Genomic DNA, 57,671 nt, shown 5'->3' with positions numbered 1-57,671 from the left:
ACTGGTGCCGGCCGAAAGTGCTGGTGATGGAGCGCATCTACGGCATTCAGGTGACCGATCTGGCAACCCTGGCCGACCAGCGCACCGACATGAAGATGCTCGCCGAGCGCGGTGTGGAGATCTTCTTCACCCAGGTGTTCCGCGACAGTTTCTTCCACGCCGACATGCACCCGGGCAACATCTTCGTCAGCACCGTGCAGCCCTGGAGCCCGCAGTACATCGCCATCGACTGCGGCATCGTCGGCAGCCTGACCCCGGAAGACCAGGACTACCTGGCGCGCAACCTGTTCGCCTTCTTCAAGCGCGACTACCGCCGCGTGGCCCAGTTGCACATTGATTCCGGCTGGGTTCCGGCGGAAACCAAGCTCAACGAATTCGAGGCGGCGATTCGCACCGTGTGCGAGCCGATCTTCGAAAAGCCGTTGAAGGACATTTCCTTTGGCCAGGTACTGATGCGCCTGTTCCAGACCGCCCGGCGCTTCAACATGGAAGTGCAGCCGCAGCTCGTGCTGCTGCAGAAAACCCTGCTCAACATTGAAGGCCTGGGCCGCCAGCTGTACCCGGACCTGGACCTGTGGAACACCGCGCAACCTTTCCTCGAACGCTGGATGCGCGAACGGGTCAGCCCGAAAGCCGTGTTCGGCAATATCCACAACCAGATCGAACAGCTCCCCCACCTGGCCAACATGACCCGCGACCTGCTGGAGCGCATGTCGCAGCCCCACGCCGCCAACCCTCCGGCGCCCTGGCACAAGCGCAAGGACGACTGGTTCCTGCGCCTGCTGGGCACCGCCCATCTGGGTGGCGGCGCCGTTCTGGCCGCCGGCGGTCCGCTGCAGGAACTGGGCCACTGGCCTGCCGGCATCATGATTGCGGTGGGTTTGTATCTGATCGTTCGCCGATAGCCAGTGGCGCGACCTGCTGGCAAACTGTCGAAATCGCCGAGGCGTCACCAGCGGGTTGAGCCCGGTTGTCGGAGTCGAAAATGAAAGATTGGCTGGACCAGATCAAGTGGGATGCGGACGGCCTGGTGCCGGCCATCGCCCAGGATCACAAGACCGGGCGCGTGCTGATGATGGCCTGGATGAACCGCGAGGCCCTGAGCCTGACCGCTGCCGAGAACCACGCCATCTATTGGTCACGTTCCCGTGGCAAGCTATGGCGCAAGGGCGAAGAGTCCGGGCACGTGCAGAAGCTGCATGAAATGCGCCTGGACTGCGACGCTGACGTGATCATCCTGATGGTCGAGCAGATCGGCGACATTGCCTGTCACACCGGCCGCCACAGCTGTTTCTACCGCGTCTACGAAGACGGCGAGTGGAAAACCGTCGAACCGGTCCTCAAGGACCCGCACGCGATTTATTCTGCAGGACACTGACATGAGCGATACCCTCACCCGTCTGGCCCAAGTGCTGGAAGAGCGTAAAGACGCCGCAGCCGACAGCTCCTATGTGGCCAGCCTGTATCACAAGGGGCTGAACAAGATTCTGGAAAAAGTCGGTGAAGAATCGGTGGAAACCATCATCGCCGCCAAGGACGCCGCCATCAGCGGTGACTGCAGCGATGTGATCTATGAAACCGCAGACCTGTGGTTCCATACCCTGGTCATGCTGGCACAGTTGGGTCAGCACCCCCAGGCCGTGCTCGATGAACTGGATCGCCGCTTCGGTCTGTCTGGACACGCCGAGAAAGCCTCGCGCCCGTCCGCCTGAACAACTTTCTAAGAGGAAACGCAGCATGGGCATTTTTGACTGGAAACACTGGGTCGTCATCCTGGTGGTCGTGGTACTGGTATTTGGCACCAAGAAGCTCAAGAACCTGGGCACCGACGTCGGCGAATCGATCAAGGGCTTTCGCAAGGCCATGAACGACGACGAAAAGCCCGCCGAGCCCGTAGTACCGCCAGCGGCACAGCCCGTGCCACCGGTTCAGCCACAACAAAGCGCTCCGCTGAACCAGCCGCACACCATCGATGTGCAGGCACAAAAAGTCGAAGAGCCGACCCGCAAAGACTCGTGAGCACTGACTAATGTTTGGTATCAGCTTCTCTGAACTGCTGCTGGTGGGCCTGGTGGCCCTGCTGGTGCTCGGCCCCGAGCGCCTGCCTGGCGCGGCGCGTACCGCCGGCCTGTGGGTCGGGCGCCTGAAGCGCAGCTTCAACGCGATAAAACAGGAAGTTGAACGTGAAATCGGGGCCGACGAAATCCGCCGGCAACTGCACAACGAGCACATTCTGTCCCTGGAGCAGGAAGCGCGGAAGATCCTCGCCCCGACCCAGCAGCAACCGACTCCGGTCGAACCGATTGCCGAGCAGACGATTCACTCGCCAAGCTCCACGCCGGTAGCTGAAACGGCCCCTGTGACCGAGGCGCCGCTGCCAACGACTCCGATTGCCGAGCCTGTGGCCCCGGTGGCGACACCCGCCACCACAGCCCCCCACGACCCCACTTTGCCGCCGCGAGCCCCATGAGCGATATCCCAGAGAACGACCAACACATGCCGCTGGTGTCGCACCTCACCGAGCTGCGTACCCGCCTGCTGCGCTGCGTAGCGGCGATCTTCATCATCTTCGCCGGGTTGTTCGCCTTCACCCAGCAGATCTACACCATCGTCTCCACGCCACTGCGCCAGTACCTGCCGGTGGGTGCGACGATGATCGCCACCGACGTCGCCTCGCCGTTTCTCACCCCGCTGAAACTGACCATGATGGTCTCGCTGTTCCTGGCGATCCCGGTGATCCTGCATCAGATCTGGGGCTTTATCGCCCCCGGGCTGTACAAGCATGAGAAGCGCATCGCCGTACCGCTGTTGGTGTCGAGCATCCTGCTGTTCTACATCGGCATGGCCTTCGCCTACTTCCTGGTGTTTCCGCTGATCTTCAAGTTCTTCGCTGCCGCCACTCCGGCCGGCGTGGAGATGATGACCGACATCACCAGCTACCTCGATTTCGTCATGACCCTGTTCTTCGCCTTCGGCGTGGCTTTCGAAATCCCGGTGGCGGTGGTGCTGCTGGTGTGGATCGGCGTGGTCAACGTGGCCTACCTGAGGAAGATCCGGCCTTACGTGATCATTGGCTGCTTTGTGGTGGGCATGATTCTCACCCCGCCGGATATCTTCTCCCAGACCCTGCTGGCCGTGCCCATGTGGCTGCTGTTCGAAATCGGCGTGCTGTTTGGCGGGCTGATCAGCAAACGCGGCGACCACCCGGACGATGCCCCGGCTGACGATCACAACGACCAGCCGCCAGCGACCCAAGCGTGAACCTGCTGCTTCTGGAAGAGGCCGACTTCATCGCGGCCGACCTGGTGGTGCTGCGCGACCGGCGCCTGACCCATATGCAGGAAGTGCATCGGGTAGCGGTAGGCGACAGCCTGCGGGTCGGGCGTATCGGCGGGCTGATGGGTTCAGCCCGGGTGCTGCGCCTGGAAGCCACCGAAGCCGAGCTGCAAATCACCCTGGACCAGCCCCCCCCGGCCAAGCTGCCGCTGACCATGGTGCTGGCCCTGCCACGCCCGAAGATGCTTCGTCGAGTGCTGCAGACCGTCGCCGCCATGGGCGTGCCACGGCTGGTGCTGGTCAACAGCTACCGGGTGGAAAAGAGCTTCTGGCAAACCCCGTTCCTGGAACCCGGTGCCATTCGTGAACAGCTGATTCTCGGCCTGGAGCAGGCTCGCGACAGCGTGCTACCTGAAGTGGTCATCGAAAAACGCTTCAAGCCTTTCGTCGAGGATCGCCTGCCGGCCCTCAGCGCAGGCACCCTGGGCCTGGTGGGTCACCCCGGCCAGTACCCGCCCTGCCCCCGCGGCCTGGATGAACCGGTCACCCTGGCCATCGGCCCCGAAGGTGGCTGGATCCCCTACGAGATCGATCTGTTGGCCAAGGCCGGCCTGCAACCGGTGCAACTGGGTGAACGCATCCTGCGGGTCGAAACCGCCGTCACAGCCCTCCTCTCACGCCTGTTTTGAGCAAAGGCTCCGTGCCAGCCGGAGCTTTCACCCGCAATATCAACTAGCCATCTACCTACAGAATCCACCGCTCCCGCCGATAGCCTATGGTTAAGCCCATCTTGCTAAAAGGGAGTTCGCAGCATGTACCGTTGGCTAGCCAGGAACCTGGGAAATGTAAGCGTCAGCCGCAAACTCGGTATCGGCTTCGGCCTGGTACTGCTTCTGACCCTGTTGATCACCGCCACTGGCTGGACTGGCCTGGGCCGAGTGATCGACCGTGGCGACAAACTGGGCAACATCTCCACACTCTATGGCATGACCAAAGACCTGCGCATCGCCCGTCTCAACTACGAGATGCACCATGGCGACCAAGGCCCGGCCGCCGTCAACGACATACTCAAACAACTCGACGAAGGTCTGCGGGCCGCCCGTGAGCAACTGCAGCAACCCGAAAGCATTGCCATGCTGGATCAGCAACTGAGCGCCGTGGCCGAGTACCAGAAAGCCTTTGCCGACATGACCCGCGCCACTACCAGCCGCGAGGCCGCCCGGGCCCAGCTCGGCGCCAGTGCCGACAATGCCGTGGCCCGTGTGACCGAGGTCGAGAAGTCGCTGCTGCAAGGCGACAGCGTGGCTCAGTTCAACAGCGTCATCGACCTCTCCAAACTGATCCAGCAGGCACGCTTCCAGGTGCGTGGCTACACCTATAGCGCCAAGCCGGCAGCCAAACAGCCGGCTCTGGATGCCATCGATAACGCGCTGAACAACCTCACCAGCCTGCCGACCCGCCTGCCGGAGCAGCACATTGCCAACCTGCAGCAGGCCAGTGACTCGCTTAAAGCCTACCGAGCGGCCGTCAGCAACTTCAGCGACGCCGAAGAGGCCAGTGCCGCGGCCCTCCTGCGCATGGCTGCCCAGGGCGACCGGCTGATGACACTGAGCAACCAACTGACCAGCGTACAGACCGCCAAGCGTGACAGCGATGCCAACCAGGCCAAGAGCACCCTGCTGATTGCCACGGTACTGGCGTTGGTGTTTGGCCTGATTGCCTCGTGGGCCATCACTCGACAGATCATCCAGCCGCTGCAACAGACCCTCAAGGCCGCCGAACGTGTGGCGGCCGGCGATCTCAGCCAGAACCTGGCAGTGGATCGCCACGATGAACTTGGCCAACTGCAGAAAGCCATGCAACGCATGACCCTCGGCTTGCGGGAACTGATCGGAGGCATCAGCGACGGCGTGACCCAGATCGCCAGCGCCGCCGAACAGTTATCGGCCGTCACCGAGCAGACCAGCGCCGGGGTCAACAGCCAGAAGGTGGAAACCGATCAGGTGGCCACGGCCATGAACGAAATGGCCGCCACGGTGCAGGAAGTCGCGCGCAATGCCGAAGAGGCCTCAGAGGCCGCTGTAGCCGCCGATCAGCAGGCCCGCGAGGGTGATCGCGTGGTGAACGAGGCCATCGCCCAGATCGAGCGCCTGGCCAGCGAGGTAGGCCACTCCACCGAAGCCATGGGCCACCTCAAGCAGGAAAGTGACAAGATCGGCAGCGTACTGGATGTCATCAAGTCGGTGGCCCAGCAGACCAACCTGCTGGCCCTCAACGCCGCCATCGAAGCGGCCCGGGCCGGTGAAGCCGGACGTGGTTTCGCCGTGGTTGCCGACGAAGTACGCAGTCTTGCCCAGCGCACCCAGCAATCCACCGAAGAGATTGCCGAGCTGATCGTCGGCCTGCAAAGCGGCACCCAGCAAGTGGCCAGCACCCTGGACACCAGCCGCAGTCTCACCGACAGCAGCGTTGAACTGACCCGCCGGGCCGGGGGGTCGCTGGAGAACATCACCCGCACCGTGTCGGCCATCCAGGCGATGAACCAGCAGATCGCCGCGGCAGCCGAGCAGCAGAGCGCGGTAGCGGAAGAGATCAACCGCAGCGTGTTGAATGTGCGTGATGTGTCTGAACAGACTTCATCGGCCAGCGAAGAAACCGCGGCCTCCAGCGCCGAGCTGGCGCGGTTGGGGATTCACCTGCAAAGCCTGGTGGGGCGTTTCAGGGTCTGAACCGCTTCGCCGGCAAGCCGGCTCCTACAGGGGATGTAGGAACCGGTTTGCCGGCGAAAGCCTCACAACACCTGACGCAGGAAAGCCTGGGCCCGAGGGTCTTTCGGCGCAGCGAAGAACACCTCCGGCGCCGCATCTTCCAGCAGCTTGCCGTGATCGAAAAACAGCACCCGATCCGCCACTTCCCGGGCAAAACCCATCTCGTGAGTGACGCAAACCATGGTCATGCCTTCCAGGGCCAGGGTCTTCATCACATCCAGCACCTCGCCGACCATTTCCGGGTCCAGGGCCGAGGTCGGCTCATCGAACAGCATGACCTTGGGCTCCATCGCCAGGGCCCGGGCAATCGCCACCCGCTGCTGCTGGCCGCCGGAAAGCCGCGAAGGAAACTCGTGGGCCTTCTGTGCGATACCGACTTTCTCCAGCAACGCCAGGGCCTTGGCCTCGCGCTCCTGCTTGCCCCGCTTGCGCACCACCTTCTGCGCCAGGCAGAGGTTTTCCAGCACGGTCATGTGGGGGAACAGGTTGAAATGCTGGAACACCATGCCGACTTCCCGGCGATAGGCGTTCACATCGGTCTTGGGATCGGCCAGTTGCAGGCCGTCGATGCTCACCGAACCCGAGTCGAACTCTTCCAGGCCATTGAGGCAACGCAGGAAGGTCGACTTGCCGGAACCCGACGGACCGATCACCACCAGCACTTCGCCCTTGGCCACCTGGGTGGTGACGTTATCCACCGCACGCACCACCTGGCCGCGGGTGTCGAAGACTTTTACCAGATCGCGGACTTCAATCACTTTGCGCGAGCCTCCGCTCAAGCCGACTGGCCATCTTCGACAGCGGCAGGTTGATCAACAAATACAGGCCCGCCACACAGAACAGGATCTCGAACGGCGAGAACGAGGTGGTAATGACTTCCCGGCCGCTCTTGAGCAGCTCGGTAATGGCAATCACCGACACCAGCGAAGTGTCCTTGACCAGACTGATGAACTGCCCGGCCAGGGGCGGCAGCACTCGCTTGAACGCCTGAGGCAGTACCACGTGACGCATCGACTGGCCGGCGCTGAGCCCCAGGGAGCGGGCCGCTTCGTTCTGCCCGCGGGTGATGGACTGCACCCCGGCACGGACGATTTCCGCCACATAAGCCCCGGTAAACAGCGACAGCGCAGCGATCCCGGCGAACTCTCGGGACAGGTTGAGCACCGTGCCGATGAAGAAATAGAAAATGAAGATCTGCACCAGCAGCGGCGTACCCCGCACCAGCTCGACATAAATCGTCGACAGGTCGCGCAGGGTCGGGTTGCTGGACAGCCGGCACAGGCCGGTGCCAAGGCCGATGAGCAGGCCCAATACGCCAGACACCACCGACAGCCACAAGGTGGTCCACAAGCCCCACAACAGGGGGCCCGCCGCCCAATGCCGGGTCACGCCAATCACGTCGCCTTCGGCCACGTCATCGCCGCTAGCCACCTGCAGGCTGCCTTCATCGACACTCAGATGCTGCTCGGCACCCGAGTCACCGCGCAGGGTGACTTGAGCCTTGCCGCCCTGGCGCACAACCTCAGCGACGGTGGAGATCTCCGCCGCCCGCTGGGATTCTTCGGCCTGGTAAACGAAGTATTGGGGGACACGGTTCCAGCGCCATTCGTAGGACATCAGCGAGGTGGCGTAGTAGAGGGCGCCGGCCAGGCCGATCAGCACCAGCACGGTCAATACGTGCCAGGGCCATTGGGCTTTTTTCTGTTTCATTGCTGTGCAGGTTCCGGAGTGGGTATTGCGAAATCAGACGCTTTCGCCGGCCAGCCGGCGCCTACACATGCCCCCGTAGGAGCCGGCTGGCCGGCGAAGGAGAACGGTGCGCGGTCACTGAAACGACCCGCACCGCCCAAGCAGCGTTACTCCATGTCCTTGAGCCACTCGGTGCTCTTGAACCACTTGTCATGGATGCGATCGTAGGTGCCGTCTTCGCGGATCTGGTGCAGGAAGTTGTTGATGAAGTTGATGCTGTCGTAGTCACCCTTCTTCAGGCCAAAGGCCAGAGGCTCGTAGGTGAACGGCTTGTCGAGGAACGTCAGCTTGCCGTTGCCCACCTTGTTCACCGCCACCACGTTGTACGGGGCGTCGTAGATAAAGGCGTCGGCCTTGCCGTTGACCACATCCAGCACCGCTTCCTGCTCGTTGTCGTAGCCGTGGTACTTGGCCTTGGCGATCAGCTTCTTGGCGACCATCTCCCCAGTGGTGCCCAGCTTGGAGGTGATGCGGTAGTCGGCGCTGTTCAGGTCCTTGTAGGACTTGATGGTGCCTTCCAGGTCCTTGCGGATCAGCAGGGTCTGGCCGACCACGATGAAGGGTTCGCTGAAGTTCAGGCGCAGGTTGCGTTCCTGGGTCAGGGTCATGCCGCTGCCGATCATGTCGAACTTGTCGGTGAGCAGGGCCGGGATAATGCCGTCGTAGCCAGTGGAAACCAACTCCAGCTTGACTCCCATGGACTTGGCCATGGCCTTGAGCAGGTCGACTTCGAAGCCGATGATTTCGCCACGCTTGTTGGTCATCTCGAACGGCATGTAGGTCGGGTCCATGCCGACCTTCAGCGTACCGCGCTTGACCGCGTCATCGATGGCGCCAGCCTGGGCGGTAGTGACCGCCAGCATGGCGGCGGCGCCTGCCAGCAGCAGCGAAAGATACTTCTTCATCTCAAGTCCCCTGAAGCCATTTTATTGTGGTGTCTGCACGCGGCGGGCCTGGAATGAAAATCTTCGGATATCAAGCCATTGTCGATCACGCACAGAAATTTGCGGGAGCGATGCTAACGCACTCGGCCGTTTGCACAAGGATTTTTGTTGTTACAAAGGGGGGATACGGGGCTATTGGCCACGCCAAGCAAAACGCCCTTGAGTGGAGGCTCAAGGGCGTTGGCTTCAGGCCGGTTGCGGCGCCGCCATCAGCGGCTGCAACGGCAGCAGCGGCGCATGGGGATCAGCATCCACCGACTGGCGCCAGGCATCCAGCCAATCGCTGTGGCCCTCGCTCCAGACTTGCTGGTGCAAGCGTCCCAGAGCCACCGGATCGCTCAACAGCGCCAGGCGCTCGCTGTTGTTCAAGGCCGCCGGGCCGACTTTCAGGGCATGGCGCACCCGCTCCTGGCGCAGCCACTCGATCGGCTCGGCCTGGGTGTGGCGGGAGGTGGCCAGGGCACAGGCCAGAGCGTTCTGCTGCGGGTCGACAACGGCGCGGATAAAGCCGTCGTTGAGCGCATGCCAGCGGTTCTCGTGGGTGTACTGGTCAGTGGCCAGCAGCGCCTGGGGCGGAGCGTATTCCTCGGGAATCAGGAACAGGCTCTCGTCACGGGACTTCAGGCCCAGACCGACACGACTGGAGATCACCGACACCGGGATCGACAGCATCAGCGAACCGACAATCGGCACCAGCCACCAGAGGAAGCTGGGGTTCAGCCAGATCACCAGCAAGGCCCAGCAGAAGCCCAGCAGGGTCTGCGGACCGTGGCGGCGCACGGCTTCGCTCCATGGCGTGGAGTCGTCGTCACGTTGTGGCGAGTTCCAGGTCGCGGCCCAACCGAGGAACGCGGCCAGGACGAAACGGGTGTGGAAAATCATCCGCACCGGCGCCAGCAGCATGGAGAACAGCATCTCCAGAAGCATCGACAGGGTCACCTTGAACTTGCCGCCGAACTCTTTCGCACCCTTGGCCCAGATCAGGATGATGCTCAACAGCTTGGGCAAGAACAGCAGCACGATAGTCGTGGAGAACAGCGCGATGGCTTTGTCCGGATGCCACTGCGGCCACAGCGGATACAGCTGCCGCGGTTCAAGGAAGTACTGCGGCTCCATCAGGGTATTGACCGCCAGCAGAGCCGTGGACAGCACCAGGAAGAAGAACCACAACGGCGCCGACAGGTAGGACATCACCCCGGTGAGGAACACCGCGCGGTGCACCGGGTGCATGCCCTTGACCAGGAACAGGCGGAAGTTCATCAGGTTGCCGTGGCACCAGCGACGGTCACGCTTGAGTTCGTCCAGCAGGTTCGGCGGCAGCTCTTCGTAACTGCCAGGCAGATCGTAGGCAATCCACACGCCCCAGCCGGCGCGGCGCATCAGCGCGGCTTCGACGAAGTCGTGGGACAGGATCGCACCGGCGAAGGCACCTTTACCGGGCAATGGCGCCAGGGCGCAGTGCTCGATGAACGGCTTCATGCGGATGATCGCGTTGTGGCCCCAGTAGTGCGACTCGCCCAACTGCCAGAAGTGCAGGCCGGCGGTGAACAGCGGACCATAGACCCGGGTGGCGAACTGCTGCATGCGCGCATACAGCGTGTCCATGCCCGAGGCCCGTGGCGCGGTCTGGATGATCCCCGCATCCGGCGTGGCTTCCATCAGGCGCACCAGGCTGGTCAGGCATTCGCCGCTCATCACGCTGTCGGCGTCGAGCACCACCATGTACTTGTAGTCGCCGCCCCAGCGACGGCAGAAGTCGTCGAGGTTGCCGCTCTTGCGCTTCACGCGACGACGGCGGCGGCGATAGAAGATCTTGCCGAAGCCCTTGGCTTCCCGGCAGACATCCAGCCAGGCCTGCTGCTCGGCGACGCAGATATCACTGTCGTTGCTGTCGCTCAAGACGAAGAAGTCGAAGCGATCCAGATCGCCAGTAGCCGCCACCGACTCGAAGGTGGCGCGCAGGCCGGCAAACACCCGCGGCACGTCTTCGTTGCAGATCGGCATCACCAGTGCGGTACGCGCGTCCTTGGGAATCGGCTCGTTGCCGGCGCTGGCCCCGGAAATGCGGTACTTGTCGTGACCGGTCAACAGCTCCAGGAAGCCCATCAACGCAGTCCAGAAACCCGCCGACACCCAGCAGAACAGGATGCCGAAGAGGATCAGGATGCTGGTCTGCAGAGCATAGGGCAGCACTTGCTGCGCGGTCTGCATCAGCGGCTGGTGCATCACCTCTTCCAGGTCGACGAAGGACCAGCCCTGATACGGCATGATGCCTTTCATGTACCAGCCGGCGACGATGGTCTGGCCGAGCATCAGCACCAGCAGGATGTAGCGGCGGATCGAACCCACGGTGCGCCAGCGGGCAGCCGGCAGCACACGCTCATCCTTCTTCGGCGCCGGCGGGTTGGTGCGCCCGGTCAGGCGCCGCCAGGCTCGCACCAGGATATTGGTGCGCCACGGCTCCGGTACCACCTTGGTGCGGCGGATCGGCGGCGTGGCCTTGAGGCAGACCCGACCTTCGGCGTCGACCGCAAGCATCTCCGCTTCTTCGAGTTCCGCGGCGGTGCTCAGGGACAGACGCTGGCCCACCGATACCTGGGCGGCATCGGTTGGAGCGTCGAAGGTCGTTGACGACAGACGTTGGTGCAGTTCGCTGAAGGACTGGCAGCCCGCGAGCTCCGCGCGCTGCGCATCCGACATCGGCAAGTGCGCCAGGTACTCGGCAAGAGTCTCTGGCTGTAGTTGAGAGTTACTCATCGGCAGGCAACTGATAGCTCCAGGTCTCGGTCAGGACTTGTTCAGTTTTAACCGGTTCCGGTGTGGCTGGGGCCGCCTCGGCAGCAGGCTGCTTGGCGTCTTTGTGGTCCTTGGCGTTCTTGGCGTCTTTGGCCGGCTTGGCGTCAGCCTGCTTGGCCGCTGCCGCAGCGGCTTCCTTCTCCTTCTTCTCCTGTTGCTTGGCGGCGATCTTGTCGGCCTTGGCAACGGAGGAGTTGGAGTTTGGCGTCGAGGCCTTGGCCGGCTCGGCTACCGGGATGTTGCGCACCAGCGCGGCCCGCATCTCGGTGGCCTTGCTCGCATCCTTGATCTTCATCCGCAGAGTCAGGCGCCAGCCTTTGGTTTCCGGGTTGTAGCGAACGCTGTTTTCCACAAGTTCGGCGTTGTCGCCAACACTGACCTGGCTGCGCACTTCGGCGTTTTCCGGCAATGCCGCCAGGGATGGGCCCTGGAAGTCCACCAGGTAGGCAACGCTGCCATCGGGTTGACGAATCAGGTTGGATTGCTTGACGTCACCGGTGGAGCGCAGGGTCTGCTGCACCCAGGCGCTGTCAGGCGAATGCAGGGCGGCTTCGTCGATGGTCCAGTGCATACGGTAGGCGAAGTCCAGCGGCTGGCCCGGTTCAGGCTGCTTTTCCGGGCTCCAGAAGGCCACGATGTTGTCGTTGGTTTCGTCCGCAGTCGGGATCTCTACCAGGTCGACGGTGCCTTTGCCCCAGTCGCCCTTGGGCTCGATCCAGGCGCTTGGGCGCTTGTCGTAGCGGTCGTCGAGGTCTTCATAGTGGCTGAAGTCGCGACCACGCTGCAGCAGGCCGAAACCACGCGGGTTCTCTACCGAGAAGTTGCTCACGGCCAAGTGTTTCGGGTTGTTCAGAGGACGCCAGATCCACTCGCCGTTGCCGGCATGGATCGACAGGCCACTGGAATCGTGCAGCTCGCGGCGGTAGTTGAGGACTTTCGACGGCTGGTTGGCGCCGAACAGGTACATGCTGGTCAGCGGGGCCAGGCCCAGCTTGCCCACCTTGTCACGCAGGAACACCCGAGCCTTGACGTCGACGACGGTGTCGGCGCCCGGACGCAGGGTCAGGCGGTAGGCACCAGTGGCCCGTGGCGAGTCCAGCAGGGCGTAGATCACCAGGTGCTTGTCGGTTGGCTTGGGCTGTTGGATCCAGAACTCGCTGAAACGCGGAAACTCTTCGCCGGACGGCAGGGCGGTGTCGATCGCCAGACCACGAGCGGACAGGCCATAAGTGTGGCCTTTGCCAATGACGCGGAAGTAGCTCGCGCCCAGCATGGTCATGATTTCGTCTTGCTTGTCAGCCTTGTTGATCGGGTACAGCACACGGAAACCGGCATAGCCGAGCTTTTCGGTGGCCTTGGGATCAAACTTGACGTCGCCGAAATCGAAGCGACTCGGGTCGTACTTGATCTCGGAAACAGTGTTGGCGCTGATCTCGTTGATCTTCACCGGCGTGTCGAAGTGCATGCCCTGGTGATAGAACGACAGCTTGAACGGGGTCTTCTGATTGGCCCATTCGGCTTTTTCGCTGAGGAAGCGGATTTTCTGGTAGTCCGCGAACTTCATCTCACGGAACTCGTTCGGCAGGTTACTGCGCGGGGCCTCATACTTCTGCCCGGCCAAGTCTTTGGCCTTGGCCGACACATCATCCAGGTTGAATGCCATGAGTTGACCGGCGCCGAACAGGCAGACCAGCGCAGAGCCCGTCACCAGTGCGTTTCGTAACCGTTTGGCAAACAAGTTTGGTGCATTACAGGGACTAACAATCACGAGCAACCCTCGCCGAAAACAGATCAAAGAACCAACGGCCAGCTATCTATATGCCAGGTTGGCGAGCATTGTTCCGACTCCGATGGGGCTAAATGATTCCCCAAACGGCCGTGGACAAGTCTCTACTAAAGTCAAAATGGACCAACGAACGCTGATCCCCGTAGCGCGCGATTATCTAGTAGCCCGCGTTACAACGCATCAGGGGTAACAAAGTATTTATCGTGAAAAACAGCAGTTTCCGGCTCAAATCGGCGGAAAAAGCTGTTTCAGGCGTTTTCAGGTCTGTAACAGGAAGGTTACCGGGCCATCGTTGACCAGATGCACCTGCATGTCCGCGCCAAAACGCCCTGATGCCACTTTGCCATGCAACTGTTGCGCCTTCGCTATCAGGTAATCAAAAAGCTCTTCGCCAAGGGCCGGTGGTGCAGCCGTGGAAAAGCTTGGGCGCAACCCGCTCTTGGTGTCTGCCGCCAAGGTGAACTGCGACACCAGCAGCAGCCCGCCCTGCACATCCGCCAGGGACAGGTTCATCTTGCCCTCAGCATCGCTGAACACCCGATAGTTAAGCAGCTTGTGCAGGAGTTTGTCGGCGCTGGCCCGAGTGTCCTCGGGCTCTACCGCCACCAGCACCAGCAAACCCTGGTCCACCGCACCGACTATTTCCCCGGCCACTTCCACCCGCGCGCCGCGCACGCGCTGCAACAGGCCCTTCATGCTTCTTCGGGCGGCAGGTCAAGCAGGCGGCGCGCCATCTGATCAGTGGCGCGTACCAGAGCGTCGGTAATGCCCGGTTCCGAGGCGGCGTGACCGGCGTCGCGTATCACCTGCAGCTCGCTGTTGGGCCAGGCCTGATGCAGCTCCCAGGCGTTGTCCAGGGGGCAGATCACGTCGTAGCGACCGTGGATGATGACTCCGGGCAGATGGGCAATCTTGCCCATGTCGCGGATCAACTGGTCCGGTTCGAGGAACGCGTTGTTGATGAAGTAATGGCATTCGATCCGGGCAATCGACAGCGCCCGCTGTGGCTCGGAGAAGCGATCCACCACCAGCGGGTTCGGACGCAGGGTCGCGGTGCGCCCTTCCCAACCCGACCAGGCCTTGGCGGCATGCATCTGGGCGATCTGGTCATTGCCGGTCAGGCGCTTGTGGAAGGCGCTGACCAGGTCATGACGCTCCTCCAGGGGAATCGGTGCCACGTAGTCCTGCCAGTAATCCGGAAACAGGCGGCTGGCGCCACACTGGTAGTACCACTGGATTTCCTGGGGACGGGCCAGGAAGACGCCCCGCACGATCAGGCCCAGCACCCGATCCGGGTGGGCCTGGGCATAGGCCAGGGCCAGGGTCGAACCCCAGGAGCCACCGAACAGCACCCATTTGTCGATGCCCAGGTGCTGGCGAATCCGCTCCAGGTCCGCCACCAGGTCCCAGGTGGTGTTGTTCTCCAGGCTCGCGTGGGGGGTGGAACGCCCGCAACCGCGCTGGTCGAAGGTGACGATGCGGTACAGGTTCGGGTCGAAATAGCAGCGACTCGCCCCATCACAGCCCGCCCCCGGGCCACCGTGAATGAACACCACCGGCAAACCTTCCGGTGAACCACTTTCGTCGACATACAGCACATGGGGCTTGTCGACGGCCAGATCGTGCCGGGCATAGGGTTTGATCTGCGGGTACAAAGTCTGCATTACGCGCTCCGTGGAGGTCGGGTTCATCCCTGCTGGGGACTTCATTTATGCTGCCGTTCGGCATCATAAACCCGAATTACGCAATCAGCATGTCCTTGAAGAAAACAGGGTTGTTCAAGGGATTGCAACGAGTTGCTCAGGGCGCTTGGCGAGCAAGCTCGCCCCTACATAAAGGCGTGCATCCGCGATAGGAGCCAGCTTGCAGGGGCAAGCAATGTCAGCGGTAACGCTCCTGCCCCCAGGCCAGCAGCCCCTGCAGCAATGCCTTGAGCACCACCTGGGTCGGGGCCGCCAGGTCCTCGCGATAGCGGAATGGCTCGAACTCCTCCATATAGGCGCTCTGCGCCAGTTCCAGTTGCACCGCATGAATGTGCTCGGCCGGGTTGCCGTAATGCCGGGTGATATGACCGCCCTTGAAACGACCATTGAGCACATGGGTGTAATCGCCGTGGGCGGCGCAGATGCTCTCCAGGCGGCCGGCCAGTTGCGGATCGCAACTGGCGCCGTTGAAGGTGCCGAGGTTGAAGTCCGGCAGTTTGCCCTCGAACAGATGAGGGATCAGCGAACGAATGGAGTGGGCATCGAACAGCAAGGCATAGCCGAACTCGGCCTTGAGCCGCGCCAGCTCCTCCTGCAGGGTGCGGTGATAGGGCCCCCAGACCTGCTCCAGGTACTGTTGCCGCTCTTCTTTGGACGGCGCCTGCCCTTCAACGAACAACGGCTCGCCATCGAACAGCGTCGCCGGATACAGCCCGGTGGTAGCACCGACGTACAGCGGCTTGTCATCGGACGGCCGGTTCAGGTCGATGACGAAACGCGAGTATTCGGCCGCCAGGGTGCTGGCTCCCAGCTCCTCGGCGAACTGATACAGCCGCGGAATATGCCAGTCGGTGTCCGGCAGGCTTTGCGCCTGTGGAACCAGCCCGGCCATCACTGCCGGGGTCAAGCGCGTACCGGCGTGGGGCATGCTGATCAGCAGGGGCACCCGGCCTTGTTTGAATGTCAGAACCTTATCCACAACCTGTCTCCTAAACAGTCACTTCAACGCCGTGTCGCACGACGCGTTTTTCCAGGTCGCCGCCCAGCCAGTAGGCCAGGTCGGCGGGACGATCGATCTGCCAGGCGACAAAGTCCGCCACCTTACCCACCTCCAGTGAACCATGGGTCTGCTCCATGCCCAGGGCCTGGGCCGCGTGCAGGGTGACCCCGGCCAACGCCTCTTCCGGCGTCAACCGCAAACAGGTGCAGGCCATGTTCAGCATCAGGCGCAGCGACAACGCCGGCGAAGTCCCGGGATTGAGGTCGCTGGCCACGGCAATCTTCACCCCGTGCTTGCGCAGGGCTTCCATCGGCGGCAACTGGGTTTCCCGGAGGAAATAGAAAGCCCCCGGCAACAGCACCGCCACGGTTCCCGAAGCCGCCATGGCCATGGCATCGTCCTCGGTCATGAACTCCAGGTGATCGGCAGACAGCGCCCGGTAGCGCGCTGCCAGGCTCGAGCCATGCAGGGACGACAATTGTTCGGCATGCAGTTTCACCGGTAGGCCGAGCTTCTGCGCAGCAATGAATACCCGCTCCACCTGCTCCGGGGAGAACGCCAGGTACTCACAGAAGGCATCCACCGCATCCACCAGCCCTTCGGCCGCCAGGGCCGGGAGCATCTCGCTGCAGATATGCTCGATGTAGTCGTCGCTGCGCTCGGCATATTCCGGCGGCAGAGCGTGAGCCGCCAGGCAGGTGCTGCGCACACTGACCGGCAACTCCTCGCCAAGACGGCGGATCACCCGCAGCATCTTGCGCTCGCTGGCCAGGTCCAGGCCGTAGCCGGACTTGATTTCGACGCTGGTGACACCGTCCCGCAGCAGGCTCAGCAGACGCTTGCGGGCGCTGACGAACAATTCCTCTTCAGTGGCCGCGCGGGTCGCCCGCACGGTGCTGGCGATACCGCCACCGGCCGCGGCGATCTCGGCATAGCTCACGCCCTGCAGGCGCTGCTCGAACTCGCCACTGCGGTTGCCGCCGAACACCGTATGGGTGTGGCAATCGATCAGGCCCGGAGTCACCCAGGCGCCTGCCAGGTCCTGGACCTGGTGGTCATCGGCGACCGGCGCCTGCTGGCGCCGGCCGATCCACTCGATGTGCGCCCCTGACGTCACGATGGCCGCATCCTCGATGATCGAGTAAGTGCCCTGGGCCATGCTGGCGACGTTGCAGTGTTGCCAAAGAGTTCTCATCCAAGGCCTCCGTTAATGATCAGTAGGTAAAGAAGAATCGACGCGGATCTGCTGAGCCTGCCCCGCCGCCGGCTTGACCCACAGCATATAGGCCACCACCAGCAGAATGATCCACACCACGCCCACCATCAGCGCCGCTTGAGTTTTCGGGAAATAGCCCAGCACGCCGAAGATGAACAGCATGAAGGCAATCGCCGCTGCCGGCGCCCAAGGCCAGAACGGCACCTTGAACTGCAACCGGGCCACTTGCTCGGCGGTCATGGAGCGGCGCATCGCCACATGGGTCAACAGAATCATCAGCCACACCCAAACCGTGGCGAAGGTGGCCAATGAAGCGATCAGCAGGAAGATGTTTTCCGGGATCAGGTAGTTCAGCACCACCCCCCCCAACAGCGTCACGGCCATCACCACCACGGTCATCCACGGCACGCCGGCCTTGGAAATCTGGGCAAAGCCCTTGGGCGCCTGCCCTTGCTGGGCCAGGCCGTACATCATGCGCCCGGCACCAAAGATATCGCTGTTGATCGCCGACACCGCCGCCGAAATCACCACGATATTAAGGATGGTGGCCGCCGAGCTGATGCCCAGGCTGTCGAAGATCTGCACGAAGGGGCTGCCCTGGGTGCCAATCTGCGGCCAGGGGAAAATCGACATCAGCACGAACAGGGTCAGCACATAGAACAGCAGGATGCGCAGCGGCACCGCGTTGATCGCCTTGGGGATGACCCGCTGCGGGTCCTTGGCCTCGCCGGCGGTGACACCGATGATCTCGATGCCGCCAAAGGCGAACATCACCACCGCAAAGGAAGCGATCACCCCGCTGATGCCATTGGGCATGAAACCGCCATGGGCCCAGAGGTTGCTGGCGCCGGTGGCCTGCTCGGTGGCCGCGCTGCCGATACCGAACAACATGATGCCGAAACCACCGAGGATCATAGCGATGATCGCCCCGACCTTGAGCAGCGACAGCCAGAACTCCATCTCGCCGAAAACCTTGACGCTGCACAGGTTCAACCCGCCGATGAGCAGGACGATGCCCAGCACCCAGATCCAGCGCGCCACCTCGGGAAACCAGAAGCCCATATAGATGCCAAAGGCAGTCACGTCCGCCAGACAGACGATCAGCATCTCGAACGCGTAAGTCCAGCCCAGGATAAAGCCCGGCAAGGGCCCCAGGTACTGGCTGGCGTACTGCCCGAAGGAGCCGGACACCGGGTTGTGCACGGCCATCTCCCCCAGGGCGCGCATCACCATGAACACCGCTGCACCACCAATCAGGTAGGCCAGCAGCACCGCCGGGCCGGCCATCTGGATGGCGGAGGCCGAGCCGTAGAACAATCCGGTGCCAATGGCCGACCCCAGGGCCATGAAGCGAATGTGGCGGGCCGTCAGCCCCCGACGTAATCCTGTTTCTTGCGATTGCATGTCATCGTCCCTTTTATTGTTATCGGACAAGTGCGCCCCGCGCCGGAGCGCGGGGCGGCAGAAGCGGACGCTCCGCGCCCGTCTTGCAGGTGAAGCGAACCCAATCGGGCCACCGCTCTCGGCCGAGCGCGGAGTGATCTGGCGGCCCGGCGTGCATTACAGGCTCGGCAACAACTGGGCTGGCAGCAGCCCATTCAGGCACCGCGAAGCCAACAACTCGCTGGCCGCGTTGATATCCGGTGCAAAGAAACGGTCCTTCTCGTAGTACGCCACCTTCTCGCGCAGGGTGGCGCGGGCTTTTTCCAGGGTCGGCGAGGTTTTCAGGCCTTCGCGCAGGTCCAGGCCCTGACAGGCCGCCAGCCATTCCACGGCCAGCACACCGCGGGTGTTCTCGGCCATTTCCCACAGGCGCTTGCCGGCGGCCGGCGCCATGGAAACGTGGTCTTCCTGGTTGGCGGAAGTGGGAATGCTGTCCACCGAGTGCGGGTGGGCCAGGGCCTTGTTCTCGCTGGCCAGGGCCGCAGCGGTCACCTGGGCGATCATGAAGCCGGAGTTGACCCCGCCATTGGCCACCAGGAACGGCGGCAGCTGGGACATGTGCTTGTCCATCATCAGCGAGATACGGCGCTCGCTCAGGGACGCGATCTCGGCGATGGCCAGGGCCATGTTGTCGGCCGCCATGGCCACGGGTTCGGCGTGGAAGTTGCCACCGGAAATCACATCGCCTTCGGCAGCGAACACCAGCGGGTTATCGGACACCGCGTTGGCTTCGACCACCAGCACTTCGGCGGCCTGGCGGAACTGAGTCAAGCAGGCGCCCATCACTTGCGGCTGGCAACGCAGGGAGTACGGGTCCTGGACCTTGTCGCAGTTCTGGTGCGAGGCGGACACCTCGGTGCTGTCCCCCAGCAAGGCGCGATAAGCCGCAGCGGTATCGATCTGCCCGCGCTGACCGCGAGCGGCGTGAATCCGTGGGTCGAACGGCGAGCGCGAACCCAGCACCGCTTCCACCGTCAGGCCGCCGCACACCAGAGCACCGGCAAACAGGTCTTCACCTTCGAACAGCCCGCGCAAGGCGAACGCGGTGGACACCTGGGTGCCGTTAAGCAGCGCCAGGCCTTCCTTGGCGGCCAGGGTCAGCGGCTTGAGGCCGGCGACTTCCAGGGCCGCGGTCGCTTCCAGCCACTGGCCCTTGTAGCGCGCCTTGCCCTCACCCAGCAGCACCAGGGACATGTGGGCCAAAGGCGCCAGGTCGCCGGAAGCGCCCACCGAGCCCTTGAGCGGGATATGCGGATAGACCTCGGCGTTGATCAGGGCGATCAGGGCATCGATCACCTGACGGCGGATGCCGGAGAAACCGCGGCTCAGGCTGTTGACCTTGAGCACCATGATCAGGCGCACCAGATCGTCGCTGATAGGCTCGCCCACGCCAGCGGCATGGGACAGCACCAGGGAGCGCTGGAGGTTTTCCAGATCGGCGCTGGCGATGCGGGTCGAAGCCAGCAGGCCAAAACCGGTGTTGATCCCGTAGGCGGTGCGGTTCTCGGCGAGAATCTGCTCGACACAAGCGACGCTGGCGTCGATCTGCGCCGAGGCGCTGTCATCCAGGGTCAGGGTCAGCGGCTGCTGATAGATGGCCCGCAGTTGGGCCAGGGTCAGTTGGCCGGGAATCAGGTTTAGCGCAGTCACATTCATGCTCCTTTTGAGAGTTTTGTAATAACTACCAGTCGCTCCGGAAGCTTCCGTTATCCGTCGTCATTCGCGGTTTTGCGCGAGTGACGCCTTGGCACGCTGGTGATGGAAAAAACGGTTCATTGCACCTTGGAAAAGCGTTTGTGCAGCAGCTCCGGGTCCTTGAGCAGGGCCGCAGCGCTGGCAATGTCCGGCGCCAGCCAGCGGTCCTGGTCATAGGCCGGGACCCGCTCGCGCAGCAGGCACCAGGCGATACCGGTGCCGGTGCCGAAACGCTGCTCCTTGAGAAACTCGAAAGCCTGGGCCGCCAGCAGGTACTCGATGGCCAGGATCTGGGTGCAGTTCTCCAGCACCTGATGCAGCTTCAGGGCGGCATTGGTGCCCAGGCTCAGGTGGTCCTCCTGCAGGCCCGAAGTCACGTAGTTGTCCAGCACCGCCGGCTGGGCCAATTGACGGTTCTGGGCACACAGCGAAGCCGCTACGTATTGCACGATCATCATTCCGGAGTTGACCCCGGGCTCGCTCACCAGGAACGCCGGCAAGCCGCTGACATGGGGGTTGATCAAGCGGTCCAGGCGACGTTCGGCAATGGAGCCGATCTCGGCCATGGTGATGGCCAGCAGATCCGCCGCCAGCGCCACCGACTGGCCATGGGGATTGGCCTGGGACACCACCCGGTAGTGGTCCGGGGTGCCCAGCAGCAACGGATTGTCGGTCGCGCCATTGAGCTCGGTTTCCACCTGTTTGACCGCATGGGCCAACTGATCCCGGGCTGCACCATGTACCTGGGGAATGGAGCGGATACTCAAGGCGTCCTGGGTGCGGATGCCGCGGCTAGCGGCGATGACTTCACTGCCATCGAGCAAGGCCCGCAGGTTGCTGCCCACCACCTGCATGCCGGGGTGCGCCTTGAGGGCAATGATCTGGGCATCGAAGGCGTCGATCTGGCCCCGCTGGGCTTCGAAGCTCATGGCGCCGATCACGTCGGCCCACTGCAACAGGCGACTGGCATCGGCCAGGGCCAGGCAACTCAGGCCCGTCATGCACGGCGTGCCGTTGACCAGGCACAGGCCATCCTTGGCCCCCAGTTGCACCGGCTGCAGCCCCTCTTCGGCCAGGGCCTGTTCGGCGCTGACAACACGACCGCGATAGCTGACCTGACCGACGCCAAGCAAGGCGATGCCAATGTGGGCCATATGGGTCAGATAACCCACCGACCCCTGGGACGGCACCTGTGGAGTGATGCCGCGATTGAGCAGGGTCAGCAGCGCCTCGACCACTTGCCGGTGGATGCCGGATTTGCCGTGGCTGTAGTTGATGATGGCGGCACAAAGGATCGCCCGGGTCTGCTCATCGGCCAGCGCCGGCCCGACACCGCAGGCATGGCTGAGCAAGGTGTTGCGCGACAGCTGGCTGAGTTGCTCACCGGCCAGCACCACGTTGCACAAGGCGCCAAGGCCCGTGCTGATGCCATAGGCCCGTTCGCCACTGTCCACCACCTGGCGGACGATGGCCTGGGCATTGTCGATACGCGCCCAGGCCTGGGCCGAAAGCGCCAGCTGCGCGCCATGACGGGCGACAGCGACAACATCCTGCCAAGCCATAGGGGCGTCGGCGATAACGATTTTTTCAGCCTGGGACATCGGGGACCTCTTCTTGCAAACCTTGGGTTGTCTGCCGCTTTGCCGGACCTTTGGCCGGCAAGCCGGCTCCTACACGGTGGCGGCACGGCGCTGGACGAAACGATCGACGTACTCATCCGCCGGCGAATGCAGGATCTCCTTCGGCGTACCCACCTGGATCAGGCGGCCGTCCTTGAGGATCGCGATGCGGTTGCCGATGCGTACCGCCTCGTCCAGGTCGTGGGTGATAAAGACGATGGTCTTGTGCAGGGTCTTCTGCAGCTCCAGCAGCTGGTCCTGCATCTCGGCGCGGATCAACGGGTCCAGGGCGCTGAAGGCTTCATCCATGAGGATGATGTCGGTGTCCGCGGCCAGGGCCCGGGCCAGGCCGACCCGTTGGCGCATGCCGCCGGACAGCTGGTGCGGGTACTTCTTCTCGTAGCCCTTGAGGCCCACGGTGTTGATCCAGTGCAGGGCCCGCTCGGCGCACAGCGACTTGCTCTCGCCACGCACCTTGAGGCCGTAGGCGACGTTGTCCTGAACATTGCGGTGGGGCAGCAGGCCGAAGCTCTGGAACACCATGCTGATCTTGTGCCGGCGAAATTGGCGCAGGGCTTCCATGTCGTATTGCAGGATGTCTTCGCCATCCACCAGGATCGCCCCGCTGGTGGGATCGATCAGACGGTTGAAGTGGCGCACCAGGGTCGACTTGCCGGAACCGGACAGGCCCATGATGACGAAGATCTCACCGGTGCCGATGCTCAGGGACAGATCATTGACCCCCACCACGCAGCCGGTCTGGGCCAGTACCTGATCCTTGCTCTGGCCCTGGCGGATCATCGCCAGGGCATCAGAGGGGCGGTTGCCGAATATCTTGAAGACGTTCCTGACTTCGATCTTGCTCACGGCAGCACTGCTCATTTGCTCACCTCATGACGTGGACGACCGTAGGCCTGGGTAATGCGGTCGATCACCACCGCCAGAATCACGATCGCCAACCCCGCTTCCAGGCCGCGCCCGACGTTGAGGGTCTGGATTCCCACCAGCACATCCTCGCCCAGGCCGCGGGCCCCGATCATCGAGGCGATCACCACCATCGACAGGGCCATCATGGTGGTCTGGTTGATCCCCGCCATGATGCTTGGCAGGGCCAGAGGCAGTTGCACGCCGAACAGCTGTTGCCAGCGGTTGGCGCCGAAGGCGTTGATCGCCTCCATCACTTCACCGTCCACCTGGCGGATGCCCAGGTCGGTAAGACGAATCAGCGGCGGTGCGGCATAGATCACCGTGGCGAAAATCGCCGGCACCTTGCCCAGGCCGAACAGCATCAGCACCGGGATCAGGTACACGAAGCTGGGCATGGTCTGCATGATGTCCAGCAGCGGCATCAATACCGAACGCAAGCGGTTGCTGCGAGCCGAGAGAATCCCCAGGGGAATGCCGATCAGCACCGAGATCACGGTCGCCACCAGCATCAGCGCCAGGGTCTGCATCAGCTTGTCCCACAGGCCGACGGCGCCCACCAGGAACAGCAGGCCGACAATCACCGCCGTGGTCAGCAGCTTGCGGGTGGAGTGCCAGGCGATGCCGCCGACAATCGCCAGCATCAGCCACCAGGGCGCCATGCGCAGCAGGCCTTCAAGGTTGACGATGGCCCACAACAAGGTGTCGGAAATGTGCCGGAACACATCACCGTAATTGGTCACCAGGGAGTCGACCCAGCCGTTGACCCAGTCGGCGATGGAAAAGGTGAAGCTTTCTGGAAACATAAGAAACTCTCGATCAAAGGAGGTTGTGGTCCAGCCTCCGACGGCTCTTGTGAACCGTCGGAAAAGCCCGACCTACAAGGCCGCGTCGATTTTCCTGGCAGCGTCGTCGCTGACCCATGGGTGCCAGACTTCAGGATGTTCCTTGAGGAAGAGTTTCGCCAGTTTCGGCGACTCGATGCGTTCGCGGGTCATGCGCGCCAGATTCTGGTTAAGCAGATCGATGGGCAGGTTGGCCTTGGCCAGTACCGCCACCAGTTCAGGAGCTTCGTCATGGAAGGTCTTGGACAGGCCGACCTTGATGCTCACGCTCTTGTCGACGCCGGGTTTCTCCTCCAGCTTGACCAGATCCACCTGGCCCATGAGCGGGGTCGGCGACCAGTAGTAGAAGAGAATCGGTTCGCCACGCTTGTAGCTCGACAACACCGCCGCATCCAGGGCCGGGCCGGTGCCCGGGCGGAAGTTGGTGTAGCTGCTTTCCAGGCCGTAGCTCTTGAGCATCTCGCTGTTGTCCAGCTCACAGGTCCAACCGGCCGGGCAGTTGTAGAAGCGGCCCTTGCTCGGTTCTTCCGGGTCTTTGAACACGCTGGCGTACTGGCCCAGGTCGGCGATGTTTTTCAGGTTTGGCGCCTTGGCTTCGAGCTTGCGCTTGGCGTCGCCCTCAATCACATAGCGCGGCACATACCAGCCTTCGACGGCTCCCACCACCGGCGCGCCGACGCCCACCACCTTGCCGGCCTTCTCGGCCTTGTTCCACACCTCGCTGCGGCCCACCCACTCTTCGGCGAAGACCTGGATGTCATTGCTGCCCAGGGCGTTCTCCATGGTGATGGAGTTGCCCGGCAGGCTATCGGTCTTGCAGTCATAGCCCTTCTCCAGGACGAACTGCAGGACGTCAGTCAGCAACATGCCGCTTTCCCAATTCAGGCCGGCAAACTTCACCGGTTTGCCCGACTCGCACCAGCCGGCCGCCTGGGCGCCGGAAGCGGCCAGCAAGCCCATGGACAGCAACGTGGTCAGCAGGGTCTTATGCATTTTCATTGTGTGACGCTCCTAATCGTGAGTTGACTTACGACAGTTAAGAGGCATCCAGCCCTGTCCACGTCCCATCAAGACTCACACCGCAGCAGCGCGACGGGCCTGACTCAGCTTTTGTTCGTTGGGCGCGTCCTGCTCTACCGGCAGGATCAGGTGCTCGGGCACCGCGCCATGCCACTTCTTCGCGCAGACGTAGTACAACGCCGCGGGCACCACCAGGCCGATGATCCAGGAGATATCGGTATCGCCCAGACTCGCCACCAGGGGGCCGGTATAGAAGTGGGTGGAGATGAACGGCATCTGGACCAGCACGCCGAACACATAAATAGTGATGCCCATGGCATTCCAGCGCCCATAGCGGCCGTCCGGGTTGGACAGTGCCGGGATGTCATAGCGCTCTTTGGTGATGCAATAGAAATCCACCAGGTTGATCGCGCTCCAGGGCGTGAAGAACGCCAGCAGGAACAGGATGAATGACTTGAACGCACCGAGGAACGAGTGCTGGCCCAGCAGCGCGATCAGGGTCGCGGTGCCGACAATCAGCAACACCACGATCAGCCGCTGCAAGCGCGTCACTTTAAGCTCGCCGCGAAAACCGCTGATGATGGTGGCAATGCACATGAAGCTGCCGTAGGAGTTCAGCGTCGAGATGGTCACCTTGCCGAAAGCGATGCTGAAGTAGAGCAACGCGGCAATAGCACCACTGCCGCCCAGGCCGACGATGTAGGCCACTTCACGACCGGCGAACTGGCCCTGGGACAGGGCCGCGGCAAACACCCCGAGCACCATCGCCACCTGGGCACCGATCACCGAACCGGCACCCGCGGCGAGGAAGGTCTTCAATGGCGACGTCTTGCTCGGTAGGTAGCGCGAATAGTCGGCGACATAAGGCCCGAAAGCGATCTGCCAGGATGCGGCCAACGACACCGCCAGGAGGAAGCTGCTCCAGCTGAAGTGCCGAATCGCCAGCAAGGCGCTGACGTCGGTCTGGCTCAGCAGCCGGCTGAACAGGTAGAAAAAGGCGATCACGCCGATCACGCTGGCAACCCGGCCGATGTAGTGAATCACCCGATAGCCAAGCACCGTGACCAGCACGATGACGCTGGCGAACATCAGGATGCCAAGACTGTCGCTGACACCGAACATCTGGCCCAGCGCCTGACCGGAAAGCACCGCGCCGGTCGCGGTGAACCCCAGGTACATCAGGCACACCAGCACCATCGGGATGGCCGCGCCATAGACCCCGAACTGCACCCGACTGGAAATCATCTGCGGCAGGCCGAGCCTCGGTCCTTGCGCCGCATGCAGGGCCATCACCCCGCCGCCCAGCAGTTGGCCGATCAACAGCCCGATCAACGACCAGAACACATCACCGCCCAACACCACCGCCAGAGCGCCGGTGACGATGGCCGTAATCTGCAGGTTGGCACCCAGCCACAGGGTGAACTGGCTCAAGAGACGACCGTGTCTTTCCGCTTCCGGGATGTAGTCGATCGAACGCTTTTCGATCAACGGCTTGCTGCTTGCACGATCATTCGCTAAAGCCATGGACATCAAACCTCTATGGGCACTGCAGACGATTTCCACTGTAGGAGCGAGCTTGCTCGCGAGGCGGTGCAGCTGATGCACCGTAGTGCTTGCTTCGCCAGCAAGCTGGCTCCTACAGGGAGAGTGGGGTGAGCCGATGCTGCGGTTACTTACCGGTGATCATCGGCAGGTTCAGGCCCTGTTCCTTGGCGCAGTCGATGGCGATCTGGTAGCCGGCGTCGGCGTGACGCATGACCCCGGTGGCCGGATCGTTGTGCAGCACCCGGGCAATCCGCTCGGCCGCTTCATCGGTGCCGTCGCAGACGATGACCATCCCCGAATGCTGGGAGAAGCCCATGCCGACACCGCCACCGTGGTGCAGGGAAACCCAGGTCGCACCACTGGCAGTGTTCAACAGGGCGTTGAGCAGCGGCCAGTCGGACACGGCGTCGGAGCCGTCCTGCATGGATTCGGTTTCACGGTTCGGGCTGGCCACCGAGCCGGAATCCAGGTGGTCGCGGCCGATGACGATCGGCGCCGACAGCTCGCCGCTGCGCACCATCTCGTTGAACGCCAGGCCGAGCTTGGCGCGCTGGCCCAGGCCAACCCAGCAGATCCGCGCCGGCAGGCCCTGGAAGCTGATGCGCTCGCGCGCCATGTCCAGCCAGTTGTGCAGGTGGGCATCGTCAGGGATCAGTTCCTTGACCTTGGCGTCGGTCTTGTAGATGTCCTGCGGATCACCGGACAGCGCCGCCCAACGGAATGGACCGACACCACGGCAGAACAGCGGACGGATGTAGGCCGGGACGAAACCTGGGAAGTCGAACGCATTTTCCACGCCCTCTTCCTGGGCCATCTGGCGGATGTTGTTGCCGTAGTCGAAGGTCGGGACACCCATCTTCTGGAAGGCCAGCATGGCTTTGACGTGCTCGGCCATGGACTGCTTGGCGGCCTTGATCACGGCAGCCGGCTCGGTCTTGGCGCGGTCGCGGTACTGCTCCCAGGTCCAGCCTTTGGGCAGGTAGCCGTTGAGCGGGTCGTGGGCGCTGGTCTGGTCGGTGACCATGTCCGGACGCACGCCACGGCGTACCAGTTCCGGCAGGATTTCTGCAGCGTTGCCACACAGGGCGATGGAGATCGCGCGGCCTTCGGCGGTGTACTTCTTGATGCGTGCCAGGGCGTCGTCCAGGTCGGTGGCCTGCTCGTCGACGTAGCGGGTCTTGAGGCGGAAGTCGATGCTGGTCTGCTGACACTCGATGTTCAGCGAGCACGCCCCGGCCAGGGTCGCGGCCAGCGGTTGCGCGCCGCCCATGCCACCCAGACCGGCGGTCAGGACCCAGCGCCCCTTGAGGTTGGAGTCGTAATGCTGGCGACCGGCTTCAACGAAGGTTTCATAAGTGCCTTGGACGATGCCCTGGCTACCGATGTAGATCCAGCTGCCGGCGGTCATCTGGCCGTACATGGCCAGGCCCTTGGCGTCCAGTTCATTGAAGTGCTCCCAACTGGCCCAGTGCGGCACCAGGTTGGAGTTGGCGATCAGCACCCGTGGCGCGTTGCTGTGGGTCTTGAACACGCCCACCGGTTTGCCGGACTGCACCAGCAGGGTCTCGTCGTCATTCAGCTGGGTCAGGGCTTCGACGATCTTGTCGTAACACTCCCAGTTGCGCGCGGCACGACCAATGCCACCGTAGACCACCAGTTCCTTGGGGTTTTCGGCCACTTCCGGGTCGAGGTTGTTCATCAGCATGCGCAGCGGCGCTTCGGTCAGCCAGCTCTTGGCGGTCAGCTTGTTGCCACGTGCGGCGCGGATTTCGACATTGCGGAATTTGGTGGGTTTGCTGTCAGTCACGGAAAAACTCCTCGGCGATGAGTCCAAGGTGCGAAGAGGATTCCATCGACTCTTACGCACACATATTTACTTGTACATACAAGCATATGCAATCAAGCGGCCAACTCGCTTGAGACGTACCTGAAAAACCTTAAGAGCAAACCGCAAGCCTTGCTGGACAAGGCTTTCAACAGGGCGAGAATTTTCCAGAAAAGTTTTTTGGCCGCAGCGAAGCTGTTACCAAAACCCGGTTTTGCGCTGTGCTGGGGCGTTCGGTAACAAACTGGTGCGCGAGAGAAACAGCAATTGCAGGGAGATGTGCGCCAGTTCTGCACGGCAGGTGCGGACTGGGGTTCTGGGGCAGCGAGGGAACGAATAGAAGCCGGTAGCAGGCCGTATCCCAGCCTGCACCTAGCCACAATGATCAGATGGCGGTGAGTTCGATGACGCAGCAGCGTCCATCGGTGGCGATTTCCATAACCCCGGCATTGTCATCCAGGCGCAGGCAGTCATAACGCCCCAATGCCTGCACCGGGATGCTGCCCGTGTCCACCCAGGTCTGCTCGGCAACACTGAACACCAGCACGGTGTGCGCCTGGGTGAAGAAGCGTTGCTGACCATCGAACCACTGCAAGCGGGCGACGTAACGCTCAGGGCAATAGATCAGGTTGAAATCGCGGATCGCGCCCTCCAGCAGGGTGCAATTCACCTGGCTGGCACCGCTGAAGGCAAAGGGGTCCAGGGGCAGCAAGGGCCGTATCTCTTCGCCATCGACCGTCAGTTGCATGCCCGCACCCTGCAGCACGGTGATGATCCGCTGATAACCGGCAAAGCTGGAAAAGCCGCCGGATTCGCCGATATCGGCAATCGACAGGCGCCAGCCAAAACCTTCCAGGCCAGTGCCGGCGTCACGAGTGATTTCTTCGGTGCTGCCGCCGCCGTTTTTCCATGGCATGCGCGGGTAGTCGGCGGCACGTAACAGAGTGGACTGGATCATTTATGAAAGCGCCCTTCCAGACGATGACGGGAACCGGGGTGGATCAAGCGGGCGGCGGTCACCGGCTGGCGCCCGGACCAGGTGCGACGCCGAATCAACAGGCACGGCTCGCCACGCTCGATCTGCAGCAGCTCGCACTCTTCGGGCTCGGCGAGAATCGCCTCCACCACATGCTCGCCCTCGGTCAGGGGGGCGACCTGGGACAGATAGGCGTAAGGGGTTTGCAGGGTGAAGTCCTGCTTGAGGTACTCCGGCGCCACCAGGGCGTTGACGAAGCGATCCTCGATCTGCACCGGGATGTCGTTCTCGAAATGCACGATCAGCGAGTGGAAGACTCGCTGCCCTTCGCGCATGTCCAGGGCCAGGGCGCGCTCGGAACCGGCAGCCTCTTCGCCCAGGGTGACGACCCGGCAGGTGTGGCGATGACCGCGGGAGGCGATCTCGTCGGCAATGTTGTGCACTTCGAACAAGGCCGATTGGCTCTTGGGTTCGGCGACGAAGGTCCCCACGCCCTGCATGCGCACCAGCATGCCCTCAGCGGTCATTTCCCGCAGTGCGCGGTTGATGGTCATGCGGCTGAAGCCCAGCTGATTGACCAGCTCGCTTTCCGAGGGAACGCGGTAATGCGGCGGCCAGTTTCCGCTCTCGATCTGCTGGGTGATCATCTGTTTGACGCGGGCATACAAGGGCGCCGGACTATCGCCCAGATGGGCAGCCAGCGGCGATTTGGCAGGCGGAGTCGGCACGGGAAATCCTTGTTGAGCAAAAAAGGTGACTAGCTTGCCGGAGTTTACCGAGCAGGCAAACGTCTGTATATGTATATACAAATAACACACGATGGGGTGCTTGAACCATGTCCGCCTTCTTCGCCGAACGCGCGCTGCTGCCTGATGGATGGGCCAACCATGTACGTCTTGAAGTCAGTGCCGACGGCCTGCTGACTCACATCCAGGCCAACGCCAGTGCAGAAGGTGCAGAACAGCTCAAGGGCCCGCTGCTACCCGGCATGCCCAACCTGCATTCCCACGCGTTCCAGCGAGCCATGGCCGGGCTGGCGGAAGTGGCCGGCAACCCCAACGACAGCTTCTGGACCTGGCGCGACCTGATGTACCGCCTGGTGGGCAAGATCAGCCCTGAACAGTTGGAGATCATCGCCCGCCAGCTGTACATCGAGATGCTCAAGGCCGGCTACACCTCAGTGGCGGAATTCCACTATGTGCATCACGACACCGACGGCCAGCCCTACGCCGACCCCGCCGAGCTGTCCCGACGCATCAGCCAGGCGGCCGCCAGCAGCGGTATCGGCCTGACCTTGCTGCCCGTGCTGTACAGCCATTCGGGATTCGGCGGCCAGGCCCCCAATGACGGCCAACGCCGCTTTATCAACAGCACGGAAAACTACCTCCAACTGCAACAGCACTTGCAGCCCCTGCTGGCGCAACAGGCCAACCAGCAGCTGGGCCTGTGCTTTCACTCGTTGCGCGCGGTCACGCCACAGCAGATCAGCGAAGTCCTGGCCGCCAGCGACCGCCAATGTCCCGTACACATCCACATCGCCGAACAGCAGAAGGAAGTCGACGACTGCCTGGCCTGGAGCGGACGCCGCCCGCTGCAATGGTTGCATGAGAACGTCGCGGTGGATCAACGCTGGTGCCTGGTCCACGCCACTCACGCCAATCCGGAAGAAGTCAGCCTCATGGCCGAAAGCCGGGCCATTGCCGGCCTGTGCCTGACCACCGAGGCCAACCTGGGCGACGGTATCTTCCCGGCGGTGGACTTCCTCGCCCAGGGCGGACGCCTGGGCATCGGCTCCGACAGCCACGTGTCTTTGAGCGTGGTGGAAGAACTGCGCTGGCTGGAGTATGGCCAACGCCTGCGGGACCAGCGTCGCAACCGCCTGTACCGCGCGGACCAGCCCATGGTCGGCCGCACTTTGTACGATGCCGCGCTCGCTGGCGGCGCTCAGGCGCTGGGGCAACCCGTAGGTACATTGGCCGTGGGCAAGCGCGCCGACTGGCTGGTGCTGGATGGCAACGACCCTTACCTGGCCACCGCGGATGGCGACGGGATTCTCAACCGTTGGTTGTTTGCCGGCGGCGACCGCCAGGTACGGGATGTGATGGTGGGTGGTCAGTGGGTGGTGCGTAACGGACGTCACGCCGCCGAAGAAGACAGTAGCCGGGCCTTCACCCAAGTCCTGCGCGAGCTGCTCAACTGACCCCAAGTTCGTAGGAGCCGACGTGCTGGCGAAAGCATTCTCACGAACGCCTTCGCCGGCCAGCCGACTGCTACAGGGAATGAATCTATTTCGAGGTCTTGGCCATGGCCGAGTCCGACACCCGCCAGATCAGTCGCGTGGTGTCGTAGCCCTGCTGACGCGCCTTGCTCAGCAACTCTTCACGCACCGTCTCATTGACCTCCTTGGTCCGCGACAGCAACCACAGGTAACGGCGGTTGGGATTGCCGACAATCGCGGTCTTGTAGTCATCGCTGACATACAGCACCCAGTAGTCGCCCTTGGTCGCCCCCGGCAGCAGCCGCGAGAACCAGTTATCGAACTCGACCCACAGCTTGTCGGTCTTGCCCGGCACCTGAGGCGTTGCCGTGCCACGAGCCTCCTCCCACTTCCACTCCGGGGTCAGGCAGCGGTTGAGCACCGCCACGTTGCCCTCCGGCAACAGGGTGTAGCGGGCCTCGGATTGCGCACAGTTACGCTGGAAATACATCGGCAACCGCGCCAGCTCGTACCAGGTCCCCTGGTAACGCTTGAGATCGACGTGGTTGACGGTCTTGGGCGCCAGCGAATCGTCCCGGGACGTGGCGCAGCCGGCCAAGAGCAGGCCGACCAGAAGAGTGAAAACAAAACGCATCATTATTTTTCTCCCGTGGGCCCGAAGCCCCGGTTTTTTTACTTCAGGCCTTGCCCGGAAAACATCAGAACCTTGTCACCGGCATACTGCACGCTGATAAAGCTGTTCTTGTCGCCCCAGGTGCAGCTGGACATGCCCAGCGCGCCCGAACAGTCAGTCGGCTTGCCCAGGAGTTGTTCAACCTCGGCCTTGGGCATGCCCGTCGAGAGCTTGGAATAGTTTTCCTGATTGACCTTGCTGCACGCAGCCAGCAGCACGCAGAACGACAACAGAGCGAGAGAACGCAGGGACATGGTGAACTCCTGGACGAAAGGGGGAAGGCCTGTCAGCCAACCAGAAGCTTAGAAGAGAAAACCCCCTTCTGGTTCCCCGCTCGGCCGGGTATTTCTTGCCCGGTGCTCCGGGCATTTTCCCGGTAAATCAAAGACCTTTTCGCCTTGCCCTGCTGTTCGTCGGTTTTTCTCCACGAGGCCTCATCTTCAGTAATAGCCAGTCGACATAACTGCAGCGCAAAGCCCTCCACTGTGGCAAATTGACGCCCCTCGTTGACCAGCCCATCGCGGTAGTTCACTTAATGACCAGCAATATGAAATTCAGCCACAAGATCCTGCTTGCCGCCGCCCTTGTGGTGGCCGTCGCGTTCGCCTGTTTTATTCTGTTCAATGACTACCGACAGCGTGAGGCCCTGCGCAGCAGCACCGAGTCCACCATGCAGGAACTGGGCAGCCTGACCACCAGCAATATCCAGACCTGGCTGGAAAGCCGCATCCAGCTCCTGCAGTCTCTGGCCCAGCAGATCGCCGTGGACGGCAACGGCGCCGAGAGCCTGAAACGCAGCGTCGGCCTGCCTGCCTATACCAGCAACTTCCAGCTCAGCTACTTCGGCGGCCAGGACGGCGTGATGTTTTCGGTGCCGGCCGGCAATCGCGCCGCCGACTACGACCCCCGCGCCCGCGGCTGGTACAAGGCGGCCACCGGCGCGCAACGGACCATCGTCACCGAACCCTACATCGCCGCTTCATCCGGCAAACTGGTGATCACCGTGGCCACCCCGGTGCAGCATCAGAACCAGATGATCGGCGTGGCCGGCGCCGATATCGACCTGTCGAGCATCAGCGCCATCATCAACTCGCTGAACTTCGGCGGTCATGGCCAGGCCTTCATCGTCAGCGCCGACGGCAAGATCCTCATCCACCCCGACAGCAAACTGGTGCTCAAGAGCCTCGCCGAAGCCTATCCCGCGGGTGCCCCGAGCATCAGCCCCGGCCTGAAAGAAGTGCAGCTGAACGGCAAGACCCAGTTCATCTCCTTCACCCACGTCAACGGCGTGCCCTCGGCCGACTGGTACGTGGCCCTGGTCCTGGACAAGGACACCGCCTTCGCCGTGCTCAGTGAATTTCGCACCTCGGCGATCATCGCCATGCTGATCGCGGTGGTGATCATCATCAGCCTGCTGGGCATGCTGATCCGCATCCTGATGCAGCCGCTGCACGTGATGGGCCGGGCCATGCACGACATCGCCGAAGGCGAAGGCGACCTGACCAAACGCCTGGTGATCCATGGCCACGACGAATTCGGCACCCTGGGGGTGTCGTTCAACCGTTTCGTCGAACGCATCCACAGTTCGATCCGCGAAGTGTCCTCGGCCACCGGCCAGGTCAACGAAGTGGCCCTGCGCGTAGTCGCCGCCTCCAACTCGTCGATGTTCAACTCCGACCAACAGGCTTCGCGCACCAGCAGCGTGGCCGCGGCCATCAACCAACTGGGCGCCGCCGCCCAGGAAATCGCCCAGAACGCCGCCCTCGCCTCGCAGCACTCCAGCGAGGCCCGCAGCCTGGCGCAAGACGGCCAGCAAGTGGTGGATCAGACCATCGCCGCCATGCATCAGCTGTCGGCAAAGATCAGCAGCTCCTGCGACAACATCGAGACCCTCAACAGCAACACGGTGAACATCGGGCAGATCCTCGAAGTCATCACCAGCATTTCTCAGCAGACCAACCTGCTGGCCCTCAACGCCGCCATCGAAGCGGCTCGCGCCGGTGAGGCCGGACGCGGTTTCGCGGTGGTAGCGGACGAGGTGCGTAACCTCGCCCACCGCACCCAGGATTCGGCGCAGCAAGTGCAGAAAATGATCGAGGAGCTGCAAGTGGGCGCCCGTGAAGCGGTGGGCACCATGACCGAGAGTCAGCGTGAGAGCGAAAGCAGCGTCGGCATCGCCAACCAGGCCGGCGAACGCCTGGGCAGCGTGACCCAGCGCATCGGCGAAATCGACGGCATGAACCAGTCGGTGGCCACCGCCACCGAGGAGCAGACCGCGGTGGTGGAATCGATCAACGTCGACATCACCGAAATCAACACCCTGAATCAGGAAGGGGTGGAAAACCTGCAAGCCACCCTGCGCGCCTGCGCCGACCTGGAACAACAGGCCAAGCGCCTGCAGCACCTGGTGGGCAGCTTCCGTATCTGAGGAGCAACTTCGCCGGCAAGCCGGCTCCTACCACTCTTCCGTAGGAGCCGGCTTGCCGGCGAAAGCGCGCTTAAAAACGCGAACCAGGCTCGCGCAGGAAAGCCAGCTCCTCGGCAGTGGACTCACGACCGAGGATGGCGTTGCGATGGGGAAAGCGCCCGAAGCGGGCAATGATTTTCTGGTGCCGTTCGGCGTAGTCCAGCTGATCGGCGAACACCGGACGATCTTCCTCCGGTTGTTCGTCGTGCAGGGCGGCAAAGCGGGAAACCCCTTCGTTCTGCACCGCCAGGTGCTCGCAATGCTCGAACACCAGGTAGATGAAGCTGCGTTGCATGGCCGGCAAGCGCCGGTCGAGGTCCGCGGCAATGCCTTGCGCCACCAGTGCCTGGGCACGGGTATCGCCGGAGAACGCCTTGGGCGTATCGCGATAGATCATCCGCGGCAACTGATCGAGCAACAGCACCAGGGCCAGCCAACCTTGGGGACTTTGCGTCCACTCGGTCAATCCGCCAGCCAGTGCCTGCTCCACCAGACCACCAAAGCGCTGGCGCGCTTCGAGGTCCTGGCTGTCGCGTTTGCCAAACCACAGCCTGCCCTTGGCAGCGACCACCTCTGCCGGCTTTTCGGCTGAACCGAACCACCAATCAAGCAGAGGCTGCCAGGGCGCGGCCATGTCTTACTCCTCGTGGTAGCCCGTCACACGAGCCACTTCTTCCTTGGAACCAAGGAATACGGCAACACGCTGGTGCAGGCCTTCGGGTTGAATGTCGAGGATGCGCTGGCGACCGTCGGTAGAAGAACCGCCAGCCTGTTCGATGAGGAAGGACATCGGATTGGCTTCGTACATCAGCCGCAGTTTGCCCGGCTTCTCCGGCTCGCGGCTGTCGCGTGGGTACATGAACAAGCCGCCACGAGTCAGGATACGGTGCACGTCGGCGACCATGGCCGCCACCCAGCGCATGTTGTAGTTCTTTTTCAGTGGCCCGGTGTCGCCGGCCAGCAGCTCACTCACGTAGCGCTTGACCGGGGCTTCCCAGTGACGCTCGTTGGACATGTTGATGGCGAATTCCTGGGTGGATTCCGGGATCTTGATGTCTTCGTGGGTCAGCACGAAGCTGCCCATTTCACGGTCCAGGGTGAAGCCCTTGACGCCATGACCCAGGGTCAGGATCAGCATGGTCTGCGGGCCGTAGATGGCGTAACCGGCAGCAACCTGCTGGGTGCCCGGCTGCAGGAAGGCCTTTTCGTTCAAGGCTTCGTTCTGGCTCAGGTACTCGTTCGGGCAACGCAGCACCGAGAAGATGGTGCCAACAGGCGCGTTGATATCGATGTTCGACGAACCGTCCAGCGGGTCGAATACCAGCAGGTAGGCGCCTTTCGGGTATTTGCCCGGGATCTGGTAGGCATTGTCCATTTCCTCGGACGCCATGCCGGCCAGGTGACCGCCCCATTCGTTGGCTTCCAGGAGGATCTCGTTGGAGATCACGTCGAGCTTCTTCTGCACTTCGCCCTGCACGTTTTCCGTGCCCATGCTGCCCAGAACACCACCCAGGGCGCCTTTGGACACAGCGTGGCTGATCTCCTTGCAAGCACGCGCCACCACTTCGATCAGGAAGCGCAGATCGGCAGGAGTGTTGTTGCTGCGGGTCTGCTCAATCAAATAGCGACTCAGGGTAACGCGGGACATGGAAGGCTCCGGAGGAATGGGGGACTAAAAACCCGCGCAGTTTAACGCGAGTCGGGGCGCATTTCCTCCTCTCAGACAGGGAACCGGCAGATAGAGTTCAGGCACCGGTTTCAGCGTAGCCACAAAACCCCAGGCATGACTGGCCACAGCGCCCTCTGCCATCCCCGCAACCGCTCAGGATTTGACCGCCGGCTTGCGCAGCAGACTGAAGGCCATGCCGGCCAATGCCAGCACCCCCAGGAGCAGCACCGCCCACAGGCCGATTTTTTTCCAGTCCGGCCCGCTGGCCACGGCGACGTCCGGCGACGCCGCAGTGGACGTCGTCAATTGCGCCTCGCCTTCGACCTTGGCCTGGCCCAGTTCCTTGAGACGCTGCGGACTGTAGTCAGGAATCAGGGTGGCCAACGGCAGGTTGGCCGCTGTTGCGGTCGGGTTGCCCAGCGCCAGGGTATAGGGCCCGGCGCCACGAGCCAGGAACACCAGTTGCGTGCCGCGCACGGCAAATTGCAGGGTCGGCGCCTCGACGCCCAGGCCGCCGCCACGCTCATCCACTGTCAATTTGAGCTGCTGCACGGTCTGCCCCGGCAATTGCAGTTCGTTCTGCTGCACGTCCTGGCCATTCTGGGTCAGGCGGTACAGCAGGCCATTGCTCAGGGGCTGCCAGGGCAGGCTGCTCTCACGGCGTCCGTACAATGTTGCGGGCGCCAAGCTATTGGCCTGTTTGAGCTCGACCCGCACGCGCTCGACATTCAGCCCCTTGGGCAACTGCCAACTGTACTCACCGGCCTTGGCGGCCGTGCCGCCCAGCGGTTGCGACCACACCAGCGGCGACGGCAGGCTGCTGGTGGTGCTGCTCTGCAACTGCGCGGAAATGAGCACCGGCGCCGCCTGCGGGGTGTTCCACAGTAAGCGCAGGTAGCGTGCCGACTGCCCGGGCAAAGCCACCTCATGCTGCTCGACCCGCTCGTCGGCAAACGACAGCCGTGCCACCTGGCCTTCTCCCCAGGATTGCCAGTGCTGCAGATCGTCACTGGCCTCGATGCTGAAACGCTGGAAACCGTCGCGCTCACTGGTCCAGTCCAGCACCAGTTGTTGCAGCGGCGCCTTGATGGCGCTGGCATCCAGCAACCAGCCTCGCAGGACTTCTTCACCCGCCTCCAACTCAGTGGCCGGCTGCACTTCCACCAGCGTGCCATTGGTGTTGGACTGCACCCGCACACTGGGGATGCTGTCGCCAGCTTGCGCCGAGTTGTACAGCGGGAACCACTTCACATCAGCAAGGCTGCGCTGCTCGCGAGTCTGCGCCTGCTGACGGGCCACGGCATAGGCCTGGGGCTCGCCGGCGGCGTTGAACACGCGAACATCCCGCAGATCGGTCTGGCTGGCCTGGAGCTGCACGGCGAGCGGCAGCTCCAGGCGGTACCAGGGGCCTTCACCGCTCAGGGTCAAGGGCACCTGGGACTTGAAGTCCCCGGGCTTGTCCTGGGCCACGGCGGACAGTGCCACACACAGGCCCGCAGCCCCCCACCAGCCCAGGTTCAACTTCTGACTCAAGACGACACTCCTTCATTCAAGGGCTTGCCGGCTTCAGGCTCGGCCTCGACCCGCTTGGGCGGCAAGGGGGCGAAATAACCCACCACCAGCAACAACACACCGACCCCGATGAAAGAGACGATCCGCGCCAGCCCGCCACGGTTGCTCAACTCCACCAGGAACAGCTTGGCCACCACCACGGCGATCAACGCCGCGCCGATCAGCCAGACTTCACGGCGATGGCGCACATGCCCGCCAATCATCAAGCCCAGGGCAATCAGGGTCCAGACGATGGACAGCCCGGCCTGGACCATCATCGACTCAAGCAACGCATCCGCCTGGAACGGCACGCCGCTCCAATGGTGAGCAGCGCGCATGACCAGCACAGTGAAGAAGGCGAACAGGGAAACCCCCGCCACCAACTGGGCGCCGCGCTCGGCGTAATCGCTCCGAAGCGCCAGCACCTGCACCGCGCTGCGGGACCACACATACACCCCGAACAGGGCAAACAGCAGCCCCAGCTCCAGGGGATTGAGCAGCGGCAAGTAAGGCAACGGCTCGGCACGGCCGTCGCTGAAGGTATTGGCCAGCCAGAACCAGCCCAGCATCAACACCGCCAGGGGCAGCGCGGCATACAGGCGGTACTCCCTGGAATGCGCGGCAACCGGCCACGGCCAATGGCGCGGCGTGGCCATGGCCACCAGGTACAGGCTCGGCAGGATCGCCCAGCCCAGCCAGCGCCAGGCGTTGTACTGCTCGGACAACAGCAGCAAGGCGTAGCGCAGTTCCAGCGCCAACACCCCCAGCAGCAGCCAGCAACCCAGCACATGGGCGATGCTCAGGACCCGCGTCGGCAGCCATGCCGCCAGGCGCCGCAGACTGAAGAAGTGCACGGCAAACAGCAGGGTCCAGGCCAGCCAGCCCAGATCCGCCGCCGGGTGATAACGCGGTGCCCAAGCCGCCAGCAGCACCAGGGCGCCCACCGGTATCAGCAGGCTGCACACCAGCCCCAGGGACTTCCACTGCAGGCGCACCGCCAGCAGCGCGCAGAGCAGCACGCTGGCGGCGGTGATCAGCAGCAACAGGCTCGCCTGCCAATGGGCCGGGGCGAAACGCAGTACCTCCTTGAGCCAAGTAAAGGCCCACCAGCAAGCCCCCCAGGCCAACAACAGGTCAGACAGGCGCCCCAGACTCAAGGCATTGAACGCCGAGCCATGATGGCCCCGCTGCAAGCGCCAGGCCCCTACCAGCGCCGCCAGGGCCAGGACCATCGGCGTCCAGAAGTCGCCATTGGCCAGGGGCCGCGCAGCGTCCGCCACCGCCACGAAATACCAGTCCGAGCCGGCCAGCAGGAAGGTGCTGCCGCCAATCACCTGGAGCACCAGGCCAAAGACAAAACTGGCCCGCTGCTGCAAGTACAGGCTGAGCCAGATGATCAACAGCCCGCTGGCGGCCCAGACCCCACTGGCGGTACGCCAAGGCAGCACAAACAGCACCGCCAGGTTGATCATCATCAAGCCCGCCAGCAGCACCACCGACAGCCCCCGCAACAAGCGCGGGTCGTTGCGCACCATGTCATTGCGGGCGGCCAGGAGCATGCCGCCAATCAGCGCCAGCCCAATCAGCGAGGCGCTCATCAGGCCGCTCCAGCCGGCACTGAAGACCGCGCTGGCGTCGCCGTCCGCCCCTTGCAGGCGCATCAGGAACAAGGCCCCGCCGAGCAACTGGACGCCAAATGCCGTGAACAGGAAGGCCCGCGATTGCAGGCGCAGGCCGACCCACAAGGTCACCAGCCCGGCCAGGGCCCAACTGATGGCCGTGCCCTGGGTGAAGAAGAACAAGGGCGCCAGCAGATACAGGAAACCCAGCCCAAGCACCCCCAAGAGCGGCGCAATGCCCTGCTCCCAGGTCGAAGGCAAGGACTTATCGGCCCGTCGCAGTTGGTCGAAGCTGAACAGCAACGCGCCACCGAGCAGCAATGCCCCCAAAGGCGCACCGGCCAGCAGGCTGGTGTTCCCGGGACTCAATTCGCTGAGGAAAGCCAGGGCCGAGCCCACCTGCAACAGCAAGGCGAAGGCCCGGGCCAATGGCCGCTGCTGACGCAGGCCGAGCCAGAAGATCCCCGCGCCCTCCACGGCCCAGGCCGCGGACGTCCAGCGCGCATCCAGACCCAACGGAATGGCCAGGCTGGCGAAAATCACCCCCAGGGCCAGGCAGGTTTCCCCCAGCAACAGGGCGCGACCGCCCATCAGCACCCGCGCCAGGACCATGTAGATCAAGCCCAGGGCCAGGGCACTGAAAGACGCCGCGAACTCCAGATGCCGGACCAGCGCCAGTTGCAAACCGAAAGCCACCAACGGCGGGCCGAAGAGCAGGCTGCCATCGACGTAGTCACCCTTGCGTGCGGACCAGTGCAGCAGCGCCTGACGATCAGCGTCCGCCGGAGCATCGGTCATTTCCAGCAGCTTGCGCCGGGTGAACAGCAGGCCAATGGCCAGGTACATGAGGAAGAACAGGATCAGGAACGGCTCGGTACTCCACAGCAGCTCCGGGGCATAGGAGCGCAGGCCCCAGGCGAAACCGATGCCGAAGGTGCCGACAAAGCCGATCAGGTTCAGCAGGCGCCAGGCCTTGAACCAGGCAATGCCGAGGATGCCGGCATTGAGCAGGGCGAAGTAGCTGAACAGCGCCACATGGCTGCCGGCGCCGGTGGACGTCAGGATGGGCGCGGCAAAACCGCCCAGGGCGGCGGCCGCCGCCAGACCCAGGGCATCCTGGGTAATGGCCAGGATCGCCGAAAACACGGTCACGGCCACCAGCAGGCCCAAAGCCGCAGAAGGGTCGAGCAACGGATGCAGGCGCATGGCCGCGAACACCGTCAGGTAGAGCACGGCGATGCCGGTGCCCTGGAGCATCAGCGCGTAATTGCTGTTGCGTCGCCGCAGCCACCAACCCAGCCCCAAGAGGCCCAGGGAGCTGGCCGCCACTCCGGCATAACGCAATTCAATGGGCACCACCATGCCTTCGGTGGCATAGCGCAGGAGGAAGGCCAGGCCGAGGAACAACAGCACCACGCCGACCCGCAGCACGGTGTTGCCGCCAAACAGCCAGTTGCGTGCACCGCTGATGGCGCGCTCGATCAGGTTCGGTTGCAGGTCCACAGGGGCGGCAGCTGGCTGTGGCTCCCGGGACGCCACCTGGGGCCCGGGTTGCCAGACCGACTCCGGCAGCGGCTGGCTGGTTTGGATTGCCGCGGCAGGACGCACCGCAGCGGGCAGTTCCCAGACCAGCTCGGGAGCAGCCGGCTCCACAGGCTGGACTTCATCAAGAATGAATTCAGGCAGGTCTTCGCGTTCCGCCGCGGCGCTCGTGCCTGCGCGAGCCTCGGCAAGCGGGGCATTGACCAGGGGGGCGGCCGCAGGTTCGGCGGCGGGGCTAGCGTTGCTTTCCAGCAGCGCAAGACGCTGGCCCAGGGTGGCCAGGGCCTTTTTCGCCTGTTCCAGCTCGCGGTGCTGGTCGACAACCTGACGATGCAGGGCGCCGAAGCGAATGGCCAGGCCGACAGCCAGGCCCAGCAGGGCACCGATCAGGGCATCACTGATGGACTCATCAACGATCCACCCCAGCACCAACCCCAACAGCATGAACATCCATTGCATGTGTCGATATCCCTAAGCGGTCCACTAAAGGACAGGTACAGCTGTGTTGACGCGTTCGCCGGCAAGCCGGCCCCTACGGAGATTGTAGGCGCCGTCTTGCCGGCGAAGGTCTGTCCCCGATTGGAAGCCGAGCGTGGCCCGAAAGACACCATCCGGGAGATAAAATCGGCGCTCAGTATATCGACCCGACCCAACAAACGTTGGGCCTTATGCACAGTTTGAGAATTCTCCCAAACGCCTCACTCCAGCGCCTTCCAGATCTGCGTGGCGTATTCACGGATGGTCCGGTCCGAAGAAAACCAGCCCATGCGCGCCGTGTTGAGCACCGCCGAACGCCACCATTCCTTGGCGTCGTGCCAACGCTCCTCGACCCGAGCCTGGGCACTCCAGTAGGCATCGAAATCGGCGCAGACCAGGAACCGGTCGTAGTCGATCAGCGAATCGATCAGCCCGGTGTAACGCGACGGATCATCCGGGGAGAACACCCCGCCACGAATCGCCTGCAGCACATCGCTGAGCCGATGGGAGGCGGCGATATCCGGCACCGCGCTGAATTCGCCATTGCGCTTGCGGGCCTCCACCTGCTGGGCGCTGAGACCGAAGATGAACATGTGTTCGGCGCCCACCTGCTCGCACATTTCGACGTTGGCACCATCCAGGGTGCCGATGGTCAGGGCGCCGTTGAGGCCGAACTTCATGTTGCTGGTGCCCGAAGCCTCGAAGCCGGCGGTGGAGATCTGCTCCGACAGGTCGGCGGCGGGAATGATGCTTTCCGCCAGGCTGACGTTGTAGTTGGGCAGGAACACCACTTTGAGCAAGCCACGTACAGTCGGGTCGCTGTTCACCGTACGGGCGATGTCGTTGGTCAGTTTGATGATCAGCTTGGCCTGGTGATAACTGGCGGCCGCCTTGCCGGCAAAGATCTTCACCCGGGGCACCCAATCGGTTTCCGGCTCGGCGCGGATCGCCTGGTACAGCGCCACGGTATGCAGCAGGTTGAGCAACTGGCGCTTGTACTCGTGAATACGCTTGACCTGCACATCGAACAGCGCCGCCGGGTTGACCGCGATGCCCAGGCGCTCATGGATGATCGCCGCCAAAGCACGCTTGCTGTGCAGCCGCTGTTCGGCGAACTGCTTGCGAAAGGCGGCTTTCTCGGCGAAGGGTTCCAGCCCCAGTAGCAGCGCCTCGGGATTGTCCAGCAGCTCGGGGCCCAGGACGTCCACCAGCATTTCGGTCAGTTGCGGGTTGGCCTGATACAGCCAGCGGCGGAAGGTGATGCCGTTGGTCTTGTTGTTGATCCGCTCCGGGTACAGCTTGTGCAGCTCGGAGAACACCGTGCTGCGCATCAGCTGGGTGTGCAGGCCGGACACGCCATTGACGCTGTGGGAGCCGAGGAACGCCAGGTTGCCCATGCGCACCCGGCGGCCGTTGTCTTCCTCGATCAGCGACACCGCCCGCAGCACGTCGAAATCGTGCATGCCCTTGGCCCGCAACGAGTCGATGTGCTGGGCGTTGATCAAATAGATGATCTGCATGTGCCGCGGCAGCATGCGTTCCATCAGGCCCACCGGCCAGGTTTCCAGGGCCTCGGGCAACAGGGTGTGGTTGGTGTAGGACAGGGTTTGCACGGTGACCTGCCACGCTGCATCCCAGGCGCTGCCGTGCAGGTCCACCAATTGGCGCATCAGCTCGGCCACGGCGATCGACGGGTGGGTGTCATTGAGCTGGATGGCCGCGTGCTCGCCGAGGCTGAGCACCGAGTCGTGCATGTTCTTGTGGCGCCGCAGCAAATCCTGCAACGACGCCGAGACGAAAAAGTACTCCTGGCGCAGACGCAGTTCCTGGCCCGCCTCGGTGCTGTCGGCCGGGTACAGCACCCGGGAGATGCTCTCGGCCCGGGCCACTTCCGCCACCGCCCCCAGGTGGTCACCGGCGTTGAAACGCTCCAGGTGCAAATCCTCCATGGCCCGGGCCCGCCACAGACGCAAGGTGTTGACGCTGGCCCCACGCCAGCCCACCACCGGGGTGTCATAGGCCACCGCCCTGACGGTTTCCACCGGCCGCCAGACCTGGCGAATGTTGCCCGCTTCGTCGGTCACGCTGTCGACGCTACCGCCAAAGCCGATGGAGTAGATCACCTCGGGGCGCTCGAACTCCCAGGGGTTGCCGAAATCCAGCCAGTGTTCGGTCTGCTCCTGCTGCCAGCCGTCGACAATCGCCTGGCGGAACAGGCCGTGCTCGTAACGGATACCGTAGCCGTGACCGGCCAGGCCCAGGGTCGACATGCTCTCCATGAAACACGCCGCCAGGCGCCCCAAGCCACCATTGCCCAGTGCCGCATCGGGCTCCAGCAGGCGGATGCGTTCCAGGTCCACCCCCAGATCGGTGAGGGCCTCGCGGGCCACGTCCAGCAGACCAAGATTGCTCAGGCTGTCAAACAGCAAGCGACCGATCAGGAACTCCAGGGACAGGTAATACACCCGCTTCTGACCCTTGCGGTACATCTGTCGCGTGTGATCCATCCAGTGATCGACCATATGGTCCCGCGCCGCCAGGGCAATGGCCTCGAACCAGTCGTGGTCGAAGGCGTGATCCGGGTCTTTGCCAACCGCGTAGGTGAGTTTGGTCAAGACGGCTTCGCGAAAGGCGGCCACCTCAGCGTCACGAACAAGGGATTCCTGAGTCATCGATACGACCTCTGACGAGATACACAGTGAGCATGGAATGGTCTGAGCCTAGTCGGTCTGACACGGAGCGAAGGCTCTGGTTCGGCGCTGTCTCAAATGCCTCGACTCACGAGAGAGCCTTGCGCGCCTGCAGGGGAAAAAGATGCAGATGCCGTGCCGCCAGGGACTAATCGCAAGGCACACAAGAAAAATCCGACCTAAAGTCGTTCAAAAATCCACCAGTCCCGGTATGATCGCGCGCCCTGGAACATGCCGGAAGCACCACCTTGATGAAGTCCAATCTGATCGCCGCCGCGGAAATCGACCGTCTCGATACCTGGGCCAAATACACCGCGCCCATGTGCGGTTCCTGCATGTCCAGCTGCTGCACCCTGCCGGTGGAAGTGAAGATCAAGGACCTGATCCGCATTGGTATCGTCGACGAATTCGAGCGCGGCGAACCGGCGAAGAACATTGCCAAGCGCCTGCAGAAAGAAGGCATCGTCGAGCGCTACAACCAGAAGTCGGAAATCTTCACCTTGCAGCGCATGAGCAACAACGACTGCCTGTATCTGGATCGTAAAAGTCGCCTGTGCACCATTTATGACAAGCGCCCGGACACCTGCCGCAACCACCCGAAGATCGGCCCGCGCCCGGGCTACTGCGCCTACAAGCCCAAGCCCCAGGAGCGCCCGACCAATACCAGCAGTCGAACCCTGGAACGTTTCTGATCCCCTGCCCTTCAGGCTGCTAAGGCTGCCCACCTCCCACCGCAGCTAACGCTGCTGTAGCCGCTGCCGAGCAGCGCGAGGCTGCGAACGGCTGCAAGGCAGCCGCAAGACGGCCAGCACGGTAGCTCAGGCACTACGCGCCGCCTGGGTTGACGGCCGCTGCGCGCCCGGTCGCAGCCTCGCAGGCTCGGCAGCGGCTACAGGTTTTCTCCAGGCGAAAAAAAACGCCCCCGGTCTCGCGACCGGGGGCGTTTTCATTCAGCCGGAACTAAAGACTCAGTTCTTGGCTTTCTTGGCAGCGCGGGTACGCTCGCCTTCGTCCAGGATCTTCTTGCGAAGACGGATGGACTTAGGAGTCACTTCGCACAGCTCGTCGTCCTGGATGAATTCCAGAGCCTGTTCCAGGGTGAAGCGAACAGGTGGAACCAGGGCGATGGTTTCGTCTTTACCCGAAGCACGCATGTTGTCGAGCTTCTTGCCCTTGGTTGGGTTCACACCCAGGTCGTTGTCACGGCTGTTCAGACCAACGATCTGACCGTTGTAGATTTCCTGGCCGTGCTCGACGAACAGCTTGCCGCGCGCCTGCAGGGTTTCCAGGGAGTAGGTCAGGGCCTTGCCGGTTTCTACCGATACCAGGACGCCGTTCTGACGGCCGGACATGTGGCCGGACTTCATCGGAGCGTAGCGATCGAAGATCGAAGTCAGGATGCCTGCACCGTTGGTCAGGGTCAGGAACTGGTTACGGAAACCGATCAGACCACGGGCTGGAATGTTGTATTCCAGGCGTACACGGCCCTTGCCATCCGGAACCATGTTGCTCAGGTCGCCCTTACGCAGGCCCATCTCTTCCATGACCTTGCCCTGGGATTCTTCAGGGATGTCGATGGTGACGTTTTCGAACGGTTCCTGCTTCACGCCATCCACTTCACGGATGATCACTTCAGGACGGCCAACGCCCATCTCGAAGCCTTCGCGACGCATGGTTTCGATCAGTACCGACAGGTGCAGCTCACCACGGCCGGAAACCTTGAACTTGTCAGCCGAGTCGCCTTCTTCAACGCGCAGAGCAACGTTGTACAGCAGCTCTTTGTCCAGACGTTCCTTGATGTTACGGCTGGTCACGAACTTGCCTTCTTTACCGCAGAATGGCGAGTCGTTGACCTGGAAGGTCATGGAAACGGTTGGCTCGTCGACGCTCAGTGGCTTCATCGCTTCGACAACAGTCGGATCGCACAGGGTGTCGGAGATGAACAGCTCGTCGAAACCGCTGATGCAAACGATGTCGCCAGCAGCGGCTTCTTCAACGTCTACACGGTGCAGGCCGTGGTGACCCATCAGCTTGAGGATACGACCGTTACGGCGCTTGCCGTTGACGTCGATGGCCACAACCGGGGTGTTGGGCTTGACGCGACCGCGAGCGATACGGCCAACGCCGATCACACCCAGGAAGCTGTTGTAGTCCAGAGCGGAAACCTGCATCTGGAACGGACCGTCACGGTCAACGCTTGGCGCTGGCACGTTGTCGACGATCGACTGGTACAGCGGGGTCATGTCTTCAGCCATTTCGGTGTGGTCCAGACCGGCAATGCCGTTCAGGGCCGAGGCGTAGACGACTTTGAAGTCCAGCTGTTCTTCGGTGGCACCCAGGTTGTCGAACAGATCGAAGATCTGGTCCAGAACCCAGTCAGGACGCGCGCCCGGACGGTCAACCTTGTTGATTACCACGATTGGACGCAGGCCGGCTTCGAACGCCTTCTTGGTCACGAAACGGGTTTGCGGCATCGGGCCGTCTTGAGCGTCGACCAGCAGCAGCACGGAGTCGACCATGGACATTACGCGCTCAACTTCGCCGCCGAAGTCGGCGTGGCCCGGGGTGTCCACGATGTTGATGTGGTAGCCGTTCCAGTTGATGGCGGTGTTTTTCGCCAGGATGGTAATACCGCGTTCTTTTTCCTGGTCGTTGGAGTCCATCACGCGCTCGTCGTTGAGCTCGTTGCGCTCCAGGGTGCCGGATTGACGCAGGAGTTTGTCTACCAGGGTGGTCTTACCATGGTCAACGTGGGCAATGATGGCGATGTTGCGTAGATTTTCGATCACTTGTGTATCTCGATCAGAGGATTCGGTGTGCTGACAAATGCTGGCAGCGATTAACAATAGAGTCAGGCCTGGCCGTTACAGCTGGACGGCGGCGTCGGGGGGCCGGTGACGCAAGCCACAGGCGAACATCCCCGGGCACTTAGCTCGGTCTATAAACGCGCACATTGGCATGTCCCTCACTGAGCAGATGGTGAGCATGCAGGCGACTCATGACGCCTTTGTCGCAATACAGCAGGTACTGGCGCGTAGGGTCCAGTTCCTTGAAGCGGGCGTTCAATGCATAGAACGGCAGCGCTTGTACTTCGATGCCAGCAAGCTCCAGCGGGTCGTCTTCCTGGGCATCCGGGTGACGGATGTCGATGACGATCTGACCGGCCAGCGCCTCACTGACTTCTTCAATCTGCAAATCCTGGCCCAACTCGTCGATCACCCGATCGATCGGCACCAGCTTGGCCCGCTCGATCGCACGCTCGAGCACCGCCATATCGAATTCTTTCTCTTCATGCTCGACGCGATGGCGCTTGGCATGGGTCTTGGGGTTCACCGAGATGACCCCGCAGTACTCCGGCATGTGCTTGGCGAAGTCGGCGGTGCCGATCTCTTCGGCCAGGTCGATGATGTCCTGCTTGTGGCTGGCGATCAGCGGGCGCAGCACCAGCTTCTCGGTCACGCAGTCGATCACCGACAGGTTGGGCAACGTCTGGCTGGACACCTGGGAAATCGCCTCGCCAGTCACCAGTGCATCGATGTGCAGACGGTCGGCGATGCTTGAGGCGGCACGCAACATCATACGCTTCAAAATGACGCCCATATGACTGTTGTCGACTTTGCCGAGAATTTCCCCGAGCACTTCCTCGAACGGCACGCTGACGAACAGCACCCGCTGGGAGCTGCCGTACTTCTTCCATATATAGTGCGCGACTTCCATCACGCCCAGTTCGTGGGCACGGCCGCCCAGATTGAAGAAGCAGAAGTGGCTCATCAGGCCACGGCGCATGACCTGATAAGCGGCGACCGTGGAGTCGAAGCCGCCGGACATCAGCACCAGGGTCTGTTCCAGGGCGCCCAGCGGGTAGCCACCGATACTGTTGTGCTGGCTGTGGATCACGAACAACCGTTGGTCGCGAATTTCCATCCGCACTTCGATTTCCGGCTCTTTGAGGGAAATGCCGGCGGCACCGCACTGCCGACGCAGCTGGCTGCCGACGTACTTTTCCACGTCCATGGAGCTGAATTCATGCTTGCCGGCACGCTTGCAGCGCACCGAGAAAATCTTCCCGGGCAAGGCCTCGCCGAAGTGCTGCTTGCACTTGGCAACGATGTCGTCGAAGTCGCCCAGCGGGTACTCGTCAACCTGCAGGAAATGCGCGATGCCGGGCATGCAACTCAGGCGCTCGGTCAGCTCCTTCAGGGCCTTGGGCTCGCTGAGGGCGGTTTCCAGCTCGAGGTTGTCCCACACACCATTGACCACCACGGCCGGGTCCAGATCGCGGAGCACGGCACGGATGTTCTTGGCCAACTGACGGATGAAACGCATCCGTACCGGGCGGCTCTTGATGGTGATTTCCGGGAAAACTTTAACGATTAGTTTCATGAAAACTGCGCGCGCTGGGCCAGCCGAAAAAGGGGGGCGCGGATTATAGCGGAAATTGCTCAAGGTTTAACCAATTAATGTGCATAAGGTTTTAGGTGCACCAAAACAGGTCATTTATCAAAGAAGACGCTACATTGCAGTGCGCCAAATGCCGGCATTACGCCAAATCCGCCGCAGAAAGCGTGATTTTGGGGCAGAAAACCCATCTCGGGGCACTGGCATGCAATTTGCTCCCTTGTGAGGCAGGTTGCCATGGCAGAGTATTCGCGCCGGCATCACCCACATTCTAAGGGCACTCCAACACCAAGCCCGAAGCCACCCGGAGGACACTATGTCGAAGTCGGTTCAACTCATCAAAGATCATGACGTCAAATGGATTGATCTGCGCTTCACTGACACCAAGGGCACTCAACATCACGTGACCATGCCGGCCCGTGATGCGCTGGATGAAGACTTCTTCGAATCCGGCAAGATGTTCGACGGTTCCTCCATTGCTGGCTGGAAAGGCATCGAAGCCTCCGACATGATCCTGATGCCGGACGACGAAACCGCCGTGCTGGACCCGTTCACAGAAGAACCGACCCTGATCCTGGTCTGCGACATCATCGAACCTTCGAGCATGCAAGGTTACGACCGCGACCCACGCGCCATTGCCAAGCGCGCCGAAGAGCACCTGAAAGCCACCGGCATCGGCGACACCGTATTCGCCGGTCCAGAGCCAGAGTTCTTCATCTTCGACCAAGTGAAATTCAAGTCCGACATCTCCGGTTCCATGTTCAAGATCTACTCCGAACAAGGTTCCTGGATGTCCGACCAGGACATCGAAGGCGGCAACAAGGGCCACCGTCCAGGCGTCAAAGGCGGCTACTTCCCGGTTCCACCGTTCGACCACGACCACGAAATCCGTACCTCCATGTGCAACGCACTGGAAGAAATGGGCCTGACCGTTGAAGTTCACCACCACGAAGTGGCGACTGCCGGCCAGAACGAAATCGGCGTCAAGTTCAACACCCTGGTGAAGAAGGCCGACGAAACCCAGACCCTGAAATACGTCGTGCACAACGTGGCCGACGCCTACGGTCGCACCGCCACCTTCATGCCTAAGCCACTGTACGGTGACAACGGCTCGGGCATGCACGTGCACATGTCGATCTGGAAAGACGGCAAGAACACCTTCGCTGGCGAAGGCTATGCCGGCCTGTCCGATACCGCTCTGTACTTCATCGGCGGCATCATCAAGCACGGTAAGGCTCTGAACGGCTTCACCAACCCGGCCACCAACTCCTACAAGCGTCTGGTTCCAGGCTTCGAAGCCCCGGTGATGCTGGCCTACTCGGCACGCAACCGTTCCGCTTCGATCCGTATTCCTTACGTGTCGAGCCCTAAAGCCCGCCGTATCGAAGCCCGTTTCCCGGACCCGGCTGCCAACCCATACCTGGCCTTCGCTGCTCTGCTGATGGCCGGCCTGGACGGTATCCAGAACAAGATCCACCCTGGCGACGCCGCTGACAAAAACCTGTACGACCTGCCGCCTGAAGAGGCCAAAGAGATCCCACAAGTTTGCGGCAGCCTGAAAGAAGCCCTGGAAGAGCTGGACAAAGGTCGTGCGTTCCTGACCAAAGGCGGCGTTTTCAGCGACGACTTCATCGACGCTTACATCGCCCTGAAAAGCGAAGAAGAGATCAAGGTCCGTACCTTCGTACACCCACTGGAATACGAGCTGTACTACAGCTGCTGATCCGGTAGCGTCGGCGCAAGCCGCGTGATCAAGAGGCCTCCTTCGGGAGGCCTTTTTTATGCCCGCGCATTTGCCAGGCCCGGGGTGGTTGCGTGCATCATGGGCGCCGCCCTTCTCTTATCTGCCGAGCCCGCCCATGACTTTGCGCCTCAACTTGTGCCTCGCCCTCACCTGCAGCCTGCTCACCACAGCCGCCTGCGCCACCGAAGCCCCCGCTGCTCTCGCCCCGTTGCTCGGCAGCATCGGCGAACGCCTGGCCATTGCCGATCAGGTGGCCCTGAGCAAATGGGACAGCCACAAGGCGGTGGAGGACCGGCCTCGGGAACAGCAGGTAATTGCCGGCGCCACAGCCCAGGCCGCCACCTATCACCTGAGCGAGGAAAGGGTTGGGCAGTTCTTCGCCGCCCAGATCGAAGCCAACAAACTGGTGCAGTACGCCAAGCTGTCCAGCTGGCACCTGCAAGGTCGGGCGCCAGACACCCCGCGCCAGGACCTGGCCGGACAAATCCGTCCACAACTTGATCAGTTACAAAAACGCCTGTTGCAGCAACTGGCCGACTTCAGCCCCCATGCCGGCGATCGCCAATGCCCGCAATGGCTGGCCCAGGCCAATCAGGCCGCCAGCCGCGACCCGTTGCGCCAACTGGCAATGGTCCGCGCCACCGCTGAGTTATGTGTGTTCAAAGGTTAACCGCGCCCGCGTCCAGCCTCGCGCCGCCCTATGCTGAGCCTTTCAACCGCGAACCTGTAAAGGGCTGGAATCACCGTGATGCGCGCCGCTGCTTTTTGCCTGCTGTGGATAACGGCGCTGCCCGCCAGCGCAGAGCCTTACGCCCAACTGCAGTTGCAGGGTGTGCCAGCGCACGGCGCGCTGCGGGCCAACAACGGCAGCTTCACGGTGCAGGTGGCGCTGGTGCCGGACTTGCAGCCGCAGCATCGCCTGCGTCTGCTGCTGGACGATCAGGCGTATGGCCCCCCGAGCCGGGGCCCCGAGTTGCCGCTGGTGAATATCGACCGTGGCCAACATCGCCTGGCAGTGCAGGTCCTCGACGGCGTGAAGGTGCTGCAACAGAGTCCGAGCATCACCTTCACCCTACTGCGAGCCCATCGCCGCTGAGTGCAAACTTCAACCGCGCACCACCCCGCTGGCCAGCAGCTTGGCGATAGTCGGCTCATCCAGCCCCAGACCCTGCAGTACCGCACGAGTGTCCTGGCCCAGGGTCGGCGGAACCGTCCGATAGCTAGCCGGGGTTCGCGACAGCTTCACCGGCGAACCTATGCCGCGGTAACCATCGAGTTCCACCAGCAGACCGCGATGCCGGGTATGGGGATGAGTCACCACCTGATCCACCGTAGCAATCGAACCACAAGGCACTCCCAGGCCAATCAGCCGCGGTGCCAGCGAGGCCCCATCGTGGGCAACCAGATGCCGCTCCAAAGCCTGTTTCAAGGCTAGGCGATTGACCGAGCGCTGGCCGTTATCGGCAAAGCGCGGGTCTTCCAGCAACTCGCTGGCCCCCAGTTCCCGGCATAGCCTGGCGAACTGTCGATCATTGCCAACCGCGAGGAAGATCGGTTCGCCGGCGGTGCGATAGCTGTCGTAAGGGGCGATGTTGGGATGGGCATTTCCCGTGCGCTTCGGGGTCTTGCCGGAAGCGAAGTAGTTCGGCAGATGGGGATGCAGCAGGGAGACACCGCAGTCATACAGGGAAATATCCAGGGACTGCCCAAGGCCGCTGCGCTGACGCTCGTTGAGGGCCAGGAGAATCCCCGCCAACGCATTCAGGCCAGTGACCATATCGACGATCGGCAAGCCGATGCGCAATGGCCCGCCCTCGCCTTCGCCGTTGACACTCATCAAGCCGGCCATGGCCTGGATCACCGCGTCATAGCCGGGTAAGCCGCCCAAGGGGCCATCGGCGCCAAAGCCGGAGATCGCGCAATGAATCAACCCCGGGAAACGCGGGCTCAGCACCTCCTGAAATCCGATGCCCCAGCGTTGCAGGGTGCCAGGCTTGAAGTTCTCCACCAGCACATCGGCGTCTTCCAGCAATTGCATCAGCAGGGCCAGGCCCTCGGGGCGCGACAGGTCGACGGCAATCCCCCGCTTGTTACGGTTGATGCCGCGAAAGTATGAGGCGTCATCGCCTTCGAACGGTGGCCCCCAACCCCGGGTTTCATCGCCACTCAAAGGCTCCAGCTTGATGACTTCGGCGCCGTGGTCGGCCAGGGCCTGGGTACAGTAGGGACCGCCCAGCACGCGGCTCAGATCAATGACTTTCAGGCCCGCCAGGGCCCCTTGGGCAAGGTTCATCCGGGTACTCCGCACATCGGAAAGGGACGGCCAATCAGGCCGGCAGCAGTTGCATGGCCTCGGCTTGCGACAGCGGGCTCTCATTGGCCAGGCGCGCCAGCAGCTCGGCATCGATAGCCGGCTCCAGGCTCAAGGGGTCCCGTGGCAGCACCTTGTGCGCCAGCACCAGATGAGCCAGGCCCAGGCGTCGATAATCCGGAGCCTGACGCACGGCTTCCCAGGCCATGAAAATCGCGCTGGTCAGGTGATACAGCACGCTGCCGAACTGACGCACCTGCTCATCCCGGCGTTGCTGCGCCACCGTATGGAAGCCGGTGACCGTGCGCAGCAGGGCCGAATCGAACAGCCTGCGGCTGGCGTCCGGCAGATCGGCCTCGGCCAGCAGTGCCGCCAGATAACCCTGCAAGGGTTCCAGCGCCTGCTCACGGGTCACCGCCCGGGCAATGTCCAGGGCGACGATATTGCTGGTGCCCTCCCAGATCGAACCCAGATGGGCGTCGCGCACCAGCCGGGCATCGCTCCACTCCTCGATGTAGCCAACCCCACCTCGCACCTCCATGGCATCGCCGGTGACCCGTCGAGCGTCACGGCAGGCGCGGAACTTGATCAGCGGCGTGAGAATCCGCACACATTTACGCGCCGCCTCGTCACCGCTATCGGCCCGGGGCAGCAAGCTGGCGATTTGCATGAACATCGAACGCGCCTGCTCGGTGGGCAGCATCATCTTCAGCAACTGCCGCTGCATCAGCGGCATCTCGATCAGATACTTGCCGAAGGCCCGACGCTGGCGGGCGATGAACAGCGCTTCGTTGATCCCGCGGCGCATCAGCCCCGCTGCCCGCACGCCGTTGGACAGCCGCGACATGTTGACCATGTCGGCCATCTGCTGGAAGCCGCGGCCGACCTCACCGATCAGGTAGGCGCTGGCACCTTCCAGAGTGATCTCGCCACTGGCCATGGAGCGACTGCCCAGCTTGTCCTTCAGGCGCTGGATCCGGTACTGGTTGCGCGAACCATCGGCCAGGACTTTCGGCAGCAGGAACAGGGTGACCCCGGCCATGCCCGCAGGCGCCTGTTCCGGGCGCGCCAGGACCATGGCCAGGTCGGCATCCGGGTTGGAACAGAACCATTTCTCGCCGTACAACCGCCATTGGCCGTCCTCCAGCCGGGCGCGGGTTTCGGTGCGCGAAACATCGGAGCCAGCGGCCTGCTCGGTCATGAACATCGCCCCCTGGAACAGCTCGTCGAAATCCTGGGACTGCAGTCGCGGCAGATAACGCTGCACCAGCTCAGGCGTGCCGAACTTGCGCAGGGTGCGGGCCAGGGAGTCGGTCATGCTCACCGGGCAGCACAGGCCGAACTCGGCCTGGACGAACAGATAGGTCAGGGCGTACTTGACCAGCGGCAGAGGCCCGTCAGGGCGATGGCTCATGGAGGCCAGGCCCAGCTCGGCGTAGGCCACCCGCTCCAGGGCAACATAGTCCGGGTGCTTGGCAATGCTTTGCAGGTTCTCGCCGCGGCGGGTGCGGGGCTGCAACACAGGCGGGTTCTTGTCGGCGGACAGGGCCAATACATCCAGCTCGCCACCGGCCCGGGCACCCAGGCGCTGCAAGCTCGGCAGCCACTGCTGGTAGACCTCCGGCGGCAGGTAGACCTTGAGCAATGCGCCCAGACCGGCGTCGCATTCAAACAGGTTGATACCACGGCTATCGGGGATGTTCAGGCGGTCTTCAATAGGACGGGGCTCGGCGGTCATGGCGCGTCTCCTGATTTTTGTAGGCCGAGACTAGAGCCGCCATCGATAAGTATCTAATACAAAATCCATCCACTACGATAAGAAAACCAGATCGTAGAAGGCAGGCTCCTCATGGACCTCAAACAACTGCGTTACTTCGTCGCCGTGGCCGAGGAGCTGCACTTCGGGCGCGCCGCGGAGCGTCTGTGCATTTCGCAACCGGCACTGAGTTTCGATATCAAGAAGCTTGAGGGGCAACTGGATATCCAGTTGCTCAACCGCAACAACAAGTCCGTGAGCCTGACCAACGCCGGCCAGGTGCTGCTGGGCGAGGCGCGCTACCTGCTGCTGCGGGCCGAACAGGCACGACGCCTGACCCAGCGCTCGGCCGAAGGTTTTGCCGGGCGCCTGAGCGTGGGTTTCGTCAACTCGATCCTGCACCGCGGCCTGCCCCAAACGGTCAAGGCCTTCGAGCGCGATCATCCGGACACCGAGATCGTGCTGATGGAAATGAACAGCGCCGCCCAGGCCCAGGCCCTGCAGCGGGGCCAGATCGATATCGGTTTCGTCCACGGCGGCACCTTCGCCGCCGGTATCCACAGCCAGACGCTGCTGGCCGAACCCTTTCTCTGCTGCCTGCCCCAGGGCCACCGACTGGCCGAGCAGGCGCAAGTCGACCTGGGGCAATTGGCCCATGATGATTTCATCCTGTTTCCACGGGAGGTCTCGCCCCACTACCACGACCTGATCATCGCCCGCTGCGTGGCTGCCGGATTCAGCCCGCGCATTCGTCACGAGACTCGGCTCTGGCAAACCGTGGTGGCGATGGTGGCCCATGAGATGGGGGTGGCGCTGGTGCCCCAGACCCTGGCACTGCTCGGCCAGCCGGGGGTGATTTACTGCGAAATCGAAGGCCGGGGCGCGCCTTCGGAGATTATGGCGATCCATCGGGCGGACAAACCCTCGGCCGCCGCCGACAGTTTCCTCGCCCTGTTCAGATCCCTGCTGCAAGCAGCCGCCACAGGGGCCTGAGCAGGGCGCGGCGATACGAAATCACGTATCAAACCATAAGATTTAATCATTATATTTTTCGATTCCTGCCTGTATAGGCTCCCAGCGGTCGGGTCTTGCATGAAGCCCACGCGCCCTGCACGGGTGCCCATAACAATAACAAGCAGGAGTTGCACATGACCGCCGCCCTGGAAGCTGCCGCCCACAAGAAAGCCCGCAAGGCGGGCATCGCCTCGTTCATCGGCACCACCATCGAGTGGTACGACTTCTACGCCTACGGAATCGCCGCCGCCCTGGTGTTCGGCAAAGTCTTCTTCCCCGCCGACCTGCCCCCGGGCACCGCTACCCTGTTGTCCTTCCTGACCCTGTGGGCCGGTTTTGTCGCGCGTCCCATCGGCGGCATCATCTTCGGCCACATGGGCGACAAGATCGGCCGCAAGACCACCCTGGTGATCACCCTGATCATGATGGGCGTGGCCACCACCTGCATCGGCCTGCTACCCAGCTACCTGCAGATCGGCATCTGGGCGCCGATTGCCCTGGTGACCCTGCGAATCATCCAGGGCATCGCGGTGGGCGGCGAATGGGGCGGGGCGATCCTGATCGCCAGCGAGAGTGCGCCCAAGGGCAAGGGCATTCTCTATGCCGCCTTTGCCCAGCAGGGCTCACCGGCTGGCAACCTGCTGGCAACCCTGGTGTTCTTCGGCCTCAGCGCCCTGCCCGCGCCGGACTTCCTGCTCTGGGGCTGGCGCATTCCATTCCTGCTCTCGGCGCTGCTGGTGATCGTCGGCATGGTCATTCGCCTCAAGCTTGAAGAATCCGATGACATGCAGCGCCTGATCGCGCAGAAGAAGACCGTCAAGCTGCCGATTCTCGACGTGCTGCGCAACCACTGGCGCCTGGTGCTGCTGGGCGCCGGGGTGCTGCCGATCATCCACGTCACCTACTTCAAGAGCACCTTTGCCCTGTCCTGGGCCACCAAGGAACTGGGCTACACCCAGGGCAGTTTTCTCAGCGTGATCGTCATTGCCCTGGTGGTGCAGTTCATCACCCAGCCCCTGGGGGCGGTGCTGGTGTCACGCATCGACATGCGCAAGGCCATGGTGCTGATGGTGGTGCCGGAGCTGGTGCTGATGCCGGCGATGTTCTTCGCCGTGGAAACCGGCAGCTACTGGATCGCCGTGCTCGGCATGTGCCTGGCCACGGTGCCGCATTCGATGTTCTATGGCGCGGTGGGCGGTATCCTGGCCCGGGCCTTTCCGACCCGGGTACGCTACAGCGGGCTGTCGATTTCCTATCAGCTGTGTTCACTGCTGGTGGGCGGCGCCACCCCGGTGCTGGCCCAGAGCATCCTCAATGGCACCGGCAGCATCATCGGCGTGGCCATCGCCTCGGCCTGCTACGCCCTGGTTTCGCTGCTGTGCATGCTGGCGCTGCTCAAGCGCATCGGTCACAACGCTGCCGAGTTGTCCACAGCGGAGCAGGCGGATGCCGATGAACTGGCGCGCCAGACAGAGAACCAAAAACCGCCGCAAGGGCCTGTGGACAACCTTGCGCAAACCCGCCCGGGAACTTCAGGCAAGCCTCTACAGCCCGCTCACTGAATCGCACCGGGGCTTGCCATGCGGCGCTCATGCTCCAGCAGCCAGCGCTTGCGCCACAGTCCGCCGCCGTAGCCGGTCAGCGCGCCATCGCTACCTATGACCCGGTGACAGGCGATGACGATGGCGATCTGATTGGCGCCGTTGGCCCGGGCCACGGCACGCACCGCTGACGGCGAGCCGATCCGGCTCGCTACTTCGGCATAACTGCAGGTACTGCCCAGAGGGATGGCGCGCAAGGCCTGCCATACCGTTCGGGTAAAGGGCGAGGCGTTCATCGCCAGGGGAGTGTGGAAACCGTCGGTTTCTCCGGCGAAATAACGCTGCAGCTCGGCCTCGATTTGATCGATAGGGGCGAAACGTCCAAATCCTATGCTGGAGCCGCTGCTCTTTTGCAGGTTTTGCAGTTCATTGGCCAGGGCCGGGCGATCGAAAAACTCCAGCAGATGCAGGACCTGGGCGTCGGCCACCGCCAGCATCACGCCGATAGGGGTCTGCAGCCAGTCCACCTTGAGCAGCTCGCGCCCCCGCAGGTTCGACGGCGGCTGGCCGGCCAGGCGGGCAAAGGCACGGCGAAAGCCACTATCGGAATCAAAGCCGGCGCTGATCTGCGCCTCGATCACCGACTCGCCGCAGGACAGCTGCTGCATGCCTTGGCCCATGCGTCGCAAGCGGGCCATTTCCAGGAAGGTCACCCCAAAGTAGCGCTTGAACGCGCGACGCACGGTGGATGGGTCCAACCCCTGGCGGCTCAGGTCGTCTTCGTACCAGCGGCGTTCGGGATCGCTTTGCAACTGATCCAGCAGGGTTTGCACCCAGGACTCCTGCACTCCGGCCCGCTCCAGGGGGCGAC

The 57,671-nt window shown here is 62.8% G+C and carries 47 protein-coding genes and 3 pseudogenes (2 of these 50 cut by a window edge); 18 read left to right on the top strand and 32 right to left on the bottom strand.

All coding sequences use genetic code 11. From position 1 onward, the window contains the following. The 9 genes and pseudogenes from ubiB to WIN67_RS30990 form a co-directional block, all read left to right on the top strand. Positions 1-905: the 3' portion of a ubiquinone biosynthesis regulatory protein kinase UbiB gene (gene ubiB / locus WIN67_RS02120; RefSeq protein ID WP_102882094.1), read on the top strand. The gene continues 700 nt to the left of window position 1, outside the view; 905 of the gene's 1,605 nt are visible here — the last part of the coding sequence; the start codon falls outside the window, past its left edge; the stop codon is at positions 903-905. 80 nt (positions 906-985) lie between these two features. Then, on the top strand, positions 986-1,378 hold the full coding sequence (gene hisI, locus WIN67_RS02115; protein WP_339070577.1) for a phosphoribosyl-AMP cyclohydrolase: 393 nt from the start codon (positions 986-988) through the stop codon (positions 1,376-1,378). A gap of 1 nt (position 1,379) precedes the next feature. Then, entirely contained in the window at positions 1,380-1,712 is a 333-nt protein-coding gene (locus WIN67_RS02110) for a phosphoribosyl-ATP diphosphatase (RefSeq protein WP_011058798.1), read from the top strand. 25 nt (positions 1,713-1,737) lie between these two features. After that, complete coding sequence (locus tag WIN67_RS02105) at positions 1,738-2,019, top strand: twin-arginine translocase TatA/TatE family subunit (RefSeq protein WP_102862782.1); 282 nt, start codon at positions 1,738-1,740, stop codon at positions 2,017-2,019. Between the two features lie 10 nt (positions 2,020-2,029). After that, entirely contained in the window at positions 2,030-2,470 is a 441-nt protein-coding gene (gene tatB, locus WIN67_RS02100) for a Sec-independent protein translocase protein TatB (protein ID WP_273923726.1), read from the top strand. Continuing rightward, positions 2,467-3,261, top strand: a complete 795-nt coding sequence (tatC, locus tag WIN67_RS02095; RefSeq protein WP_102882096.1) for a twin-arginine translocase subunit TatC — start codon at positions 2,467-2,469, stop codon at positions 3,259-3,261. Before tatB ends, tatC begins: the two co-directional genes overlap by 4 nt. Further along, on the top strand, positions 3,258-3,965 hold the full coding sequence (locus tag WIN67_RS02090; RefSeq protein ID WP_102862779.1) for a 16S rRNA (uracil(1498)-N(3))-methyltransferase: 708 nt from the start codon (positions 3,258-3,260) through the stop codon (positions 3,963-3,965). Before tatC ends, WIN67_RS02090 begins: the two co-directional genes overlap by 4 nt. 123 nt (positions 3,966-4,088) lie before the next feature. Next, positions 4,089-5,147: pseudogene (locus WIN67_RS30995) on the top strand (methyl-accepting chemotaxis protein); the annotation flags it as partial. Then, on the top strand, positions 5,133-6,005 hold the full coding sequence (locus WIN67_RS30990; RefSeq protein WP_371826193.1) for a methyl-accepting chemotaxis protein: 873 nt from the start codon (positions 5,133-5,135) through the stop codon (positions 6,003-6,005). The pseudogene WIN67_RS30995 and the gene WIN67_RS30990, both read left to right, overlap by 15 nt. 62 nt (positions 6,006-6,067) lie before the next feature. Here WIN67_RS30990 and WIN67_RS02080 read toward each other — a convergent pair whose 3' ends face one another. From WIN67_RS02080 to hutC, 19 genes are all read right to left on the bottom strand, one after another. Beyond that, positions 6,068-6,802: an amino acid ABC transporter ATP-binding protein gene (locus WIN67_RS02080; RefSeq protein ID WP_102862777.1), complete on the bottom strand. Its 735-nt coding sequence runs from the start codon at positions 6,800-6,802 to the stop codon at positions 6,068-6,070. Then, entirely contained in the window at positions 6,795-7,754 is a 960-nt protein-coding gene (locus WIN67_RS02075) for an amino acid ABC transporter permease (protein ID WP_102862776.1), read from the bottom strand. The genes WIN67_RS02080 and WIN67_RS02075 overlap by 8 nt, the downstream gene beginning before the upstream one ends. A 146-nt stretch (positions 7,755-7,900) precedes the next feature. Continuing rightward, a complete protein-coding gene (locus tag WIN67_RS02070) occupies positions 7,901-8,698 on the bottom strand; it encodes a transporter substrate-binding domain-containing protein (protein WP_102862775.1) in 798 nt (265 codons plus the stop codon). A gap of 225 nt (positions 8,699-8,923) precedes the next feature. After that, the gene (gene mdoH, locus WIN67_RS02065) at positions 8,924-11,494 is read right to left on the bottom strand and encodes a glucans biosynthesis glucosyltransferase MdoH (protein ID WP_110651039.1); all 2,571 of its coding nucleotides are present in this window, start codon (positions 11,492-11,494) and stop codon (positions 8,924-8,926) included. Continuing rightward, the gene (locus WIN67_RS02060) at positions 11,487-13,301 is read right to left on the bottom strand and encodes a glucan biosynthesis protein G (protein ID WP_102882204.1); all 1,815 of its coding nucleotides are present in this window, start codon (positions 13,299-13,301) and stop codon (positions 11,487-11,489) included. Before WIN67_RS02060 ends, mdoH begins: the two co-directional genes overlap by 8 nt. Positions 13,302-13,577: 276 nt before the next feature. Next, entirely contained in the window at positions 13,578-14,015 is a 438-nt protein-coding gene (gene dtd, locus WIN67_RS02055; RefSeq protein WP_102862773.1) for a D-aminoacyl-tRNA deacylase, read from the bottom strand. Then, positions 14,012-14,983, bottom strand: coding sequence for a prolyl aminopeptidase (pip, locus tag WIN67_RS02050; RefSeq protein WP_102862772.1), 972 nt, complete (start codon positions 14,981-14,983; stop codon positions 14,012-14,014). The genes dtd and pip overlap by 4 nt, the downstream gene beginning before the upstream one ends. 217 nt (positions 14,984-15,200) lie before the next feature. After that, positions 15,201-16,001 (bottom strand): N-formylglutamate deformylase, encoded by an 801-nt coding sequence (hutG, locus tag WIN67_RS02045; protein WP_102882101.1) that lies wholly within the window; start codon positions 15,999-16,001, stop codon positions 15,201-15,203. A 10-nt stretch (positions 16,002-16,011) separates the two neighbouring features. Beyond that, positions 16,012-17,217 (bottom strand): imidazolonepropionase, encoded by a 1,206-nt coding sequence (gene hutI / locus WIN67_RS02040; RefSeq protein ID WP_339070575.1) that lies wholly within the window; start codon positions 17,215-17,217, stop codon positions 16,012-16,014. A gap of 12 nt (positions 17,218-17,229) precedes the next feature. Continuing rightward, positions 17,230-18,642 carry an amino acid permease gene (locus WIN67_RS02035; RefSeq protein ID WP_102882103.1) on the bottom strand — a complete coding sequence of 471 codons (1,413 nt, stop codon included), beginning with the start codon at positions 18,640-18,642 and terminating at the stop codon, positions 17,230-17,232. Between the two features lie 156 nt (positions 18,643-18,798). Continuing rightward, on the bottom strand, positions 18,799-20,337 hold the full coding sequence (hutH, locus tag WIN67_RS02030) for a histidine ammonia-lyase (protein WP_102862768.1): 1,539 nt from the start codon (positions 20,335-20,337) through the stop codon (positions 18,799-18,801). A gap of 116 nt (positions 20,338-20,453) precedes the next feature. Further along, the gene (locus WIN67_RS02025) at positions 20,454-21,977 is read right to left on the bottom strand and encodes a histidine ammonia-lyase (protein ID WP_339070574.1); all 1,524 of its coding nucleotides are present in this window, start codon (positions 21,975-21,977) and stop codon (positions 20,454-20,456) included. A gap of 69 nt (positions 21,978-22,046) precedes the next feature. Next, positions 22,047-22,877, bottom strand: coding sequence for a quaternary amine ABC transporter ATP-binding protein (locus WIN67_RS02020; protein WP_110595378.1), 831 nt, complete (start codon positions 22,875-22,877; stop codon positions 22,047-22,049). Continuing rightward, on the bottom strand, positions 22,874-23,725 hold the full coding sequence (locus tag WIN67_RS02015; RefSeq protein WP_102862765.1) for an ABC transporter permease: 852 nt from the start codon (positions 23,723-23,725) through the stop codon (positions 22,874-22,876). The genes WIN67_RS02020 and WIN67_RS02015 overlap by 4 nt, the downstream gene beginning before the upstream one ends. 72 nt (positions 23,726-23,797) lie before the next feature. Continuing rightward, positions 23,798-24,763, bottom strand: coding sequence for an ABC transporter substrate-binding protein (locus WIN67_RS02010; RefSeq protein WP_102882106.1), 966 nt, complete (start codon positions 24,761-24,763; stop codon positions 23,798-23,800). Positions 24,764-24,838: 75 nt separating this feature from the next. Beyond that, positions 24,839-26,308 carry a cytosine permease gene (locus WIN67_RS02005; protein WP_339070573.1) on the bottom strand — a complete coding sequence of 490 codons (1,470 nt, stop codon included), beginning with the start codon at positions 26,306-26,308 and terminating at the stop codon, positions 24,839-24,841. 145 nt (positions 26,309-26,453) lie between these two features. Beyond that, the gene (hutU, locus tag WIN67_RS02000) at positions 26,454-28,136 is read right to left on the bottom strand and encodes a urocanate hydratase (RefSeq protein WP_339070572.1); all 1,683 of its coding nucleotides are present in this window, start codon (positions 28,134-28,136) and stop codon (positions 26,454-26,456) included. A 403-nt stretch (positions 28,137-28,539) separates the two neighbouring features. Next, positions 28,540-29,112 carry a HutD family protein gene (locus WIN67_RS01995; RefSeq protein ID WP_306408200.1) on the bottom strand — a complete coding sequence of 191 codons (573 nt, stop codon included), beginning with the start codon at positions 29,110-29,112 and terminating at the stop codon, positions 28,540-28,542. Beyond that, on the bottom strand, positions 29,109-29,858 hold the full coding sequence (gene hutC, locus WIN67_RS01990) for a histidine utilization repressor (RefSeq protein WP_102862760.1): 750 nt from the start codon (positions 29,856-29,858) through the stop codon (positions 29,109-29,111). The genes WIN67_RS01995 and hutC overlap by 4 nt, the downstream gene beginning before the upstream one ends. 107 nt (positions 29,859-29,965) lie before the next feature. On the opposite strand from hutC, the gene WIN67_RS01985 reads away from it, so the two are divergent. Next, positions 29,966-31,330 (top strand): formimidoylglutamate deiminase, encoded by a 1,365-nt coding sequence (locus tag WIN67_RS01985; RefSeq protein ID WP_273907849.1) that lies wholly within the window; start codon positions 29,966-29,968, stop codon positions 31,328-31,330. Between the two features lie 85 nt (positions 31,331-31,415). On the opposite strand, the gene WIN67_RS01980 is transcribed toward WIN67_RS01985, so the two are convergent. The 3 genes from WIN67_RS01980 to WIN67_RS01970 are packed head-to-tail and all read right to left on the bottom strand — an operon-like array spanning position 31,416 to position 32,553. Then, complete coding sequence (locus WIN67_RS01980) at positions 31,416-31,985, bottom strand: lipocalin family protein (protein ID WP_102862758.1); 570 nt, start codon at positions 31,983-31,985, stop codon at positions 31,416-31,418. Between the two features lie 35 nt (positions 31,986-32,020). Beyond that, positions 32,021-32,275 carry a hypothetical protein gene (locus WIN67_RS01975; protein WP_339070571.1) on the bottom strand — a complete coding sequence of 85 codons (255 nt, stop codon included), beginning with the start codon at positions 32,273-32,275 and terminating at the stop codon, positions 32,021-32,023. A 32-nt stretch (positions 32,276-32,307) separates the two neighbouring features. Then, positions 32,308-32,553, bottom strand: coding sequence for a hypothetical protein (locus tag WIN67_RS01970; RefSeq protein WP_339070570.1), 246 nt, complete (start codon positions 32,551-32,553; stop codon positions 32,308-32,310). 3 nt (positions 32,554-32,556) lie between these two features. Between WIN67_RS01970 and WIN67_RS30985 the strand changes: the two are divergent. Together WIN67_RS30985 and WIN67_RS30980 are read left to right on the top strand one after the other, a co-directional pair. Next, positions 32,557-33,591: pseudogene (locus WIN67_RS30985) on the top strand (HAMP domain-containing protein); the annotation flags it as partial. A 93-nt stretch (positions 33,592-33,684) separates the two neighbouring features. Continuing rightward, on the top strand, positions 33,685-34,449 hold the full coding sequence (locus WIN67_RS30980; RefSeq protein WP_371826192.1) for a methyl-accepting chemotaxis protein: 765 nt from the start codon (positions 33,685-33,687) through the stop codon (positions 34,447-34,449). Positions 34,450-34,519: 70 nt separating this feature from the next. Here the strand turns inward: WIN67_RS30980 and WIN67_RS01960 are convergent, their stop codons facing one another. From WIN67_RS01960 to WIN67_RS01940, 5 genes are all read right to left on the bottom strand, one after another. Next, positions 34,520-35,122 (bottom strand): DUF924 family protein, encoded by a 603-nt coding sequence (locus WIN67_RS01960; RefSeq protein WP_253084295.1) that lies wholly within the window; start codon positions 35,120-35,122, stop codon positions 34,520-34,522. Positions 35,123-35,125: 3 nt separating this feature from the next. Beyond that, the gene (locus WIN67_RS01955) at positions 35,126-36,136 is read right to left on the bottom strand and encodes a class 1 fructose-bisphosphatase (RefSeq protein ID WP_123391557.1); all 1,011 of its coding nucleotides are present in this window, start codon (positions 36,134-36,136) and stop codon (positions 35,126-35,128) included. A gap of 174 nt (positions 36,137-36,310) precedes the next feature. Beyond that, positions 36,311-37,690, bottom strand: a complete 1,380-nt coding sequence (locus tag WIN67_RS01950) for a DUF3999 domain-containing protein (RefSeq protein ID WP_339070568.1) — start codon at positions 37,688-37,690, stop codon at positions 36,311-36,313. Further along, a complete protein-coding gene (locus tag WIN67_RS01945) occupies positions 37,687-41,328 on the bottom strand; it encodes a DUF2339 domain-containing protein (RefSeq protein ID WP_339070567.1) in 3,642 nt (1,213 codons plus the stop codon). Before WIN67_RS01945 ends, WIN67_RS01950 begins: the two co-directional genes overlap by 4 nt. Before the next feature lie 239 nt (positions 41,329-41,567). Then, positions 41,568-44,018: a glycogen/starch/alpha-glucan phosphorylase gene (locus WIN67_RS01940; protein ID WP_339070566.1), complete on the bottom strand. Its 2,451-nt coding sequence runs from the start codon at positions 44,016-44,018 to the stop codon at positions 41,568-41,570. A 266-nt stretch (positions 44,019-44,284) separates the two neighbouring features. On the opposite strand from WIN67_RS01940, the gene WIN67_RS01935 reads away from it, so the two are divergent. After that, the gene (locus WIN67_RS01935) at positions 44,285-44,728 is read left to right on the top strand and encodes a YkgJ family cysteine cluster protein (protein ID WP_170002055.1); all 444 of its coding nucleotides are present in this window, start codon (positions 44,285-44,287) and stop codon (positions 44,726-44,728) included. Between the two features lie 276 nt (positions 44,729-45,004). On the opposite strand, the gene typA is transcribed toward WIN67_RS01935, so the two are convergent. Next, the gene (gene typA / locus WIN67_RS01930; RefSeq protein WP_025130242.1) at positions 45,005-46,825 is read right to left on the bottom strand and encodes a translational GTPase TypA; all 1,821 of its coding nucleotides are present in this window, start codon (positions 46,823-46,825) and stop codon (positions 45,005-45,007) included. Positions 46,826-46,964: 139 nt separating this feature from the next. Beyond that, entirely contained in the window at positions 46,965-48,419 is a 1,455-nt protein-coding gene (thiI, locus tag WIN67_RS01925) for a tRNA uracil 4-sulfurtransferase ThiI (protein ID WP_102862749.1), read from the bottom strand. A 331-nt stretch (positions 48,420-48,750) separates the two neighbouring features. Between thiI and glnA the strand changes: the two genes are divergently transcribed. From glnA to WIN67_RS01910, 3 genes and pseudogenes are all read left to right on the top strand, one after another. Beyond that, a complete protein-coding gene (glnA, locus tag WIN67_RS01920; protein WP_016965623.1) occupies positions 48,751-50,157 on the top strand; it encodes a glutamate--ammonia ligase in 1,407 nt (468 codons plus the stop codon). A 136-nt stretch (positions 50,158-50,293) separates the two neighbouring features. Next, positions 50,294-50,848, top strand: coding sequence for a chorismate mutase (locus WIN67_RS01915; RefSeq protein ID WP_339070565.1), 555 nt, complete (start codon positions 50,294-50,296; stop codon positions 50,846-50,848). Positions 50,849-50,968: 120 nt separating this feature from the next. After that, a pseudogene (locus tag WIN67_RS01910) lies at positions 50,969-51,274 on the top strand (DUF4124 domain-containing protein); the annotation flags it as partial. A 9-nt stretch (positions 51,275-51,283) separates the two neighbouring features. Here WIN67_RS01910 and WIN67_RS01905 read toward each other — a convergent pair. Both WIN67_RS01905 and WIN67_RS01900 read right to left on the bottom strand, forming a co-directional pair. Next, positions 51,284-52,471, bottom strand: a complete 1,188-nt coding sequence (locus WIN67_RS01905; RefSeq protein ID WP_123391574.1) for a CaiB/BaiF CoA transferase family protein — start codon at positions 52,469-52,471, stop codon at positions 51,284-51,286. A gap of 34 nt (positions 52,472-52,505) precedes the next feature. Then, the gene (locus WIN67_RS01900) at positions 52,506-54,227 is read right to left on the bottom strand and encodes an acyl-CoA dehydrogenase family protein (protein ID WP_102882121.1); all 1,722 of its coding nucleotides are present in this window, start codon (positions 54,225-54,227) and stop codon (positions 52,506-52,508) included. A gap of 111 nt (positions 54,228-54,338) precedes the next feature. On the opposite strand from WIN67_RS01900, the gene WIN67_RS01895 reads away from it, so the two are divergent. Next, positions 54,339-55,238: a LysR family transcriptional regulator gene (locus tag WIN67_RS01895; RefSeq protein ID WP_339070563.1), complete on the top strand. Its 900-nt coding sequence runs from the start codon at positions 54,339-54,341 to the stop codon at positions 55,236-55,238. A 155-nt stretch (positions 55,239-55,393) separates the two neighbouring features. Continuing rightward, positions 55,394-56,821 carry an MFS transporter gene (locus tag WIN67_RS01890; protein WP_259697711.1) on the top strand — a complete coding sequence of 476 codons (1,428 nt, stop codon included), beginning with the start codon at positions 55,394-55,396 and terminating at the stop codon, positions 56,819-56,821. Here WIN67_RS01890 and WIN67_RS01885 read toward each other — a convergent pair. Further along, positions 56,815-57,671, bottom strand: the 3' portion of a protein-coding gene (locus WIN67_RS01885) for a trifunctional transcriptional activator/DNA repair protein Ada/methylated-DNA--[protein]-cysteine S-methyltransferase (RefSeq protein WP_339070562.1). The gene runs 226 nt beyond the window's last position; the window shows 857 of its 1,083 coding nt (coding positions 227-1,083); its start codon lies off the right edge, out of view; it ends in the stop codon at positions 56,815-56,817. The two genes, WIN67_RS01890 and WIN67_RS01885, sit on opposite strands and share 7 nt — an antisense overlap.

It is taken from the genome of Pseudomonas idahonensis (genome assembly GCF_037903935.1).
In the GTDB taxonomy this organism is placed as follows: domain Bacteria; phylum Pseudomonadota; class Gammaproteobacteria; order Pseudomonadales; family Pseudomonadaceae; genus Aquipseudomonas; species Aquipseudomonas danubii.
Note: the sequence above shows the minus strand (reverse complement) of the source record. Positions and strands in the feature narration are given on the sequence as shown.

What these genes read in the sequence shown, in the direction of transcription:
- hisI (WP_339070577.1), top strand. Translation starts at nt 986, where the DNA reads ATGAAAGATTGGCTGGACCAGATCAAGTGGGATGCGGACGGCCTGGTG.
- WIN67_RS02110 (WP_011058798.1), top strand. Translation starts at nt 1,380, where the DNA reads ATGAGCGATACCCTCACCCGTCTGGCCCAAGTGCTGGAAGAGCGTAAA.
- WIN67_RS02105 (WP_102862782.1), top strand. Translation starts at nt 1,738, where the DNA reads ATGGGCATTTTTGACTGGAAACACTGGGTCGTCATCCTGGTGGTCGTG.
- tatB (WP_273923726.1), top strand. Translation starts at nt 2,030, where the DNA reads ATGTTTGGTATCAGCTTCTCTGAACTGCTGCTGGTGGGCCTGGTGGCC.
- tatC (WP_102882096.1), top strand. Translation starts at nt 2,467, where the DNA reads ATGAGCGATATCCCAGAGAACGACCAACACATGCCGCTGGTGTCGCAC.
- WIN67_RS30990 (WP_371826193.1), top strand. Translation starts at nt 5,133, where the DNA reads ATGCAACGCATGACCCTCGGCTTGCGGGAACTGATCGGAGGCATCAGC.
- WIN67_RS02075 (WP_102862776.1), bottom strand. Translation starts at nt 7,754, where the DNA reads ATGAAACAGAAAAAAGCCCAATGGCCCTGGCACGTATTGACCGTGCTG.
- WIN67_RS02070 (WP_102862775.1), bottom strand. Translation starts at nt 8,698, where the DNA reads ATGAAGAAGTATCTTTCGCTGCTGCTGGCAGGCGCCGCCGCCATGCTG.
- mdoH (WP_110651039.1), bottom strand. Translation starts at nt 11,494, where the DNA reads ATGAGTAACTCTCAACTACAGCCAGAGACTCTTGCCGAGTACCTGGCG.
- dtd (WP_102862773.1), bottom strand. Translation starts at nt 14,015, where the DNA reads ATGAAGGGCCTGTTGCAGCGCGTGCGCGGCGCGCGGGTGGAAGTGGCC.
- pip (WP_102862772.1), bottom strand. Translation starts at nt 14,983, where the DNA reads ATGCAGACTTTGTACCCGCAGATCAAACCCTATGCCCGGCACGATCTG.
- hutI (WP_339070575.1), bottom strand. Translation starts at nt 17,217, where the DNA reads ATGAGAACTCTTTGGCAACACTGCAACGTCGCCAGCATGGCCCAGGGC.
- WIN67_RS02035 (WP_102882103.1), bottom strand. Translation starts at nt 18,642, where the DNA reads ATGCAATCGCAAGAAACAGGATTACGTCGGGGGCTGACGGCCCGCCAC.
- hutH (WP_102862768.1), bottom strand. Translation starts at nt 20,337, where the DNA reads ATGAATGTGACTGCGCTAAACCTGATTCCCGGCCAACTGACCCTGGCC.
- WIN67_RS02025 (WP_339070574.1), bottom strand. Translation starts at nt 21,977, where the DNA reads ATGTCCCAGGCTGAAAAAATCGTTATCGCCGACGCCCCTATGGCTTGG.
- WIN67_RS02020 (WP_110595378.1), bottom strand. Translation starts at nt 22,877, where the DNA reads ATGAGCAGTGCTGCCGTGAGCAAGATCGAAGTCAGGAACGTCTTCAAG.
- WIN67_RS02015 (WP_102862765.1), bottom strand. Translation starts at nt 23,725, where the DNA reads ATGTTTCCAGAAAGCTTCACCTTTTCCATCGCCGACTGGGTCAACGGC.
- WIN67_RS02010 (WP_102882106.1), bottom strand. Translation starts at nt 24,763, where the DNA reads ATGAAAATGCATAAGACCCTGCTGACCACGTTGCTGTCCATGGGCTTG.
- WIN67_RS02005 (WP_339070573.1), bottom strand. Translation starts at nt 26,308, where the DNA reads ATGGCTTTAGCGAATGATCGTGCAAGCAGCAAGCCGTTGATCGAAAAG.
- WIN67_RS01995 (WP_306408200.1), bottom strand. Translation starts at nt 29,112, where the DNA reads ATGATCCAGTCCACTCTGTTACGTGCCGCCGACTACCCGCGCATGCCA.
- WIN67_RS01985 (WP_273907849.1), top strand. Translation starts at nt 29,966, where the DNA reads ATGTCCGCCTTCTTCGCCGAACGCGCGCTGCTGCCTGATGGATGGGCC.
- WIN67_RS01980 (WP_102862758.1), bottom strand. Translation starts at nt 31,985, where the DNA reads ATGATGCGTTTTGTTTTCACTCTTCTGGTCGGCCTGCTCTTGGCCGGC.
- WIN67_RS01975 (WP_339070571.1), bottom strand. Translation starts at nt 32,275, where the DNA reads ATGTCCCTGCGTTCTCTCGCTCTGTTGTCGTTCTGCGTGCTGCTGGCT.
- WIN67_RS30980 (WP_371826192.1), top strand. Translation starts at nt 33,685, where the DNA reads ATGTTCAACTCCGACCAACAGGCTTCGCGCACCAGCAGCGTGGCCGCG.
- WIN67_RS01960 (WP_253084295.1), bottom strand. Translation starts at nt 35,122, where the DNA reads ATGGCCGCGCCCTGGCAGCCTCTGCTTGATTGGTGGTTCGGTTCAGCC.
- WIN67_RS01955 (WP_123391557.1), bottom strand. Translation starts at nt 36,136, where the DNA reads ATGTCCCGCGTTACCCTGAGTCGCTATTTGATTGAGCAGACCCGCAGC.
- WIN67_RS01945 (WP_339070567.1), bottom strand. Translation starts at nt 41,328, where the DNA reads ATGCAATGGATGTTCATGCTGTTGGGGTTGGTGCTGGGGTGGATCGTT.
- WIN67_RS01940 (WP_339070566.1), bottom strand. Translation starts at nt 44,018, where the DNA reads ATGACTCAGGAATCCCTTGTTCGTGACGCTGAGGTGGCCGCCTTTCGC.
- thiI (WP_102862749.1), bottom strand. Translation starts at nt 48,419, where the DNA reads ATGAAACTAATCGTTAAAGTTTTCCCGGAAATCACCATCAAGAGCCGC.
- glnA (WP_016965623.1), top strand. Translation starts at nt 48,751, where the DNA reads ATGTCGAAGTCGGTTCAACTCATCAAAGATCATGACGTCAAATGGATT.
- WIN67_RS01915 (WP_339070565.1), top strand. Translation starts at nt 50,294, where the DNA reads ATGACTTTGCGCCTCAACTTGTGCCTCGCCCTCACCTGCAGCCTGCTC.
- WIN67_RS01905 (WP_123391574.1), bottom strand. Translation starts at nt 52,471, where the DNA reads ATGAACCTTGCCCAAGGGGCCCTGGCGGGCCTGAAAGTCATTGATCTG.
- WIN67_RS01900 (WP_102882121.1), bottom strand. Translation starts at nt 54,227, where the DNA reads ATGACCGCCGAGCCCCGTCCTATTGAAGACCGCCTGAACATCCCCGAT.
- WIN67_RS01895 (WP_339070563.1), top strand. Translation starts at nt 54,339, where the DNA reads ATGGACCTCAAACAACTGCGTTACTTCGTCGCCGTGGCCGAGGAGCTG.
- WIN67_RS01890 (WP_259697711.1), top strand. Translation starts at nt 55,394, where the DNA reads ATGACCGCCGCCCTGGAAGCTGCCGCCCACAAGAAAGCCCGCAAGGCG.